General features: G+C 60.3%; 60 protein-coding genes and 4 tRNA genes (1 of these 64 cut by a window edge). 6 read left to right on the forward strand and 58 right to left on the reverse strand.

What is annotated here, in order from left to right; all coding sequences use genetic code 11:
• The 3 genes in view from ABQJ48_RS24035 to pilM are tightly spaced (each overlapping or abutting the next) and all read right to left on the reverse strand, a layout consistent with a single transcriptional unit that may run on beyond the window.
• On the reverse strand, nucleotides 1–867 hold the 5' portion of the coding sequence (locus ABQJ48_RS24035) for a hypothetical protein (RefSeq protein WP_367840498.1). It extends 66 nt beyond the left edge of the window; the window shows 867 of its 933 coding nt (coding positions 1–867); its start codon is at nucleotides 865–867; its stop codon lies beyond the left edge, outside the window.
• Nucleotides 864–1,592 carry a fimbrial assembly protein gene (locus ABQJ48_RS24040; protein WP_367840499.1) on the reverse strand — a complete coding sequence of 243 codons (729 nt, stop codon included), beginning with the start codon at nucleotides 1,590–1,592 and terminating at the stop codon, nucleotides 864–866. Before ABQJ48_RS24040 ends, ABQJ48_RS24035 begins: the two co-directional genes overlap by 4 nt.
• The gene (pilM, locus tag ABQJ48_RS24045; protein WP_367840500.1) at nucleotides 1,589–2,581 is read right to left on the reverse strand and encodes a type IV pilus biogenesis protein PilM; all 993 of its coding nucleotides are present in this window, start codon (nucleotides 2,579–2,581) and stop codon (nucleotides 1,589–1,591) included. Before pilM ends, ABQJ48_RS24040 begins: the two co-directional genes overlap by 4 nt.
• A gap of 254 nt (nucleotides 2,582–2,835) precedes the next feature.
• On the opposite strand from pilM, the gene ABQJ48_RS24050 reads away from it, so the two are divergent.
• The gene (locus ABQJ48_RS24050; RefSeq protein WP_367840501.1) at nucleotides 2,836–5,232 is read left to right on the forward strand and encodes a penicillin-binding protein 1A; all 2,397 of its coding nucleotides are present in this window, start codon (nucleotides 2,836–2,838) and stop codon (nucleotides 5,230–5,232) included.
• A gap of 170 nt (nucleotides 5,233–5,402) precedes the next feature.
• Here ABQJ48_RS24050 and cyaY read toward each other — a convergent pair whose 3' ends face one another.
• The gene (cyaY, locus tag ABQJ48_RS24055) at nucleotides 5,403–5,720 is read right to left on the reverse strand and encodes an iron donor protein CyaY (RefSeq protein ID WP_367840502.1); all 318 of its coding nucleotides are present in this window, start codon (nucleotides 5,718–5,720) and stop codon (nucleotides 5,403–5,405) included.
• A 35-nt stretch (nucleotides 5,721–5,755) separates the two neighbouring features.
• Here cyaY and ABQJ48_RS24060 point away from each other — a divergent pair, with 35 nt between their 5' ends.
• Nucleotides 5,756–6,109 carry a lipoprotein gene (locus ABQJ48_RS24060; protein WP_367840503.1) on the forward strand — a complete coding sequence of 118 codons (354 nt, stop codon included), beginning with the start codon at nucleotides 5,756–5,758 and terminating at the stop codon, nucleotides 6,107–6,109.
• Between the two features lie 9 nt (nucleotides 6,110–6,118).
• Nucleotides 6,119–7,381: a diaminopimelate decarboxylase gene (gene lysA, locus ABQJ48_RS24065; RefSeq protein ID WP_367840504.1), complete on the forward strand. Its 1,263-nt coding sequence runs from the start codon at nucleotides 6,119–6,121 to the stop codon at nucleotides 7,379–7,381.
• A gap of 106 nt (nucleotides 7,382–7,487) precedes the next feature.
• On the opposite strand, the gene msrQ is transcribed toward lysA, so the two are convergent.
• From msrQ to ABQJ48_RS24090, 5 genes are all read right to left on the reverse strand, one after another.
• A complete protein-coding gene (gene msrQ / locus ABQJ48_RS24070) occupies nucleotides 7,488–8,204 on the reverse strand; it encodes a protein-methionine-sulfoxide reductase heme-binding subunit MsrQ (protein WP_367840505.1) in 717 nt (238 codons plus the stop codon).
• 9 nt (nucleotides 8,205–8,213) lie between these two features.
• Complete coding sequence (gene msrP / locus ABQJ48_RS24075) at nucleotides 8,214–9,209, reverse strand: protein-methionine-sulfoxide reductase catalytic subunit MsrP (protein WP_367840506.1); 996 nt, start codon at nucleotides 9,207–9,209, stop codon at nucleotides 8,214–8,216.
• Between the two features lie 182 nt (nucleotides 9,210–9,391).
• Nucleotides 9,392–10,600 (reverse strand): c-type cytochrome biogenesis protein CcsB, encoded by a 1,209-nt coding sequence (gene ccsB / locus ABQJ48_RS24080; protein WP_367840507.1) that lies wholly within the window; start codon nucleotides 10,598–10,600, stop codon nucleotides 9,392–9,394.
• 4 nt (nucleotides 10,601–10,604) lie between these two features.
• A complete protein-coding gene (locus ABQJ48_RS24085) occupies nucleotides 10,605–12,836 on the reverse strand; it encodes a cytochrome c biogenesis protein ResB (protein ID WP_367840508.1) in 2,232 nt (743 codons plus the stop codon).
• Nucleotides 12,837–12,955: 119 nt separating this feature from the next.
• On the reverse strand, nucleotides 12,956–13,609 hold the full coding sequence (locus ABQJ48_RS24090) for a c-type cytochrome (protein WP_367840509.1): 654 nt from the start codon (nucleotides 13,607–13,609) through the stop codon (nucleotides 12,956–12,958).
• 216 nt (nucleotides 13,610–13,825) lie between these two features.
• On the opposite strand from ABQJ48_RS24090, the gene yihA reads away from it, so the two are divergent.
• Both yihA and hemB read left to right on the forward strand, forming a co-directional pair.
• The gene (gene yihA / locus ABQJ48_RS24095; RefSeq protein WP_367840510.1) at nucleotides 13,826–14,479 is read left to right on the forward strand and encodes a ribosome biogenesis GTP-binding protein YihA/YsxC; all 654 of its coding nucleotides are present in this window, start codon (nucleotides 13,826–13,828) and stop codon (nucleotides 14,477–14,479) included.
• Nucleotides 14,480–14,724: 245 nt separating this feature from the next.
• Nucleotides 14,725–15,723, forward strand: coding sequence for a porphobilinogen synthase (hemB, locus tag ABQJ48_RS24100; RefSeq protein WP_367840511.1), 999 nt, complete (start codon nucleotides 14,725–14,727; stop codon nucleotides 15,721–15,723).
• Between the two features lie 235 nt (nucleotides 15,724–15,958).
• Here hemB and dsbD read toward each other — a convergent pair whose 3' ends face one another.
• From dsbD to rpoB, 38 genes are all read right to left on the reverse strand, one after another.
• The gene (dsbD, locus tag ABQJ48_RS24105) at nucleotides 15,959–17,836 is read right to left on the reverse strand and encodes a protein-disulfide reductase DsbD (RefSeq protein ID WP_367840533.1); all 1,878 of its coding nucleotides are present in this window, start codon (nucleotides 17,834–17,836) and stop codon (nucleotides 15,959–15,961) included.
• The gene (gene cutA / locus ABQJ48_RS24110) at nucleotides 17,829–18,188 is read right to left on the reverse strand and encodes a divalent-cation tolerance protein CutA (protein WP_367840512.1); all 360 of its coding nucleotides are present in this window, start codon (nucleotides 18,186–18,188) and stop codon (nucleotides 17,829–17,831) included. Before cutA ends, dsbD begins: the two co-directional genes overlap by 8 nt.
• Before the next feature lie 155 nt (nucleotides 18,189–18,343).
• Nucleotides 18,344–18,736, reverse strand: coding sequence for a 50S ribosomal protein L17 (rplQ, locus tag ABQJ48_RS24115; protein ID WP_006052227.1), 393 nt, complete (start codon nucleotides 18,734–18,736; stop codon nucleotides 18,344–18,346).
• A 171-nt stretch (nucleotides 18,737–18,907) separates the two neighbouring features.
• Entirely contained in the window at nucleotides 18,908–19,885 is a 978-nt protein-coding gene (locus ABQJ48_RS24120; RefSeq protein ID WP_367840513.1) for a DNA-directed RNA polymerase subunit alpha, read from the reverse strand.
• A 124-nt stretch (nucleotides 19,886–20,009) separates the two neighbouring features.
• Nucleotides 20,010–20,633 carry a 30S ribosomal protein S4 gene (gene rpsD / locus ABQJ48_RS24125; protein WP_367840514.1) on the reverse strand — a complete coding sequence of 208 codons (624 nt, stop codon included), beginning with the start codon at nucleotides 20,631–20,633 and terminating at the stop codon, nucleotides 20,010–20,012.
• A 147-nt stretch (nucleotides 20,634–20,780) separates the two neighbouring features.
• Entirely contained in the window at nucleotides 20,781–21,185 is a 405-nt protein-coding gene (rpsK, locus tag ABQJ48_RS24130) for a 30S ribosomal protein S11 (protein ID WP_006052224.1), read from the reverse strand.
• 28 nt (nucleotides 21,186–21,213) lie between these two features.
• Entirely contained in the window at nucleotides 21,214–21,579 is a 366-nt protein-coding gene (gene rpsM / locus ABQJ48_RS24135; protein ID WP_006052223.1) for a 30S ribosomal protein S13, read from the reverse strand.
• A gap of 41 nt (nucleotides 21,580–21,620) precedes the next feature.
• Nucleotides 21,621–21,737 carry a 50S ribosomal protein L36 gene (rpmJ, locus tag ABQJ48_RS24140; RefSeq protein WP_004199844.1) on the reverse strand — a complete coding sequence of 39 codons (117 nt, stop codon included), beginning with the start codon at nucleotides 21,735–21,737 and terminating at the stop codon, nucleotides 21,621–21,623.
• A gap of 20 nt (nucleotides 21,738–21,757) precedes the next feature.
• Complete coding sequence (infA, locus tag ABQJ48_RS24145) at nucleotides 21,758–21,976, reverse strand: translation initiation factor IF-1 (protein ID WP_004521905.1); 219 nt, start codon at nucleotides 21,974–21,976, stop codon at nucleotides 21,758–21,760.
• Between the two features lie 8 nt (nucleotides 21,977–21,984).
• Nucleotides 21,985–23,331 (reverse strand): preprotein translocase subunit SecY, encoded by a 1,347-nt coding sequence (secY, locus tag ABQJ48_RS24150; protein ID WP_367840515.1) that lies wholly within the window; start codon nucleotides 23,329–23,331, stop codon nucleotides 21,985–21,987.
• A 46-nt stretch (nucleotides 23,332–23,377) separates the two neighbouring features.
• On the reverse strand, nucleotides 23,378–23,812 hold the full coding sequence (rplO, locus tag ABQJ48_RS24155; protein ID WP_367840516.1) for a 50S ribosomal protein L15: 435 nt from the start codon (nucleotides 23,810–23,812) through the stop codon (nucleotides 23,378–23,380).
• 29 nt (nucleotides 23,813–23,841) lie between these two features.
• Nucleotides 23,842–24,024, reverse strand: coding sequence for a 50S ribosomal protein L30 (rpmD, locus tag ABQJ48_RS24160; RefSeq protein WP_007180126.1), 183 nt, complete (start codon nucleotides 24,022–24,024; stop codon nucleotides 23,842–23,844).
• A gap of 10 nt (nucleotides 24,025–24,034) precedes the next feature.
• Complete coding sequence (gene rpsE / locus ABQJ48_RS24165) at nucleotides 24,035–24,553, reverse strand: 30S ribosomal protein S5 (RefSeq protein ID WP_006052219.1); 519 nt, start codon at nucleotides 24,551–24,553, stop codon at nucleotides 24,035–24,037.
• A 14-nt stretch (nucleotides 24,554–24,567) separates the two neighbouring features.
• Nucleotides 24,568–24,933 (reverse strand): 50S ribosomal protein L18, encoded by a 366-nt coding sequence (rplR, locus tag ABQJ48_RS24170; RefSeq protein WP_102632854.1) that lies wholly within the window; start codon nucleotides 24,931–24,933, stop codon nucleotides 24,568–24,570.
• A gap of 12 nt (nucleotides 24,934–24,945) precedes the next feature.
• Nucleotides 24,946–25,476: a 50S ribosomal protein L6 gene (gene rplF, locus ABQJ48_RS24175; protein WP_028199570.1), complete on the reverse strand. Its 531-nt coding sequence runs from the start codon at nucleotides 25,474–25,476 to the stop codon at nucleotides 24,946–24,948.
• Nucleotides 25,477–25,494: 18 nt separating this feature from the next.
• Nucleotides 25,495–25,890, reverse strand: a complete 396-nt coding sequence (rpsH, locus tag ABQJ48_RS24180; protein ID WP_027199076.1) for a 30S ribosomal protein S8 — start codon at nucleotides 25,888–25,890, stop codon at nucleotides 25,495–25,497.
• 14 nt (nucleotides 25,891–25,904) lie between these two features.
• Complete coding sequence (gene rpsN / locus ABQJ48_RS24185) at nucleotides 25,905–26,210, reverse strand: 30S ribosomal protein S14 (protein ID WP_006052215.1); 306 nt, start codon at nucleotides 26,208–26,210, stop codon at nucleotides 25,905–25,907.
• Between the two features lie 7 nt (nucleotides 26,211–26,217).
• On the reverse strand, nucleotides 26,218–26,757 hold the full coding sequence (gene rplE / locus ABQJ48_RS24190) for a 50S ribosomal protein L5 (RefSeq protein WP_367840517.1): 540 nt from the start codon (nucleotides 26,755–26,757) through the stop codon (nucleotides 26,218–26,220).
• Between the two features lie 17 nt (nucleotides 26,758–26,774).
• Complete coding sequence (gene rplX, locus ABQJ48_RS24195; protein ID WP_006052213.1) at nucleotides 26,775–27,083, reverse strand: 50S ribosomal protein L24; 309 nt, start codon at nucleotides 27,081–27,083, stop codon at nucleotides 26,775–26,777.
• A gap of 9 nt (nucleotides 27,084–27,092) precedes the next feature.
• Complete coding sequence (gene rplN, locus ABQJ48_RS24200) at nucleotides 27,093–27,461, reverse strand: 50S ribosomal protein L14 (protein ID WP_006052212.1); 369 nt, start codon at nucleotides 27,459–27,461, stop codon at nucleotides 27,093–27,095.
• A gap of 290 nt (nucleotides 27,462–27,751) precedes the next feature.
• Nucleotides 27,752–28,024, reverse strand: coding sequence for a 30S ribosomal protein S17 (gene rpsQ / locus ABQJ48_RS24205; RefSeq protein WP_007180129.1), 273 nt, complete (start codon nucleotides 28,022–28,024; stop codon nucleotides 27,752–27,754).
• Nucleotides 28,021–28,215, reverse strand: coding sequence for a 50S ribosomal protein L29 (gene rpmC, locus ABQJ48_RS24210; protein ID WP_007180130.1), 195 nt, complete (start codon nucleotides 28,213–28,215; stop codon nucleotides 28,021–28,023). Before rpmC ends, rpsQ begins: the two co-directional genes overlap by 4 nt.
• Before the next feature lie 10 nt (nucleotides 28,216–28,225).
• Nucleotides 28,226–28,642 (reverse strand): 50S ribosomal protein L16, encoded by a 417-nt coding sequence (gene rplP / locus ABQJ48_RS24215; protein WP_042329259.1) that lies wholly within the window; start codon nucleotides 28,640–28,642, stop codon nucleotides 28,226–28,228.
• Between the two features lie 2 nt (nucleotides 28,643–28,644).
• Nucleotides 28,645–29,451: a 30S ribosomal protein S3 gene (gene rpsC / locus ABQJ48_RS24220; protein WP_020070582.1), complete on the reverse strand. Its 807-nt coding sequence runs from the start codon at nucleotides 29,449–29,451 to the stop codon at nucleotides 28,645–28,647.
• Nucleotides 29,452–29,462: 11 nt separating this feature from the next.
• Nucleotides 29,463–29,795 (reverse strand): 50S ribosomal protein L22, encoded by a 333-nt coding sequence (gene rplV / locus ABQJ48_RS24225; protein ID WP_367840518.1) that lies wholly within the window; start codon nucleotides 29,793–29,795, stop codon nucleotides 29,463–29,465.
• A gap of 7 nt (nucleotides 29,796–29,802) precedes the next feature.
• Nucleotides 29,803–30,078 carry a 30S ribosomal protein S19 gene (gene rpsS, locus ABQJ48_RS24230; RefSeq protein ID WP_004199273.1) on the reverse strand — a complete coding sequence of 92 codons (276 nt, stop codon included), beginning with the start codon at nucleotides 30,076–30,078 and terminating at the stop codon, nucleotides 29,803–29,805.
• Nucleotides 30,079–30,088: 10 nt separating this feature from the next.
• Nucleotides 30,089–30,916, reverse strand: a complete 828-nt coding sequence (gene rplB, locus ABQJ48_RS24235; protein ID WP_367840519.1) for a 50S ribosomal protein L2 — start codon at nucleotides 30,914–30,916, stop codon at nucleotides 30,089–30,091.
• Between the two features lie 2 nt (nucleotides 30,917–30,918).
• Nucleotides 30,919–31,233, reverse strand: a complete 315-nt coding sequence (gene rplW / locus ABQJ48_RS24240) for a 50S ribosomal protein L23 (RefSeq protein ID WP_007180135.1) — start codon at nucleotides 31,231–31,233, stop codon at nucleotides 30,919–30,921.
• Nucleotides 31,230–31,850: a 50S ribosomal protein L4 gene (gene rplD / locus ABQJ48_RS24245; protein ID WP_007180136.1), complete on the reverse strand. Its 621-nt coding sequence runs from the start codon at nucleotides 31,848–31,850 to the stop codon at nucleotides 31,230–31,232. Before rplD ends, rplW begins: the two co-directional genes overlap by 4 nt.
• A complete protein-coding gene (gene rplC, locus ABQJ48_RS24250; RefSeq protein ID WP_007180137.1) occupies nucleotides 31,850–32,509 on the reverse strand; it encodes a 50S ribosomal protein L3 in 660 nt (219 codons plus the stop codon). Before rplC ends, rplD begins: the two co-directional genes overlap by 1 nt.
• A 201-nt stretch (nucleotides 32,510–32,710) precedes the next feature.
• Entirely contained in the window at nucleotides 32,711–33,022 is a 312-nt protein-coding gene (gene rpsJ / locus ABQJ48_RS24255; protein ID WP_006998489.1) for a 30S ribosomal protein S10, read from the reverse strand.
• Between the two features lie 153 nt (nucleotides 33,023–33,175).
• Nucleotides 33,176–34,366 (reverse strand): elongation factor Tu, encoded by a 1,191-nt coding sequence (gene tuf, locus ABQJ48_RS24260; protein WP_012434572.1) that lies wholly within the window; start codon nucleotides 34,364–34,366, stop codon nucleotides 33,176–33,178.
• Between the two features lie 46 nt (nucleotides 34,367–34,412).
• Complete coding sequence (gene fusA, locus ABQJ48_RS24265) at nucleotides 34,413–36,515, reverse strand: elongation factor G (protein ID WP_367840520.1); 2,103 nt, start codon at nucleotides 36,513–36,515, stop codon at nucleotides 34,413–34,415.
• Between the two features lie 133 nt (nucleotides 36,516–36,648).
• Complete coding sequence (gene rpsG / locus ABQJ48_RS24270) at nucleotides 36,649–37,119, reverse strand: 30S ribosomal protein S7 (RefSeq protein ID WP_006053291.1); 471 nt, start codon at nucleotides 37,117–37,119, stop codon at nucleotides 36,649–36,651.
• 178 nt (nucleotides 37,120–37,297) lie between these two features.
• Nucleotides 37,298–37,678, reverse strand: coding sequence for a 30S ribosomal protein S12 (rpsL, locus tag ABQJ48_RS24275; protein ID WP_006998493.1), 381 nt, complete (start codon nucleotides 37,676–37,678; stop codon nucleotides 37,298–37,300).
• Nucleotides 37,679–37,898: 220 nt separating this feature from the next.
• Entirely contained in the window at nucleotides 37,899–39,746 is a 1,848-nt protein-coding gene (recQ, locus tag ABQJ48_RS24280) for a DNA helicase RecQ (RefSeq protein WP_367840521.1), read from the reverse strand.
• Between the two features lie 202 nt (nucleotides 39,747–39,948).
• Entirely contained in the window at nucleotides 39,949–44,187 is a 4,239-nt protein-coding gene (rpoC, locus tag ABQJ48_RS24285) for a DNA-directed RNA polymerase subunit beta' (protein WP_367840522.1), read from the reverse strand.
• 21 nt (nucleotides 44,188–44,208) lie between these two features.
• On the reverse strand, nucleotides 44,209–48,315 hold the full coding sequence (rpoB, locus tag ABQJ48_RS24290; RefSeq protein WP_367840523.1) for a DNA-directed RNA polymerase subunit beta: 4,107 nt from the start codon (nucleotides 48,313–48,315) through the stop codon (nucleotides 44,209–44,211).
• 124 nt (nucleotides 48,316–48,439) lie between these two features.
• On the opposite strand from rpoB, the gene ABQJ48_RS24295 reads away from it, so the two are divergent.
• Entirely contained in the window at nucleotides 48,440–48,682 is a 243-nt protein-coding gene (locus ABQJ48_RS24295; protein ID WP_367840524.1) for a hypothetical protein, read from the forward strand.
• A 3-nt stretch (nucleotides 48,683–48,685) separates the two neighbouring features.
• Here ABQJ48_RS24295 and rplL read toward each other — a convergent pair whose 3' ends face one another.
• The 11 genes from rplL to ABQJ48_RS24350 all read right to left on the reverse strand — a co-directional run bounded on the left by rplL (nucleotide 48,686) and on the right by ABQJ48_RS24350 (nucleotide 53,885).
• The gene (gene rplL, locus ABQJ48_RS24300; RefSeq protein WP_367840525.1) at nucleotides 48,686–49,060 is read right to left on the reverse strand and encodes a 50S ribosomal protein L7/L12; all 375 of its coding nucleotides are present in this window, start codon (nucleotides 49,058–49,060) and stop codon (nucleotides 48,686–48,688) included.
• A gap of 63 nt (nucleotides 49,061–49,123) precedes the next feature.
• Nucleotides 49,124–49,627 carry a 50S ribosomal protein L10 gene (rplJ, locus tag ABQJ48_RS24305; protein ID WP_013340748.1) on the reverse strand — a complete coding sequence of 168 codons (504 nt, stop codon included), beginning with the start codon at nucleotides 49,625–49,627 and terminating at the stop codon, nucleotides 49,124–49,126.
• A 299-nt stretch (nucleotides 49,628–49,926) separates the two neighbouring features.
• Nucleotides 49,927–50,625 carry a 50S ribosomal protein L1 gene (gene rplA, locus ABQJ48_RS24310; RefSeq protein WP_367840526.1) on the reverse strand — a complete coding sequence of 233 codons (699 nt, stop codon included), beginning with the start codon at nucleotides 50,623–50,625 and terminating at the stop codon, nucleotides 49,927–49,929.
• Nucleotides 50,626–51,057, reverse strand: a complete 432-nt coding sequence (gene rplK, locus ABQJ48_RS24315; protein ID WP_012434578.1) for a 50S ribosomal protein L11 — start codon at nucleotides 51,055–51,057, stop codon at nucleotides 50,626–50,628.
• A gap of 164 nt (nucleotides 51,058–51,221) precedes the next feature.
• Complete coding sequence (gene nusG, locus ABQJ48_RS24320) at nucleotides 51,222–51,779, reverse strand: transcription termination/antitermination protein NusG (RefSeq protein WP_007180147.1); 558 nt, start codon at nucleotides 51,777–51,779, stop codon at nucleotides 51,222–51,224.
• Nucleotide 51,780: 1 nt separating this feature from the next.
• A complete protein-coding gene (gene secE / locus ABQJ48_RS24325; RefSeq protein ID WP_367840527.1) occupies nucleotides 51,781–52,161 on the reverse strand; it encodes a preprotein translocase subunit SecE in 381 nt (126 codons plus the stop codon).
• A gap of 36 nt (nucleotides 52,162–52,197) precedes the next feature.
• Nucleotides 52,198–52,273: transfer RNA gene (locus ABQJ48_RS24330), tRNA-Trp, on the reverse strand.
• 64 nt (nucleotides 52,274–52,337) lie between these two features.
• A complete protein-coding gene (gene tuf, locus ABQJ48_RS24335) occupies nucleotides 52,338–53,528 on the reverse strand; it encodes an elongation factor Tu (RefSeq protein WP_012434572.1) in 1,191 nt (396 codons plus the stop codon).
• A gap of 63 nt (nucleotides 53,529–53,591) precedes the next feature.
• Nucleotides 53,592–53,666 (reverse strand) — tRNA-Thr (locus ABQJ48_RS24340).
• Between the two features lie 16 nt (nucleotides 53,667–53,682).
• A tRNA-Gly gene (locus tag ABQJ48_RS24345) sits at nucleotides 53,683–53,756 on the reverse strand.
• A gap of 43 nt (nucleotides 53,757–53,799) precedes the next feature.
• A tRNA-Tyr gene (locus ABQJ48_RS24350) sits at nucleotides 53,800–53,885 on the reverse strand.
• Between the last annotated feature and the right edge of the window lie 228 nt (nucleotides 53,886–54,113).

Consider the following 54,113-nt stretch of genomic DNA (forward strand, 5'->3'; position numbering starts at 1 on the left):
CGCGTCGAGCTTCGCGACGCGCTCCGCGCCGAGCTGCTGTCCCTTCTCGACGGTGGCTGAACCCTCCGGCATCTCGAGCAAAGCCAACGCGCGCGTGCGATCGCGCAGCAGGCCGGCCAGACGCAATCGCGAAACATCGGGCGGTTCGCCGGCTGCGTGCATCTGCGGCTGCGAGAACGGATCGAAGAATACGACGTCTTCGTCGTCGTCCAACTCGAGGCTCGGATCGTCGATCGCGTGTGCGGCGTTCTTCGCGGCCAACGGCCGTAACGCGCTGAATACGTGCAGGGTCGCGTTCACCGATAGCCCTGCAGTGTCCTGTTTGACGGTGACGTCGACGGGAGCAATCAGCACTGGCAGGTCCGACAGTCCATGCAGGAACGCCATCAGATGAACGAAGTCCGTGTGCGCAGTGAACTGCAAAGGGCGCATGCGCTCCACGCCCTCGCCTTTGCCGGCGCCCGGTTCGACTGCAAGCAACGCAACACCATTCTGCGCGGCGAGCTCGCAGACGATGCGCACGTCGTCCGCGGAACTCCACGGCGAGGTTGACGGCACCATCGGCGCAACCGGCAGGCCCGCCGCCGCCCGCCGCAGCAAAGGCAATTGCGCAAGCGCGCGCCTCGCGTCCGCGATACGCTGAGCGCTTGCGGCCAACGCCGCGCGGCTCGTCTCGACACCGCCGAGATCAGCGACGATCCAGCCATACGCGCCAAGTCCCCACACCAGTGCAAAGATCAGCAGCGCGACGGCCCAGCGGCGGCGCCGGCTCCATGCGTGGAGCGGCACGCGCAGCCGCGTCAGCCAATACGAAACGGAGAGTTGTGCGCTTGCCGTGACGCCCGGCTCGAAAAAGATCGTACTCATTGTGTACCTCCTGAGGGTGCGGACTTCACAGGGCTCGCCGGCGCCGAGCCAGCTCTCCTGGTGGCGCTCGGCGCCGGATCGTCCCAACGCAAGCGCGCGCCGAACTCCACGGGAGCGCTCACGCTTTCGCTCGTGCCTTCATTCGCGCGCACGCTTGCGCGTGTCACCGGACGATGCAAGTCGGCGATCTCCGCCCCCTTCACGCCCGCAATCGCACTCAGCCGCTTGAGCCACTCGGCCGACGCCAGATGACTGCGCGACGTCGCCAGCAGCTCCGTCTCGTGCTCGCGCTGGCGCAATTGACGCAACACCACGCCGCCGCCCGGTTCGAAGCTCAGTGCTTCGAGCAGGTCGAGCAGTCTCTCGAGCGGCTCGGATAAGCTCGCCGCACGCGCCGCGTTTTTGCGCTGCTCCTCCTGGGTGCGGAGCAATCTCGCGTGCTCCGCTAGCGGCGTACTCAGTTGGACCAGGGACTGTTCGAACGACGCACGCTCCCGGTCGAGCCGCGCTTTCTCGAACGTCTGCCACGCGGCCAACGCAAGAATGGCGGTACATCCGGCGAGCGTCGCGGCCATCCATTCGCGCACGCGCGCCTGGCGCGCAAGCCGCGCATTGCGTTGCCGGTACGGCAGCAGATTGAAGCCGCCCAGCCACGGCCGAACGAAGCGCGCCGCCCGCGACCGGTTCGGACCGCCCTCGCGCAAAAGCAAAAGGCCGCGGATCATTCGAGCACCCCGCGCAACGCCAGCCCGAACGCCACGGCGCTGGCGGGCTCATGCAGCAACTCATCGCTGAGCGGCCGCACGAGACCGCCGAGCGCCGCGCATTCGAACGGCAATACCGTGCAGCCCAGTACGTCCGCGACATCCGCGAGCGAGAAGCCCACGCCATCGAGCAAATCGATTTCGCCGCTCACCAACGCGCAGTCGAGCCCGGGTCCTTCGACGAGATCGCGCAACGCGTCGGCCAGGTCGGCGTGCTCCGGCGCCGGATAACGCATTTCGCCGGCGATGCCCTCGTCGACGATGCGCCAGCCGTACACGCCGTCCGTGCCGACCCACAAAGCCGCATACGGCTCGTGCTGATCGAGTTCGCGGCTTGCCGCGTAGCGCATCGCGCGCAACGCCGCATGCGGTTCGCCGTCGACGGCGGTGAGCGAGATGCCCGCGGTGGCCGCGCATTCCATGCGCGCTTCCAGATGCTGGCGCGCGGTGGCGGCGATCTTCACCGAGCGGACCGGCGCCGGCGAATCATCGACAAACCAGTCGACCGCCAGCGCGTGCCTTTCGACACCCGCTATGCGCTCGGCCTCGCCCATGACGGCGGGCTCCAGCTCGCCCAGCGCCGGCCCGCCGTCTTGCGCGCAATGACTTTGCGCCGCGAGCCGCGCGAGCGGCACGGTGGTAGTTAAAGTGGCCGATGCGGGCACCGCCATCGCGCAGCGCAACGCGTGGCTTGCGCATGCACGCGGCAGCCCGGCAAACGCGTCGCGCAATGCTCGCGCCACCGCCTGGCGATCGGCGATCTCTGCGCCGGCCATCGCGCTGGCCGGCAGGGGCACAGTCCTGAGGTACTCGAGATACAAAGCGCCGCGTGCGCGCGAGCGCTGGCTCACCACCACCAGTCGCAGGTTTTGGGAACCCACGTCGATTCCGGCGGCAAACCGCTGCCGGCCCGAATGCACTGTCTGAAGCCATGAACTTTTGAACACCATCACGCCCTCCTCTGACTCACGCGACGAACCATTCGAACGCGATTTGCGAAGGACAATTGTGCGTAGCCTGAGCGCCGCACGACACTCAGCCGAATGGCTAACGTTGAGCAACGGGCGCCCTGCGTGCGATCAAAGCGACTACAGTAAAGTCATTCCCGCGCCGCGCCCGTGAACCTGTCGAGTCATGTCCGTAAGCGCGCCGAAAGCTCAAAAGCGAGGCGGCTATAATCGCGGGACTGTTTTTTGGTGCACATATGCAATCAACGTCTCCCACGTCGCCGCCGCCCGCGCCTCAGAAGCGCAAACGTTCGCTCTGGGCCCAACTCGTCATTGGCTTTTTCGGACTGATCGTCGCAGGGTTCGTGTGCGTGCTGCTGGTGCTCGGCTATGCGCTCGTCGTTGCCACGCCGAACCTGCCTTCGCTGGACGCACTGACGGACTATCGTCCTAAGGTGCCGCTGCGCATCTATACGGCCGACCACGTGCTGATCGGCGAATTCGGCGAAGAGCGGCGCGACATCGTGCACATCAAGGACGTGCCCGATAGTCTGAAGAAGGCGATCCTCGCGATAGAAGACGCGCGCTTCTACGATCACGGCGGCGTCGACCTCACCGGCATCGCACGCGCCGGCTTCGTCGCGCTCACCAACGGCCATGCCACGCAGGGTGCCAGCACCATCACGATGCAGGTGGCGCGCAACTTCTTCCTGTCAAGCGAGAAGACGTATACGCGCAAGATCTACGAGATGCTGCTCGCGTACAAGATCGAGTCGAAGCTGACCAAAGATCAGATTCTCGAGGTATACATGAATCAGATCTATCTCGGTCAGCGTGCGTATGGTTTCGCGAGCGCAGCGCGCGTGTACTTCGGCAAGGACCTGAAAGATTTGACGCTGGCCGAGTCGGCCATGCTGGCCGGTCTGCCGAAGGCGCCGTCCGCGTATAACCCGGTCGTCAATCCGAAGCGCGCCAAGGTGCGGCAGCAGTACATCCTGCAGCGCATGTACGAACTGCATTACATCAGCCAGCAACAATACGATGAGGCGAGTCAACAGCCGCTCGTCGTCAAGGGCGCCGGCAGGGAATTCAGCGTGCACGCGGAGTACGTCGCGGAGATGGTGCGGCAGATGATGTACGCACAGTATCGCGAAGAAGCCTACACGCGCGGCCTGAACGTCGTGACGACGATCGACTCCGCCGATCAGGACGTCGCTTATCGGGCGCTGCGCAAAGGCCTGATGGACTATGAACGCCGTCATGGCTATCGCGGGCCCGAGGCGTTCATCGACTTGCCGGCCGATGCGCAAGATCGCGAGCAGGCGATCGACGACGCGTTGCTGGAGCATCCGGACAACGGCGAGATCATCGCCGCCGTCGTCACCGCGGCGAGCCCGAAGCAGGTGCAGGCCGCGTTCATCGACGGCAATGTGGCGACCATCCACGGCGACGGCCTGCGCTTCGCGCAATCCGCGCTCAGCGCACGCGCGCAGCCGAATCAACGTGTGCGGCCGGGCGCGATCATCCGGCTCGTGAAGAACGACGACGGCGACTGGTCGATCACGCAACTGCCGCAAGTGGAGGGCGCATTCATTTCGATCGTCCCGCAAGACGGCGCGATTCGCGCGCTGGTGGGCGGCTTCGACTTCAACAAGAACAAGTTCAATCACGTGACCCAGGCATGGCGTCAGCCGGGTTCGAGCTTCAAGCCGTTCATCTATTCGGCGTCGCTCGAAAAGGGACTCGGCCCGGCCACCGTGATCAACGACGCGCCACTCTTTTTCAGCGCGGCCGAAACTGGCGGCCAGGCGTGGGAGCCGAAGAACTATGGCGGCGGTTTCGATGGTCCGATGACCATGCGCACCGCACTGCAGAGATCCAAGAACCTGGTGTCGATCCGCATCCTGAATCAGATCGGCACAAAGTACGCGCAGCAGTACATCACGCGTTTCGGCTTCGACCCCGAGCGCCACCCCGCGTATCTGCCGATGGCGCTGGGCGCCGGTCTGGTCACACCGTTGCAGATGGCGGGCGCCTTCTCGGTATTCGCGAACGGCGGCTATCGGATCAATCCATATCTGATCGACGAAGTCACCGATCAGCGCGGCCTCGTGGTTGCGCACGCGCAGCCGCTGGTGGCCGCGCAAAGCGCGCCGCACGCAATCGAACCGCGCAACGCCTATGTGATGAACAGCTTGCTGCAGAGCGTCGCGCAGCGCGGCACGGGCGCGAAAACCAACGTGCTCAAGCGCACCGATCTGGCCGGCAAGACGGGCACGACCAACGATTCTCGCGACGCATGGTTCGCCGGTTATCAGCACACGCTCGCGGCGATCGCGTGGATCGGCTATGACAATCCGCGCAGCCTCGGCGACAAGGAAACCGGCGGCGGCCTCGCGTTGCCGGTGTGGATCGAGTACATGGGACGTGCGCTCAAAGGCGTGCCGGAGTACAAGATGGCTCGGCCCGACGACGTGACCGAAATCGGCTCGGAGCTTTACTTCGACGACTTCACGCCGGGGCATGGATTCGTCGCGACCGTCGGCGTCAGTCAGGCGACGCTGGATACCGAGGCTAGCGCCGCGGCGGCTGCGCCGCAGCAGGTCGGTGAACAGGAGAAGCAGGACATCATGAATCTGTTCCGCGGACACTGACGTTCGGTGTGCTGCGGCCGGAAAAGCAAAACCGCCACGCATTCAAACATGCGCGGCGGTTTTTTCTTTAAGCGCTAGATCCCACCTATATGGCGCAGCTCGGCTTCGAGCACTTGCGCCGGCGCCTTCGATCTGCGCGAACGTGACGCTCGCCGTCGACCGCGCCCCTGTTACGCCGTAAACCGAACCGGCTCGCCAGCCTGCTCCGTCGCATACGCCGACAGCGCTGCAAAAAACTCGTTGCCGCTGCGCGTGTCACGCCATTCGCCATCCACGAACCGGAAGTGAAAACCACCCGCCTTCGCGGCGATCCAGATCTCGCTCATCGGCGGCTGAAGGTTGACGATGATCTTCGAACGGTTCTCGAATTCGAGCGTCAACACATTGCCGCTGCGTTCGAATTCGATGTCGGCGTCGGTGTCGTCGAGCGCGCGTTCGATGGCCGCTAGCGCGGCCTCCGCGCGGGTCAGGTAATCACTATCGGACATGCTAAACTCCATCGATTATTTATTCAGGGACAGTCATGCGAGTCGTATCTCGGATGCGCGCGGCGGCGCCCGGCCGCGCGATTGTAGCGGTTCTCACCATTCTCGCAGGTTGTGCACTCGGTGGTTCGCTCGCAGGTTGCGGGCAACGCGGCGCGCTCTACTTGCCTACCGTGCCGCCGCTGCCCGCCCCGCCCGCTCATCGCACGCAAACGCCGCCGGAGGAAGCGCAACCCGCATCGGACAGCGCCACCGACACGAGCAGCGTGCCGGATACCTCAGGCACGCCGCTCTCGCTCGCGCCGGAAACCGAACTCGCCGCGCCCCCCGCTTCCGCTGCATCGGGCACCGCCGCCCCGCTGCCTGCCTCCGCAGTCACCCCCGTTCAATAAGACTTTCGCATGACTCGATCCGCATTTGACTACGTCGACGGCGTATTGCACGCCGAAGGCGTATCCGCCGTCTCTCTGGCCGAACAGTTCGGCACGCCGCTGTACGTTTATTCGCGCGCCGCGCTGACCGCGGCATGGAACGCGTACGCCGGCGCCTGCGCGGGCCGTCGTGCGAGCGTGCACGTGGCCGTCAAGGCCAACAGCAATCTCGGCGTGCTGAACGTGTTCGCACGCCTCGGCGCCGGCTTCGACATCGTGTCGGGCGGCGAACTGGCGCGCGTGCTGGCTGCGGGCGGCAAAGCGGAAAACACCGTGTTTTCCGGCGTCGGCAAGCACGCGGACGAGATGCGCGAGGCGCTCGCGGCCGGCGTCAAATGCTTCAACGTCGAATCGATTCCCGAACTGGATCGCCTGAACGCGGTTGCCGGCGAAATGGGCAAGAAGGCGCCTGTGTCGTTGCGCGTGAATCCCGACGTCGACGCGAAAACGCATCCGTACATTTCCACCGGACTGAAGTCGAACAAGTTCGGCGTCGCCTTCGAAGACGCGCGCGCCACGTATCAGGCGGCCGCTGCCATGGCGAATCTCGAGGTGATCGGCATCGACTGCCACATCGGTTCGCAGATCACCGAAGCTGCTCCCTATCTCGACGCAGTCGACAAGGTGCTGGATCTCGTCGAGCAGATCGAGGAGGACGGCATCAAGATCCGCCACGTCGATGTGGGCGGCGGCCTGGGCATCAGCTATGACGACGAAACCCCGCCGGAGATCGGCGAGTTCGTGCGCACCGTGCTCGATCGGATCGAAGCGCGCGGTCACGGCCATCGCGAGGTGTACTTCGAGCCGGGCCGCTCGCTGGTCGGCAATGCGGGCGTGCTGCTCACGCGCGTCGAGTTTCTGAAGCCGGGCGCGGAGAAGAACTTTGCAATCGTCGACGCGGCGATGAACGATCTCGCGCGCCCCGCAATGTACGACGCTTATCACGGGATCGACCCGGTCGCTCGGCGCGATGTGCCGGCCCATGTCTACGACGTGGTCGGCCCGGTCTGCGAAAGCGGCGATTGGCTCGGCCGCGAGCGCCTCCTGGCGGTCGAACCGGGCGATCTGCTGGCAATTCGTTCGGCCGGCGCATACGGCTTCGTGATGAGTTCCAACTACAACACGCGTGCGCGTGCGGCCGAGGTGATGGTCGATGGTACACAGGCGCACCTGGTCCGCGCACGGGAAGAGGTCAAGCAACTGTTTGCGTGCGAAACGCTTTTGCCGATGTAAACGCGGGCGCCTCGCCAGCATGAAAAAAGCGATGCCGCGGTGGAAACTGCGGCATCGCTTTTTTGCAGCTGCTCGCGTTGCTATCTATGGCCGCGCGCCGCAATCGTCAACGCTTGTGCAACTTCCGTTCACGCAGCCATACGATCAATCGCCACCCTAGCAACGCCACCATGATCGCGCCGTAGATCTTCGGCAACAACAGATCGTGCTTGCCCGCCTTCATCCACCAGAAGTGCAGGATCGCCAGCGCGCCAATCCCATAGATCGCGCGATGCAAGCTCTGCCAGCGGCGGCCGAGTTTGCGCACCATTGCGCGCGGCGACGTCGCCGCCAGCGCAATCAGCAACACGAAAGCCGCAAAGCCGACGGTGATGAACGGCCGCTTGCCGATATCCTTCAGAATCGCGGCAACGTCGAACCACTTGTCGAACCAGAGGTAAGTGGTGAAATGCAGCGTCGCGTAGAAGAACGTGTAGAGCCCGAGCATGCGCCGAAAGCGCACCCATGCGGCGACGGCGGTGACTCGACGCAACGGCGTGACGGCCAGCGTGATGCAGAGAAACACGAGCGTCCACAGGCCGGTCGAGCGTGTGATGAACTCGATCGGATTCGCACCGAGCCGGTCGGTCATGCCGAACAGCACGATGCGCGCGAGCGGATACCAGGCCGCGATAAATACCGCGATCTTGACCGGCGCGATCCAGTTCGCACCGCCCGCGACGCGCTTGCTTGCGGTTGCCGTCGCCGGTGCGGAAGGGGGGGAAGCGTCCCCGCGCGGCCTCGTCGACTTTGGCTGGACAACCGGCTGTGTATTGAAAGCCATCAACGTGCCTCAAAAGTTCTTCTTCAGATCCATGCCCTGATAAAGCGACGCCACCTGATCGCCGTAGCCGTTGAACATTAGCGTCTTGCGCTTGGGCGTGAAGAAACCATCTTCGCCGATGCGCCGTTCGGTCGCCTGGCTCCAGCGCGGATGATCGACGTTTGGATTCACATTCGAATAGAAGCCGTATTCGTTCGATGCATACGTGTTCCAACTGGTCGGCGGCTGCTTATCGAGGAAGCGAATTTTGACCAGCGACTTGGCGCTCTTGAAGCCGTATTTCCACGGGACCACGACACGCACCGGCGCACCGTTCTGGTTGGGCAGCACCTGCCCGTACAGCCCCATGGTCAGCAGCGTCAACGGGTTCATCGCTTCGTCCAGGCGCAGCCCTTCGGAATACGGCCAGTCGAGCACGGGCGTCGAAAGGCCTGGCATTTGCGACGGATCGGCCAACGTGATGAACTGCACGTATTTGGCATTGCCGGTCGGCTGCACGCGCTTGATCAACTCCGACAGCGGCACGCCGATCCACGGGATCACCATCGACCAACCTTCGACGCAGCGCAACCGGTACACACGCTCTTCGAGCGGCGCCAGCTTCAGCAGTTCGTCGATGTCGTACACCTTCGGACTTTTGATCTCACCCTCGACGCTCACCTTCCACGGGTGCGGCCGCAACGTCCCCGCGTTGTGTGCGGGATCGCTTTTGTCGGTGCCGAACTCGTAGAAGTTGTTGTAGGTCGTGATGTCCTTGAACGGGGTGACCCGATCGAGCGCGACGAATGCGGTGTTCGTCCGGGCGGCCAGTTTCTGCGCCTTCGAGTCCGGGGACGTGTAAGCGGCCAACGCCTCGCCGCTCCCTCCGATCAGGCCGCCGAGCGCCACCGCGCCGGCCGCTTGCAAGACGCGCCGCCGGTTCTCGAAAACCCGTTGCGGCGTGATTTCGCTGCGCGCGATGTCGTCACCGACGAGCCGCTTTCTGTCACTACTCCTGATCCACATCGTGATGCTCCTTGCCGGCCCATCGGTATGGGTACTCGATGCGGCCAAATTGATGATCGCTGGTGCTGGCATGCGTCCCGTCATCCATGGGGATGCGGATAACCAACAATATTGCGCCAGCCGAAAAAAAACCGCCGGTGCGAAGCACGCGGCGGTTCTTGGTCGGTCCGGAGCGGCGAATCTTACAGCTTGCCGTAGCTATGCAGGCCCGACAGGAACATATTGACGCCGAGGAACGCGAAGGTCGTCACCAGCAGGCCGGTCAGGGCCCACCATGCCGCGACCGCGCCGCGCAGTCCCTTCATCATACGCATGTGCAGCCAGGCCGCGTAGTTCAGCCATACGATCAGCGCCCAGGTTTCCTTGGGGTCCCAGCTCCAGTAGCCACCCCATGCTTCGGCAGCCCACAGCGCGCCCAGAATCGTTGCGATGGTGAAGAACGCGAAGCCTACCGCGATCGACTTGTACATCAGGTCATCGAGCACGTCGAGCGCCGGCAGGCGGTCTACGAGCACGCCGCGCTCTTTCGCCAGATACGCGACGCCGACCATGGCCGACAGCGCAAAACTGCCATAGCCGATAAAGTTAGCCGGCACGTGAATCTTCATCCACCAGCTTTGCAGCGCGGGAACCAGCGGCTGGATCTGCTGCGCATCGCGCGCGACCGAGTACCACATCAAAAATCCGACGGCGGCGCTGATCACCAGCAGCACGAACGCGCCGAGCGCGCGAGTGTTGTAGTGCTGCTCGTAGTACAGATAGAACAGCGCGGTGATCAGGCTGAACAGCACGAACACTTCGTACAGGTTCGAGATTGGAATATGGCCGACGTCCGCGCCGATCAGGTATGACTCGTACCAGCGCACCATCATGCCGACGAAGCCCATCACCACCGCCGCCCACGTCATCATCGAGCCGATCGCCGCGCCGGTCGGCGAGCGCGATATCAGCCCGATCCAGTAGAAGACCGTGGCGAACACGAAGAGCGCGCTCATCCACAGAATCGCGGATTGGCTCGACAGGAAGTATTTGAGGAAGAACGCGCTGTCCGCGCGACTGAGATCGCCCTGGTAGATCTGGATTGCCAGCAACGAGAGTGCGGCGATTCCAACCATCAGCGGACGCACCGGCTTCCAGCGCCAGCCGAGCACGACGAACACCGGCACCGCGCACACCAGTACCAGTTTGTCGTAGTAATTCATGAAAGGGTGGTAGCGCGACAGCGCGAACCCGGCCCCCGCGACCATCGCCACCGCGAACAGCCAGTCGAGGATACCTAGCCGCTTCAGAAACGGCCGGTCGTCGTACTGGGCGACGTCGAGCCTCTCGCTCGCGAACGATTTGTCCGGCTGCGAGGGCAAAGAGGATGAGGAAACCTGAGTCAAGTCCATGATCTTACCGGGTCGAATCTTGTGAGCTTGGGGACGGCGCGCCGCCATTGCCTGGCTTGGTGGAGGCGCTAGCGGCCTTGGTGTCGTCGGCGGCTTCGACGAGCCTCGCGCCCAACGCGACACCAACGGACTCGCGCGTCTGGACGAACTCTTTTTCGAAGTCGAGCGTCTTGCGCGCGCTCGACATTGCCATCACGACACGCGTGCCCCGGTCAGTATCTTTGAGCCAGAACCATAGGCGTCGTTCGCGCACGTAGAACATCGAAAAGATGCCCAAAACGAGCAGCAAGCTGCCAAGATACACGACTTTTTTGCCCGGCGCGCGCGTCAACTGAAATACCGAAGCTTGCACCTGCCTGAAGGAGTCAAGCTGCAAGTAAACCGGCGATCCATACAAAAAGCTGTCGGACATCGCGTTGATCGAGCTTTGGACGAAGCGGCTCGCGTCCGCATTGGCCTGCGCATCGGGCTCACCGAGCCGCTCGCGCGACAGTTGCCACAAATCCCACGTCGCACCTTCGAGCATGCGCAGCAGCAGGCCCGCAGCCTTCTCCTGCTCGCCTTTGGGCACCGAATGGTCGATAAAGCCGGCAATCGCCTGGAAGCCGCCGACCGCCTGGCCGTTCGGCAGTTTCGTGCCGCTGTCCGCACCGGCAAAAAGGGTTAGCACGCGCAGCGCGCTTTCTTCCAGGTGCTGTTGCAGTTCGGGGTTCGAGCCCGGCACCGAGCGCTGCGCGAAACGGTGCGCAGCCGCGGCGCGCATCGCCGGGTCTTCGAGCGTGGCGCGCAGGTTCATCCATTCCTTGACTGTGCCGCCGCTGTCGGCGGGAATGCGCAGGTAGCGGAACGGATCGTCCGGATTCAAACGCATGCCGGCGAGAAACATCTTCTCGCCCGCGACGTCCACCGGCAGCATGTAGTTGTTGTACTCGCGCGCCTGGCCGTCCTTGTCGCGCACCTTGTACTGCACCGAGGGGCCGACGTTATGCAGATCGAGCGGCTTCGAGGTCTTCGCACCGGAGCCGAGCCGCTCGTCGAACGCTTCTTTCAGCGAACGATGGGCGGCGACGCCGCGCGCATCGGTCTGGCCGCTGCCATTCGAGATGTTTTCGACGTTGATCGCGCGGAAATCCGTGAACTCTACCGTCTGGCCATCGGCCAGCGGCGAGGCCGTGCCGAGCGGCACACTGCCGCCGATCGCCCCGCCGAACGGCGCGCTCTTCGCGCTCGCACCGGACATGGGATACGCAGTCATCTGCATCTGCGAGCCACCGTCCTGGAAGCTCGACTGATAGATCGACACGCCGTCGTACTCGAACGGCTTGTTCACTTCGACGCGCGCCGGCACGCGTGCGCCCGTCTTGTGATCGATCACGACGATGTCGCTTGCAAAGAGCTTCGGCATGCCCGTCGAGTAATAGTCGACGATGAACTTGTTCAATTCGATGGAGAACGGCAGGTCCTGAATCAGCGAGCCGTCCGGCTGGTTGAGGATCGCCGTCGACACATGCTGGCCTTCCGGGACCCACGCATAGCCGCGGAACGTCGGGTTCGACTGCGACAGGCGATGCTCCGGCGGAATCTCGTTGATCACGGTGTTCGCGCGGATCGGCGATTTGTCGAAGAGCCACATTTGCAGCTTGATCGGTAAATTGCTGTCGAGCAGACCGCCGATGCAGATCACGACGATCGCCAGATGCGCGGAGATGTAGCCAAAGCGCGTCAACGCGCCGCGCTTGGCCGCGATCAGCGTGGCACCTTCCGACTCGCGCGTAACGAACTTGTAACCCAGCCGCGCCGACAATTTGGCGAGCACCGCAGCTGTCTGCGCGCGCGAGCCAGGCACCGAGAACTCACCCTTGTGGTGGAACGCCCGCAAGCTGCCCTCGCGGACCTTGTCCTTCCAGCTCTTCGCGTCGGCGAGCATCTTTGGCGCGTTGCGGATCACGCACAGCGATACGGACACCATTAGGAAGCCGAGGATCAGCATGAACCACCACGAGCTGTACACCGTGTACAGGCTCAGCGCGCGGAATATATCCGCCCAGAAGGGGCCGAACTGATTGACGTAGTTGGGATACGGATCGTCCTGCGTGAGGACGGTGCCGATGATGCTGGCGATGGACAGAATCACGAGCAGCGCAATCGCAAAGCGCATCGAACTCAATACTTCGATGACACTGCGAATGACCCGATTGCTCGATTTCGACTGCAAACCCGACGTGGTGACGCTCATTCATACTCCGACTGAACAGCAAAAAAGGGTGAACGGCTGTCGTACCCACGACGCCCTCACCCTTTTCTTGTTTTGTACCGGCCTTGAAAGGCCGGTTGCACTCGCGCGCGGACTTTTGATTAACGCAAGCCCGCGATGTAATCGGCCACAGCCTTGATCTCGCTGTCCGACAGCCGCGACGCGATGGTATGCATCGCCTCGTTATTGTTACGCGCGCCGGGACCTTGGGTGAATGCGGTCAGTTGCGCGACCGAATACTCCGCCCACTGACCCGACAGATGTGGGAACTCTGACGGAATCCCTTGACCGGTTGGCCCATGGCATCCTGCGCACGCCGGCACGCCCTTGTCGGCCACTCCGCCGCGGTAAATCTTCTGGCCAAGCGCGACGGTGTTCTTGTCGTGCGCATAGCCTGGTTTCGGGGTCTGCGCCGCAAAATAGGCTGCGACGTTGACCATGTCCTGTTCGGATAGCGCAGCAGCGATGCCTGCCATGATCGCATTATTGCGCGCGGGCTGCTTTGCGCCCGGCTGAGTCTTGAAGTCGTTGAGCTGCTTGACGAGATACTCAGGATGCTGGCCCGCCAGCTTCGGGTATGCGCCGCCGGCACTGTTGCCGTCTGCGCCGTGACATGCCGCGCACACCTGCAACGCGATTGCCTGCCCCCGATTGATGTCCGGCTTTGCCGGTTCTGCTGCTCGTGCCTGAATTGCCAAACCTGAAAGAGCTGCCGCTACATGAAGCACCATCAGAGTCTTGCTCAGTCGATTCATTCGCACACCCTGTCTCGTCTTGTGGAATTTTAAAGGTTCTGCAAAATACGACGGCGACCGAGTGACCGCCAGGAGCCGCCGAGGCACGCGCGCCGACCCCCTCAGGTTTTCAGTAAACCATCGTATTGTACAATAACTCGCTAATCGCTAAGACGCCAGTCGGGCTTGACCCGTCCCCGCTCCGGGTTCCCCGGCGTCTCGAATCCTGGCCTCATCATGTCCTTCCTGCTCCACCAGTCCCGTTTCTTCACGACCGTCAATCACCTGCGCGATCTGCCTGCCACCGCGCAACCCGAGATCGCTTTCGCGGGACGCTCCAACGCAGGTAAGTCGACGGCCATCAACATCCTGTGCAATCAGAAGCAGTTGGCTTTCGCCAGCAAGACGCCCGGCCGCACGCAGCACATCAATTATTTTTCGGTAGGCAAGGCGGACGAGCCAACCGCGCATCTCGTCGACCTGCCGGGCTATGGCTACGCGGAAGTGCCCGGCGCGGCGAAGGCTCATTGGGAAGCGCTGCTGTCCACCTACCTGCAATCGCGCTCGCAACTACGCGGCATGATTTTGATGATGGACTCGCGCCGCCCGCTAACCGATCTCGACCGGCGCATGATCGAGTGGTTTGCGCCGACCGGTAAGCCAATCCACGCACTGCTCACAAAATGCGACAAACTGACGCGCCAGGAAAGCGTCAATGCGCTGCGCGGTGCCCAGAAAGGTCTCGCTGAATATCGCGCCGCCGGCTACCGGGGCGAACTGACCGCGCAACTGTTTTCGGCGCTCAAACGCGTCGGGATCGACGAAGCGCACCAACTGATCGAAAGCTGGCTGATTCCCAAGGCGAAGGGCAAAACTGACAGCGCGCAGTAAGGGCGGCGGCTGCGGCTACGATAGCCGAAACCGCTTTCCGGCCCCCATAAAAAAACCCGCCGCTTGAACGGCGGGTCAAACAGCCTAATCGAAAAAACGACAGGCACCCGCTCAGGGAGGAGAAGCGGGGAGGTCAGCGCAAGGCGCCTTGCTCGATCGGTATGATATACCATTGTCTTGAAAAGTTTCAGGAGCGGAAGCAGGCGTTACTTGTCCACTCCACACATCCACGAGCTTCGAGCGATATGAGCTTCTACCCTCACTACCGTCCGCGCCGCATGCGCCGCGACGACTTCTCGCGTCGCCTGATGCGCGAAAACATCCTTACCACCAACGATCTGATCTACCCCGTGTTTATCGTTGAAGGGACGAACGTGCAGCAAGCCGTGCCGTCGATGCCGGGCGTCGAACGTGTATCGGTCGATCTGCTGATGGGCGTCGCCGAGCAGTGTATCGAGCTCGGGGTGCCGGTGCTGTCGCTGTTTCCCGCAATCGAGCCTTCGCTGAAGACGCCCGACGGCCGCGAGGCGGCCAATGCGGCCGGGCTGATCCCGCGCGCGGTTCGTGAACTGAAGAAGCATTTTCCCGAACTGGGCGTACTGACCGATGTCGCGCTGGATCCGTACACGAGCCACGGTCAGGATGGCGTGCTTGACGAGGCCGGTTATGTGATCAACGACGACACCGTCGAGATCCTCGTCGACCAGGCGCGTGTGCAGGCTGAAGCCGGCGTCGACATCGTCGCGCCTTCGGACATGATGGACGGTCGCATCGGCGCGATCCGCGAAATGCTCGAGAGCGAGGACTACGTCCATACGCGCATCATGGCTTACGCGGCCAAGTTTGCGTCCGCGTTCTATGGGCCGTTTCGCGACGCCGTCGGTTCAGCGACGAATCTCGGCAAGAGCAACAAGATGACCTATCAGATGGACCCGGCCAATTCGAACGAAGCGCTGCGCGAAGTGCAAGCGGACATCAACGAAGGCGCGGACATGGTGATGGTGAAGCCGGGCATGCCGTATCTGGATATCGTGCGTCGCGTGAAGGACGAGTTCCAGTTCCCCACGTACGTTTATCAGGTCAGCGGCGAGTACGCGATGCTGAAAGCGGCCGCGCAGAACGGCTGGCTGGATCATGACAAGGTCATGATGGAATCGCTGCTGGCGTTCAAGCGGGCTGGCGCGGACGGAGTTCTGACCTATTTCGCGCTGGATGCCGCGCGGTTACTCCGCTCGCAAAAGTAAGCTCAGGCGCTGCCTGTTGGCGGTGGCTTGTCAGGCATTGAGAAAAACGGAGGCGGACTTTTGAGTCACGCCTCCGTTTTTTATGGCGTGATGTCCAATAGGATTTCGTCTCGTCTTTGATCGTGCGATGCGCACGCTTCGCTCTTTCAGCGTGCCAATGCGACGCGAGCTGCAGCGATGCCCGCGCACCCGCGTAGACCCTCAACGCACAGGCGTCGCGTGCGTCGGAAAACTGCTAACCGCTAAGCCGGGAAGCGCCCGCGCGATCAAGCGTGCGCAAGAACTTATCCGCAGACTCATAGCCCACCACTCGCAAGACCTCATTGCCCCCGTGATCGAAGAAAATGATGCCCGGCGGACCGAACAGGCTAAAGCGCTTGAGCAGCGTTTGATCGTCGGCATTGTTCGCGGTGACGTCGGCGCGTAGCAAGTTCATCTGCTTCAATTTCGCCTGAACACGCGGATCGCTGAATGTGAATTTCTCCATCTCTTTGCAGCTGACGCACCAGTCCGCGTAGAAATCGAGCATGGCGGGCCGCGCCGTTGCTTTGACAGCCTGATCCAGTTCGTTGGACGAGCGAACCGCGGCAAACGTCAACTCGCTTTGCGTCGCCGAAGGTAGCGGACCTAGGCGATTCGCGCCATTCGCTTCTGCGCCTCGCGAGGCCAACACGGCAAGCGGCCGCAGCGGATCGGACGATCCGGCAGCCAGACCGACCAGCAGTGCGGCTGCCCATACCGCCAACGCTGCGCCGATCCCACGACCGAGCCTGCGCCAGATCGGCGCGCCGGACATCGACGCCGAGAACAACCCGAGCGACGCAGCGGCGACCAGTAACCAGAGCGCGCTCAGCAACATCGTCGCCGCCGCGCCCAGCACAGGCCAAACTATCCACAGCGCGGCCGCAAGCAGCATGACACCGAAGAACACCTTGACGCCGTCCATCCACGCACCTGCGCGCGGCAGAAAAGTGCCGGCACCCAAGCCGACTATGAGGAGCGGCACACCGAGGCCGAGTCCCATCGAAAACAGCGCCGCACCGCCGAGCAGGGCGTCGCCGGTGTGCGCGATGAAGGCCAGCACGGCGAAAAGCGGCGCGGTCATGCACGCGCCGACCACCAGCGCGGAGAATGCGCCCATCACAGCAACGGCGGCAAACTTGCCGCCTGAGTGGCCCCTCGATACTTGGGAAACGCCATCCTGCCAACGTTGTGGCAACGCAATGTCGAGACCCGCGATCAGCGTGAGGGCAAAGATCGTCAGCAGAACTGCGAACGCGCCGAGCACCCAAGGATTCTGCAACCATGCACCCAAGGTCTGCCCGACCAGCGCCGCGGCGATGCCGAGCGCCGTGTACACCAGCGCCATGCCGATCACGTAAGCCAGCGACAACGCGAACCCGCGCCCGCGCGTCACTCGCGCGCCTTCGCCGATGATGATGGCCGACAGAATAGGAATCATCGGATACGAGCACGGCAGCAAGCTGAGCACTGCGCCGGCGACGAAATAGAGTCCGATGATCGCGAAGAACCCGCCGCGCTGTAGCAGCGATTGCGCATAGTCGGCGCTCGTGGCGCGCTCGTACCATGCCTCGCCCGCGACGGCAGAGGGCTGGGTGCCAGCTGCAGCCGCCCCTGAGCCGGGCCGCTGCAGGGCGGCGCCGCTCACGTGGTACACGCGCTCCATCGGTGGATAGCAGATGCCTGCATCGGCACAGCCCTGCGACGTCACAGCCAGATCGAATGGCCCCGCCGCCCGATCCACGGGAACCCGGATCGCCAGCTCGTTACGGTACGTCTCCACATTCTTGTTGAAAGTCTGATCGAACTTGACGTGGCCGGCCGGTAATTGCGGCTCGCCGATCGTTGCCGACCCATTGCGCGTCGCAAATGCAAATCGCTCGCGGTACATGTAGTAGCCGTCGGCGATCTTGTACGTCACGATCACTTCGCCCGGTTTCTCGGCTGCGCCGAACTTGAATGCGACAGCGGGATCGAGGAAGTCGTCCGCAGCACGCGCAAGCGTGGCGAACTGTCCCAGGATCACACAGGAAAGCAGAAACCATACGACGCCGACTGCGTGGCGCGCGCGTTGTCCGAGACCGTTAAACATGGATGGGACGTTGTGTTTCAACAGTGATCCATTGGCCGTACGCGGCCGATGCAGTCGCCTGCCACGAAAGGATTTCCGGCGTCTCGTAGGGATGATGGGCCAGAATGAACTGCTCCAGTTCCACCGCGCGTGCGGCGCTCGTCTTGAACAGCAACTGTAGCTCCTGTGCCGTCTCGATCGCGCCCCTCCAGTGGTAGCTCGACTGCACGCTGCCCAACTGGGTAACGCAAGCGCATAGCCGCGCGGCCAGCGCATCTGCTGTGAGCTTCTGAGCCACGGCCGGATCCGGCACTGTCGTCAGCATCAAGGTCACGTTGACAGTCACAAAAGACTCCCGCAATGCGTGTTTCATGTGCCGTTATCGTATCACCGGACCCGTGGCGAGACAGCGGGGCGGTCAGGGCGAGGATGCGGCAGTGCTTCCAGTGAACGGCCGTCACAGCGAATGGTGCGCCACAAACAAAAAAGCCAGGCTGTGCGCCTGGCTCTTTCTCGATGCGAAAAAGCTTACTCAGCTTCTTGCACTTCCACTTCCTCGACTTCCGGGCGGTCGAGCAGTTCGACCAGTGCCATCGGTGCGTTGTCGCCGACGCGGAAGCCGAACTTCAGCACTCGCAGGTAGCCGCCCGGCCGGGTAGCATAACGCGGGCCGAGCACTTCGAACAACTTCGTGACCGAGTCACGATCGCGCAGGCGGTTAAATGCCAGACGACGATTGGCCAGCGACGGCTTCTTGCCGAGCGTGATCAGCGGCTCAACAACTTTACGGAGTTCTTTCGCCTTCGGCAGCGTCGTCTTGATGACTTCGTGCTCGATCAGCGAGTTGGACATATTACGGAGCATTGCCAGACGGTGGCTGCTCGTGCGGTTCAGTTTCCGCAGACCATGACGGTGACGCATGTTGATTCCTTCGATTCAAAGTTTTGGTCCAGCTCTTCTATCGCTCTCTAGCTACCCGAAAGTAGTGAGTGCACGGGCCGGTAAGTGAAAAAAGACAAGACGCGGATTTTAAAGGAAAATCCGCGTCTTTACCAGTTCAGCGACAGGTTCTGTGCGGACTTGCCGCCCCGCTTACTTGTCCAGGCCTGCCGGCGGCCAATTTTCAAGCTTCATGCCGAGCGTCAAACCGCGCGACGCCAGAACTTCCTTGATTTCGTTCAGCGACTTGCGGCCCAGATTCGGCGTCTTGAGCAGCTCGTTTTCGGTACGCTGGATCAGGTCGCCGATGTAGTAAATGTTCTCGGCCTTCAGGCAGTTCGCGGAACGCACCGTCAATTCGAGATCATCAACCGGACGCAGCAGGATCGGATCGATCTGCGGCGCGCGCGACGGCGCTTCAGCCGTTGCTTCGGTGCCTTCCAGTGCGGCGAATACCGACAATTGATCGACCAGAATGCGCGCCGATTGACGGATCGCTTCTTCCGGCGAGATGACACCGTTGGTTTCGATGTTCATCACGAGCTTGTCGAGGTCGGTGCGCTGTTCGACACGAGCGCTTTCGACCGCATAGCTCACACGGCGCACGGGCGAAAACGACGCGTCAAGCACGATGCGACCGATGATTTTCGCGGAGTCCTCGCCATAACGACGCACGTTGCCCGGCACATAACCGCGCCCCTTTTCCACCTTGATCTGCACGTCGAGCTTACCGCCCTTCGACAGATGCGCGATCACGTGATCCGGGTTGATCACTTCGCAATCGTGCGCGAGTTCGATGTCGCCTGCGGTAACAAGGCCTTCGCCGTCCTTGCGCAACGTAACCGTCACTTCATCGCGGTTGTGCAGCTTGAATACGACGCCTTTCAGGTTCAACAACAGGTTGACTACGTCCTCTTGCACACCGTCGAGCGTCGAATACTCATGTACGACGCCCGCGATCGTCACTTCGGTCGGCGCGTAGCCGATCATCGACGACAGCAGCACGCGCCGCAGCGCGTTCCCCAAGGTGTGGCCGTACCCGCGTTCAAACGGTTCCATGACCACTTTCGCATGGCTCTCGCCGAGCGATTCAACTGCGATGATCTTGGGCTTCAACAAACTGGTTTGCATAGGTTTTCCTTTTCAATACCCTCGGCTCGTTACACCGATAAGGCTGACCGGTAACAACCTGAAAATAAACAGCCGGGACGCCCCCTTGCGCAACGCAATGAGGGTGCCCCGGCCGTTAATCCGATTACCGCGAATACAATTCGACGATCAGGCTTTCGTTGATATCGCCAGCGATGTCGCTGCGTTCCGGCTTCTGCTTGAACGTACCTTCGAACTTCTTCGAGTCGACCGAGACCCAGCTCGCCAGACCGCCTTGCTCAGCCAGCGACAGTGCCTCGAGAATACGCGCCTGCTTCTTCTTCTGTTCGCGCACAGCGACGACGTCGCCGGCCTTCACTTGCATCGACGGGATGTTCGACACCACGCCGTTCACCGTAATTGCCTTGTGGCTCACCAGCTGACGTGCTTCAGCGCGCGTCGAGCCAAAGCCCATGCGGTACACGACGTTGTCAAGGCGCGATTCAAGCAACTGCAGCAGGTTTTCACCCGTGTTGCCCTTCAGGCGGTCGGCTTCGGCAAAGTAACGGCGGAATTGACGCTCGAGCACACCGTAGATGCGCTTGACTTTTTGCTTCTCGCGCAACTGGGTGCCGTAATCGGACGTACGCGCGCCGGACGTGCGGCCATGTTGGCCCGGCTTGCTGTCGAGCTTGCACTTGTCAGCGAGCGAACGACGGGCGCTCTTCAGGAAGAGGTCAGTGCCTTCACGGCGGGAGAGCTTGGCCTTAGGGCCGATATAGCGTGCCACGTTGATTCCTTCTATGATTGATCACGCGAACTTACCAATTCGCGCTAGTCCGAACCCGTCGGGTCGAACGGTGGGCTTAGTCGATTCAATAGCGCAAGCAGCCTGCCGCCGCGCACGGCGGCAACAGGCGCTCGCAAAACTAGCGTCTTAGATACGGCGACGCTTCGGCGGACGGCAGCCGTTGTGCGGAACCGGAGTCACGTCGGAGATCGCGGTGATCTTGATGCCAAGACCATGCAACGCGCGCACCGCCGACTCACGGCCAGGACCAGGGCCCTTGATCCGCACTTCGAGATTCTTCACGCCGTATTCCATCGCCACGCGGCCTGCTGATTCGGCTGCTACCTGAGCTGCAAACGGGGTCGATTTACGCGAACCCTTGAAGCCCTGACCGCCCGACGTTGCCCAGGCAAGTGCATTGCCCTGACGATCGGTGATCGTGATGATGGTGTTGTTAAACGACGCGTGAACGTGAACCACGCCCTCGGCGACGTTCTTCTTGACCTTCTTGCGAACGCGTTGCGCCGCGGAGTTGTTCGAAGCCTTAGCCATTACGTTTTCCTGTAACTGTCAGTTCCGCTTACTTCTTCAGCGATTGCGCTGCACGACGCGGACCCTTGCGCGTACGGGCATTCGTACGCGTACGTTGGCCGCGCAGGGGCAAGCCCTTACGATGCCGAACGCCACGGTAGCAGCCGAGATCCATCAGGCGCTTGATGTTCATCGTCGTCTCACGGCGCAGATCGCCTTCAACGATGAACTTGCCGACTTCTTCACGCAGCTTTTCGAGGTCTGCGTCGTTCAGGTCTTTGACCTTCTTCGAAAATGCCACACCAGCAGCGACGCAAATGTCGCGCGAGCGCGTGCGGCCGATACCGTAAATAGCCGTCAGGCCGATTTCAGTATGCTGGTGATTCGGGATGTTAACCCCTGCGATACGAGCCATTGTTTTTCCTCAAACAAAAAGCGCAAGCAAAAGCGCGGCGTTCAGCCTTGACGCTGTTTGTGGCGCGGATCAGAGCTGCAAATCACGCGCACAACGCCTTTGCGCTTGATGATCTTGCAATTGCGGCAAATGCGCTTAACCGATGCCATCACTTTCATGATATTACCCTTTTTTCAAATCACTTCGCCCGGAACACGATCCGCGCACGCGACAGATCGTAAGGCGTCAATTCAACCGTCACCTTGTCGCCCGGCAAGATTCGGATGTAGTGCATCCGCATCTTTCCGGATATGTGTCCCAATACGACATGGCCGTTTTCCAGCTTCACCCTGAAGGTAGCATTAGGCAGGTTTTCGATGACTTCACCCTGCATCTGGATAACATCGTCTTTGGCCATAAGTCCTTTCAACGCATCGGGACGCCGCCGCCTTTGAAATTAGCTTTCTTCAGCAGCGATTCATACTGTTGCGACATAACGTACGACTGCACCTGCGCCATGAAATCCATTGTGACGACGACAATGATCAGCAGCGACGTTCCACCAAAATAAAACGGCACGTTCCAGCGCAGCACCAAAAACTCGGGCAGCAAACAAACGAACACGATGTAGATCGCACCGGCCAGCGTGAGACGCGTGAGGATGCGGTCGATATATCGCGCCGTTTGATCGCCCGGGCGGATACCTGGGACGAAAGCGCCACTCTTTTTCAGGTTGTCGGCCGTTTCCCTGCTGTTGAACACCAGTGCAGTGTAGAAGAAGCAGAAGAAAACGATCGCCAACGCGTACAGCAACACGTACACCGGTTGACCAGGCTTGAGAGCTTCGGCCACATTGTGCAACGTGTCTGCGAACCACCCGGCACTGGACCCCGAACTGAACCAGTTCAGGATAGTTGCTGGGAAGAGAATGATCGACGATGCGAAGATCGGCGGAATCACGCCCGACATGTTCAGCTTCAGCGGCAGATGCGACGACTGGCCGCCGTAAATCTTGTTACCGACCTGACGCTTCGCGTAGTTCACAAGAATCTTGCGCTGGCCACGTTCGATGAACACCACCAGATACGTCACAGCAGCAATCAGCACGACCACGATAATCGCAGAGATGATGCTCATCGAGCCGGTTCGCACCAGTTCGAAAAGACCACCAATCGCGTTCGGGAAACCCGCCGCAATACCGCCAAAAATGATGATCGAAATACCGTTTCCGAGCCCCCGCTCCGTGATCTGCTCGCCCAGCCACATCAGGAACATCGTGCCGGTCACGAGTGTCACGACCGTCGTCAACCGAAACACCATCCCCGGATCAATCACTAGGCCCGGCTGGTTTTCCAGCGCGACGGCGATGCCGAATGCCTGAAACGTCGCCAGCAGGACCGTGAAGATACGCGTGTACTGCGTGATCTTTCGTTGACCCGCCTGCCCTTCCTTTTTCAGCGCTTCCAGCTGCGGCGAGACAATCGCCAGCAACTGCATGATGATCGACGCCGAAATGTACGGCATGATTCCCAGCGCAAAAATCGTGAACCGCGAAAGCGCGCCACCCGAGAACATGTTGAACATGCCAAGGATGCCGCCCGACTGGCTTTGGAACAGCTTCGCCAGTTGGTCCGGGTCAATACCCGGCACCGGAATGTGCGCGCCGATACGGTAGACGACCAGCGCCAGCAGCAGGAACACTGCCCGCCGACGCAGATCGCCAAACTTCGCCGCGCTGCGACCGGGTTTTGCGAGACTCGGGCTGTTAGCCAAGTACCTTCTCCGATGCAAATGCTAGTGACGGCAACTAACTTGCGCGTTACTCGGCAAAAGAGCCGCCGGCTGCTTCGATAGCAGCGCGCGCACCCTTCGTCGCACCCAGACCCTTCACAACGATCTTGCGCTTGAGCTCGCCCGTCGCAATGATCTTGGCGCTCCTGATCAGTTCGCCAACCAGCCCGGCTTGCTTCAGAGCCAGCAGATCGATTTCGTCGACCGGCAGCCTTTCCAGATCCGAGAGACGCACTTCGCCGACAAATTCCTTCGTCAACGAGGTGAAGCCACGTTTGGGCAGGCGGCGTTGCAGCGGCATTTGACCGCCCTCGAAGCCAACCTTGTGAAAGCCGCCCGAACGCGACTTCTGACCCTTGTGACCACGGCCAGCGGTCTTGCCGAGGCCGGAGCCGATGCCGCGACCGACGCGACGCTTTGCGTGCTTCGCGCCTTCAGCCGGCTTCAGGTTATTCAATTCCATTATCAACTCCTTGAGTCCTGGTCAGCCGCTTAGCTGATGACCTTAACGAGGTACGAAACCTTGTTGATCATGCCGCGCACAGCCGGCGTGTCCTGCAACTCGCTAACCGAATTGAGTCGGCGCAGGCCCAGGCCACGCACCGTTGCACGATGCGTTTCACGGGTGCCGATCAGGCTCTTGACGAGCTGGACCTTGACAGTTTTATCAGACATAGTGTCCACCTTAGCCCAGAATATCTTCGACGGACTTGCCGCGCTTCGCCGCGATGTCACCCGGCGTCGACTGCTTACGCAGACCGTCGAGCGTTGCGCGAACGAGGTTGTACGGGTTCGTCGAACCGTGGCTCTTGGCCACAACGTTCTGCACGCCCATCACGTCGAACACCGCGCGCATCGGACCGCCAGCGATCACCCCGGTACCGTCCTTCGCCGGAGCGAGGAGAACCATCGATGCGCCGTGCTTACCATGCACCTCGTGTTGCAGGGTACCGTTCTTGAGCGGCACCTTGAACATGTTGCGGCGAGCCTGTTCCATTGCCTTCTGAACAGCGACCGGCACTTCCTTCGCTTTGCCCTTGCCCATGCCGACGCGACCATCACCGTCGCCAACCACGGTCAGTGCGGCGAAGCCGAGAATCCGGCCACCCTTCACAACCTTAGTCACGCGGTTGACCGAAATCATTTTTTCACGAAGGCCGTCGTCGCGTTCGTCAGCCTGAACTTTCGCTTGCATCTTTGCCATGACGAATTCTTCCCTTAGAACTTGAGTCCGGCTTCGCGCGCCGCATCAGCCAGCGCTTTCACGCGGCCGTGGTAACGGAAACCGGAACGGTCGAAGGCGACGGATTCGATGCCGGCAGCCTTAGCCTTTTCTGCGATGCGCTTGCCGATCAGGGTCGCTGCAGCGACGTTGCCGCCCTTGCCCGTCTGATCAGCCAGTTGCGCACGCACTTCGGCTTCGAGCGTCGACGCGCTGGCGAGCACCTTGGTGCCGCACGGCGAGAACACTTGCGCATAGATGTGCGTATTCGTGCGATGCACGGCGAGACGCGCGACCTGCAGCTCAGTGATCTTGATACGCGTCTGACGAGCGCGGCGCAGGCGAGATTGAGTCTTATCCATGATTGCGCACCCTTACTTCTTCTTCGTTTCTTTGAGGATCACAACCTCATTGGCGTAACGCACACCCTTGCCCTTGTAGGGCTCCGGCGGACGATAGCCGCGCACTTCTGCAGCGACCTGGCCAACTTGTTGCTTGTTGATCCCCTTGATCACGATTTCGGTTTGCGTCGGGGTTTCAGCCTTGACGCCTTCCGGCATCTGGTGCACCACAGGGTGCGAGAAACCCAGCGACAGGTTCAGCTTGTCGCCTTGCGCTTGTGCGCGGTAACCAACGCCAACCAGCGTCAGCTTGCGCTCGAAACCCTTCGTCACGCCGTTCACCATGTTCGCAACCAGTGCGCGCATCGTGCCCGACATCGCATTCGCTTCGCGGCTTTCGTCAACCGGCTCGAACTTCAGCGTGCCGTTGTCGTTCACCACTTTCACCAAGCTGTTAGCAGCCTGGGAAATCGTACCCAGCGGGCCCTTGACGGTAATGCGCTCGTCGCTCAGGGCCACTTCTGCGCCTTGCAGCGCGATCGGGCTTTTACCTACTCGAGACATGTTTCTCTCCTTTCGGCCTTAAGCGACGTAGCAGATGACTTCGCCGCCAACGCCCGTTGCACGCGCCTTGCGGTCCGTCATCACGCCCTTCGGCGTCGACACGATTGCCACGCCGAGGCCGTTCATGACCACCGGGATGTCGTTACGGCCGCGGTACACGCGCAGACCAGGCTTCGAAACGCGTTCAATGCGCTCGATGACCGGACGGCCAGCGTAGTACTTCAACACGATGTTCAATTCAGACTTCGCACCTTCGGACTTCACTGCGAAATCATCGATATAGCCTTCGTCCTTCAGGACCTGCGCAATCGCAATCTTGACTTTCGACGAGGGCATAGTCACCGAGACTTTCTCAACCATCTGCGCATTGCGGATGCGAGTCAGCATATCGGCGATAGGATCACTCATGCTCATTTACGTTTCTCCTATTACCAGCTCGCCTTGGTCAGGCCAGGGATCTCGCCGCGGAACGCGATTTCGCGAATCTTGTTACGCGCCAGCCCGAATTTACGGAACGTACCGCGCGGACGACCAGTAATTGCGCAACGATTGCGCTTGCGGGTCGGGTTAGAGTTGCGCGGCAGTTGTTGCAGTTCCAGACGTGCTGCGTAATGCTCTTCGTCCGACTTGCTCATATCGCCAATGATCGCCTTCAACTCTGCACGCTTGGGCGCGTACTTAGCGGCGAGGCGAGCACGCTTCTTTTCACGTTCGATCAGTGCCAGTTTAGCCACGGTAACCTCAGTTTCTGAACGGGAACTTGAAGCTGGCGAGCAGAGCCTTTGCTTCGTCGTCGGTCTTCGCAGTCGTCGTGATGCTGATATTCAGCCCACGCAGTGCGTCGATCTTGTCGTAGTCGATTTCGGGGAAAATGATCTGCTCTTTCACACCGATGTTGTAGTTGCCGCGACCGTCGAAAGCACGACCCGAGACGCCACGGAAGTCGCGCACACGGGGAAGCGCAACCGTCACGAAACGGTCCAGGAATTCGTACATTGCCTGACCACGCAACGTGACCATTGCACCGATCGGATAGCCCTGACGGATCTTGAAGCCAGCGATTGCCTTGCGCGCCTTCGTGACCACCGGCTTCTGGCCTGCGATCTTCGTCAGGTCGCCAACGGCGTTTTCGATGATCTTCTTGTCAGCGATCGCTTCGCCAAGGCCCATGTTCAGGGTGATCTTGGTGATGCGCGGCACTTCCATCACGGACTTGTAACCGAACTTCTCGATGAGGCCGGGTACAACCTTTTCTTTGTAAAACTCTTGCAAACGAGCCATTTTTTTACTCCGCAGCGTCAGGCGCTCAGCTCGGCACCGGTCGTCTTAAGGAAACGGACCTTCTTGTCTCCTTCGACCTTGATGCCTACACGCGATGCCTTGCCATTCGCGTCGACCAATGCGACGTTCGAAATTTGCAGCGGCATCGTCTTGGCTTCTACGCCGCCCGTCGTACCCTTCATCGGGTTCGGCTTGACATGCTTCTTGACGAGGTTGATACCCTCGACAATAACTTTGCCTTCGCCGACGGACAGCACGACACCGCGCTTGCCTTTATCTTTGCCGGTGATGACGATAACTTCGTCACCTTTGCGAATCTTGTTCATCGCGACTCCTTACAGCACTTCAGGTGCCAGCGAAACGATCTTCATGAATCGTTCGCTGCGCAACTCGCGCGTGACAGGCCCGAAAATACGGGTGCCAATAGGTTCGAGCTTGGCATTCAACAACACAGCGGCATTGCCATCGAACTTGATCAGCGAGCCGTCCTGACGGCGCACGCCCTTGGCGGTACGCACCACGACAGCGTTGTATATTTCGCCTTTCTTCACGCGTCCGCGCGGCGTTGCTTCTTTGACGGTCACCTTGATGATGTCGCCAATGCTGGCATAACGACGCTTCGAGCCGCCGAGCACCTTGATGCACATGACTTCACGCGCACCCGTGTTGTCGGCCACTTCAAGCCGAGTTTCGGTCTGGATCATGGTTTATCTTTCCCAACTTAATCCGGTCGCACCACCATGGCGCACCCGGTCAGTCTTGGTCCCGTCAGCCGATCGGCTGCTTGGGTTAGAACAGCAGCGACGGCAAACGAAACCCGCCATCGCAATCCGGTGAATCCTTCGGAACAGGCTGGCGCCCGAACCGCTTCCCCCACCAACTTCGCCCGCGACTGGGCTCCCATAAAGAGGGAAGACCGAGATCATATCACATAATCCCGGTCCTGCAAGCGAAACTTACTGCGATTTCAATTGCTTGTACAACTTTTGCGGCCTCAGATGACGCGAGCCGCCTCGACCAGGCGAGCCACAACCCAAGCTTTCGTCTTAGAAATCGGACGCGTTTCCTGGATTTCAACGAGGTCTCCCTCGTTGTACGTGTTCGCATCGTCGTGCGCGTGGTACTTCTTGGAACGCACGACGTACTTGCCGTAGATCGGATGCTTCACGCGGTGCTCGACCAGCACGGTGACCGTCTTGTCCATCTTGTTGCTGACGACCTTGCCGACCAGCGTCCGCTTGAGCGAGGTTTTTACGCTATCGTTCATTTCTGGTTCGCCTTCTCAGTCAGGACGGTCCGCACACGTGCGATGTCGCGACGGACCTTCTTCAGCTGGCTCGTGTTGGTGAGCTGCTGGGTCGCGAGTTGCATGCGCAGGCCGAATTGCGCCTTCAGCAGGTCCGACAGCTCCTTGTTGAGCGCGGCCTGATCTTTCTGGTGAAGTTCGGAAGCCTTCATCATTTGCTCCTTAGGCGCCGAGCTGACGCACGATAAACGTCGTCTTGAGCGGCAGCTTAGCTGCAGCCAGACGGAACGCTTCGCGTGCCAGCTCTTCGGTTACGCCATCCATTTCATACAGCATCTTGCCCGGTTGAATCTCTGCGACGTAGTACTCAGGGTTACCCTTACCGTTACCCATACGTACTTCGGCCGGCTTGTGCGAGATCGGCTTGTCCGGGAAGATGCGGATCCAGATGCGGCCACCACGCTTGATGTGACGCGTCATTGCACGACGTGCCGCTTCAATCTGGCGCGCGGTCAAGCGACCACGACCGACAGCCTTCAGGCCGAACTCACCGAACGACACCGCGTTGCCGCGGGTAGCAATACCGGTGTTACGACCCTTCTGCTCTTTGCGATACTTTCTGCGTTTCGGTTGCAGCATCGTTATTCTCCAGTCTTCCCGTCGCCGCCGGCACCGCCAGCACGACGAGGAGCGCCACGGCGTGCACCTGCCGGGCCACCACCTTCACCATCGCGACGCGGACGGCGATCGCCACCCGGACGTGCGTTGCGGCGCGGACGCTTTTCTTCGGCGACTTCTTCAACCACCGGTGCGTCATTGCGGCCGAGCGTGTCGCCCTTGTAGACCCACACCTTCACGCCGATGATGCCGTACGTCGTCTTGGCTTCCGACGTTGCGTAGTCAATATCGGCACGCAGCGTATGAAGCGGCACGCGACCTTCGCGATACCATTCCGTACGGGCGATTTCGATACCGTTCAGGCGGCCCGCGCTCATGATCTTGATGCCTTGAGCACCCAGACGCATGGCGTTTTGCATCGCTCGCTTCATCGCGCGGCGGAACATGATGCGGCGCTCGAGCTGTTGCGTGATCGAATCGGCGATCAGTTGCGCATCGGTTTCCGGCTTGCGAATTTCTTCGATGTTGACGTGGACCGGCACGCCCATGCGGCGTTGCAGTTCCGACTTCAGCAGCTCGATATCCTCGCCCTTCTTACCGATCACCACACCCGGACGCGAGCTGTAAATCGTGATGCGCGCGTTCTTTGCCGGACGCTCGATCACGACGCGACCGACCGAGGCGTTCTTCAGCTTCTTCTTCAGGTATTCACGAACACCGATGTCTTCCTGCAACATCGCCGCGAAATTGTTGTTGTTCGCGTACCAACGCGACGCCCAATTGCGGCTGACGGCCAAACGGAAGCCAGTCGGATGAATTTTCTGTCCCATCGTATGACCCCTTAATTCCCGACCGTCACGGTGATGTGACAGGATTGCTTCTCGATGCGGTTACCGCGGCCTTTCGCGCGAGCGGTGAAACGCTTGAGCGACGCGCCTTTGTCGATGTAGATGCTCGTAATCTTGAGCTCATCGATATCGGCGCCTTCGTTATGCTCCGCATTCGCGATCGCCGACAGCACGACCTTTTTCACGATTCCCGCAGCCTTCTTCGGCGAGAACGTCAGAACGTTCAGCGCCTTGTCGACCGGCAAACCGCGGATCTGGTCAGCCACAAGGCGCGTTTTCTGCGCCGAGATGCGGGCACCGCGATGAATTGCTTTCACTTCCATCATGAGCCCCTTATTTCTTAGCCTTCTTGTCGGCTGCATGACCCTTGAACGTACGGGTCAATGCAAACTCGCCAAGCTTGTGGCCGACCATGTTTTCCGAGATGTACACCGGAACGTGTTGACGGCCGTTATGAACGGCGATCGTCAGACCGATGAAATCCGGGAGGATCGTCGAGCGACGCGACCAGGTTTTGATCGGCTTCTTATCCCGCGAAGCTGCTGCCGCCTCAACTTTCTTCAGCAAATGGGCGTCGCAGAACGGACCTTTTTTTACAGAACGTGCCATTGCCTACTCCTTAACGCTTGTGACGGCGCTGGACGATCATGCTCGTCGTGCGCTTGTTGCTGCGGGTGCGATAACCCTTAGCAGGCGTGCCCCACGGGCTCACCGGATCGCGACCTGCAGCCGTCTTGCCTTCACCACCACCGTGCGGGTGATCGACCGGGTTCATTGCAACGCCACGCACCGTCGGGCGGATACCACGCCAGCGGTTCGCGCCAGCCTTACCGATTTGACGGAGGCTATGCTCTTCGTTGCCAACTTCACCAATCGTCGCGCGGCACTCAACGTGGACGCGGCGGATTTCACCCGAGCGCAGGCGGACCTGTGCGTAGATGCCTTCGCGAGCCAGCAACATCGCCGACGTACCAGCCGACCGCGCCATTTGCGCGCCCTTGCCCGGCAGCATTTCGATGCAGTGGATCGTTGTACCGACCGGGATGTTGCGGATCGGCAGCGTGTTGCCTGCGCGGATCGGCGCTTCCGAACCCGACATCAGTTGCTGACCGACAGTGAGACCCTTCGGAGCAATGATGTAGCGGCGTTCGCCGTCTGCGTACAGCACCAGCGCAATGTTCGCGCTGCGGTTCGGATCGTATTCGAGGCGCTCGACCTTCGCTGCGATGCCGTCCTTATTGCGACGGAAATCGACGACGCGATAGTGATGCTTGTGACCACCACCCTTGTGACGGGTGGTGATGTGACCGTTGTTGTTACGGCCGGCGGTCGAAGACTGCGTGTCGAGCAACGCAGCGAACGGCTTGCCCTTGTGCAGATCTTTGTTGACCACCTTGACCATCGCGCGGCGGCCCGGCGAAGTCGGCTTAACTTTAACGATTGCCATGATTACTTGGCCTCCGCTTCAAAGTTGATTTCCTGGCCGGGCTTCAGACAGACGTACGCCTTCTTCACGTCCTTGCGCTTGCCCATGAAGCGGCCAAAGCGCTTGGCTTTGCCCTTCGAGACCAGCACGTTGACGGAATTGACTTCCACCTTGAACAGCAGCTCGACTGCGGCTTTCACTTCCTGCTTCGTGGCATCGGGCGCGACTTCGAACACGACTTGCTCGTTCTTGTCGGCCACCAGCGTCGCCTTTTCGGAGATCACCGGCGCGAGCAGGACCTGCATCAAACGATGATCGTTCTTGCGAATCTCGCTCATGACAGCAACTCCTCGATCTGGGCGACCGCAGCCTTCGTGATCAGGATCTTCTTGAAGTAGATCAGCGACAGCGGGTCGGCGTAGCGCGGCTCGACAACCGCCACGTGGGCGAGGTTGCGCGACGCGAGGTACAGGTTTTCGTCAACCGTGTCGGTAATCACCAGCACGGAGTCGAGACCCATTGCCTTGAATTTTTCGGCCAGCAGCTTCGTCTTCGGCGCTTCGAGCGTCAGCTCGTCGACCACCGAAATGCGGCCTTCGCGGGCCAGCTGCGAGAAGATCGAGCAGAGACCTGCGCGATGCATCTTCTTGTTGACCTTGTGCGAAAAGTTTTCTTCCGGCGAATTCGGGAAGATGCGGCCACCGCCACGCCACAACGGGCTCGACGACATACCGGCACGGGCACGGCCCGTACCCTTCTGGCGCCACGGCTTCTTGGTCGTGTGCTTGACTTGCTCACGATCCTTCTGTGCACGGTTGCCGCTGCGGGCATTCGCCTGGTACGCAACCACGACCTGGTGAATCAGGGCTTCGTTGTAATCGCGGCCGAACACGACGTCCGACGCGCTAACGCCTGCACCTTCCTGACCATTGGCATTCAGGAGCTTAAGTTCCATTATTTCGCTCCTTTCACAGCACGCGTCTTCACGGCCGGCGTAACGAATACCTTGCCGCCCTTCGCACCCGGCACAGCGCCCTTGACCAGCAATAGCTTCCGGTCGGCGTCGATACGTGCAATTTCGAGGTTCTGCACCGTCACAGTATCGTCACCCATGTGACCGGTCATGCGCTTACCCGGGAAAACACGACCCGGATCTTGCGCCATACCGATCGAACCCGGCACGTTGTGCGAGCGCGAGTTACCGTGCGATGCACGCCCGGATGCGAAGTTGTAACGCTTGATGGTGCCGGCGTAGCCCTTACCGATCGACACACCTTGCACGTCGACCTTCTGGCCCACTTCGAACAGGTCGGGACCGACCACGGTGCCGTTCGACAACTCGGCAGCCTTGGCGGCATCGATCTGGAATTCTTTGAGGATTTCACCGGCTTGAACACCGGCTTTGGCGAGATGACCGGCCAACGGCTTCGTCACACGCGATGCACGGCGCGTCCCGAATGCAACCTGCACGGCCGTGTAGCCGTCGGTTTCAACAGTCTTGATCTGCGTCACGCGGTTGTCGGACACGTCCAGCACGGTAACGGGAATCGAATCCCCTTCTGCCGTGAAGATACGGGTCATGCCAACCTTGCGACCTACGAGTCCAAGGCTCATCGTTTTCTCCATTCCCGACTGCGATTGGTCGGGGCTAATTTACAAAATGCCGGTGCCGTTTCGGGCATGAATTCATGCTGCAGCACACCGACTTTTTTGCGCAAATGCGCGAAAAGCCTTGCATTATAGCGAGGCCTTTCGTTTTCCGCAAGCAATCAATGACTTAGCGTTGCCCGGCGCGCCGGGCAAACTCTGACAGCCTTACTGCAGCTTGATTTCGACGTCCACGCCAGCCGGCAGGTCGAGCTTCATCAGCGCGTCGACGGTTTTGTCCGTCGGGTCGACGATGTCCATCAGGCGCTGGTGCGTGCGAATTTCGAGCTGATCGCGCGACGTCTTGTTGACGTGCGGCGAACGCAGGATGTCGAAGCGTTGAATACGGGTCGGCAGAGGCACCGGACCACGAACGATTGCGCCAGTCCGCTTTGCCGTGTCGACGATTTCAGCTGCCGATTGATCGATCAGGCGATAGTCGAAAGCCTTCAGGCGGATGCGAATTTTCTGGTTTTGCATGACAATTCCTTGGAAAGAGCGAGGCGGCATTGCGCCGCCAGATAGAAAAAGAACGTAGAACCGGGCATCGGATAGGAGTAAGCACTCAGCGCCGACTGCTATCGACAGGCGCCCGGCTCCGGGCACCACTTACCGCAGGTTTAACCCGCGACTTTACTCGAGAATCTTCGCAACCACACCTGCGCCGACCGTACGGCCACCTTCACGAATGGCGAAGCGCAGACCTTCTTCCATCGCGATCGGGTTGATCAGCTTCACCGTGATCGACACGTTGTCGCCCGGCATGACCATTTCCTTGTCCTTCGGCAACTCGATCGAGCCCGTCACGTCCGTGGTGCGGAAGTAGAACTGCGGACGATAGTTGTTGAAGAACGGCGTGTGACGGCCACCTTCGTCCTTGCTCAGCACATACACTTCAGCCGTGAAATGCGTGTGCGGGTTGATCGAACCCGGCTTCGCCAGAACCTGGCCACGCTCCACGTCTTCACGCTTCGTGCCGCGCAGCAGGATGCCGACGTTGTCGCCCGCCTGCCCCTGGTCGAGCAGCTTGCGGAACATTTCCACGCCCGTGCAGGTCGTCTTCACCGTCGGCTTGATACCGACGATCTCGATTTCTTCACCGACCTTCACCACGCCGCGCTCAACGCGACCGGTCACCACCGTGCCACGGCCCGAGATCGAGAACACGTCTTCCACCGGCATCAGGAATGCGCCGTCCACGGCACGTTCCGGCGTCGGGATGTAGGTGTCCAGGGCGTCGGCGAGGTTCATGATCGCCACTTCGCCCAGCTCCCCCTTGTCGCCTTCCAGCGCCAGCTTGGCCGAACCCTTGATGATCGGCGTGTCGTCGCCCGGGAAGTCGTACTTCGAGAGCAGTTCGCGAACTTCCATCTCGACGAGCTCCAGCAGCTCAGCGTCGTCCACCATGTCGCACTTGTTCAGGAACACGATGATGTACGGCACGCCAACCTGACGCGCCAGCAGGATGTGCTCACGCGTTTGCGGCATCGGGCCGTCTGCTGCCGAGCACACCAGGATTGCGCCGTCCATCTGCGCTGCGCCCGTGATCATGTTCTTCACATAGTCAGCGTGGCCCGGGCAGTCGACGTGCGCGTAATGGCGATTAGCTGTTTCGTACTCCACGTGCGCCGTGTTGATCGTAATACCACGCGCCTTCTCCTCCGGCGCCGCGTCGATCTGGTCGTACGCCTTCGCTTCGCCGCCAAACTTCTGCGTCAGAACCGTCGTGATCGCCGCCGTCAGCGTGGTCTTGCCGTGATCAACGTGACCGATCGTGCCGACGTTCACGTGCGGCTTGGTCCGTTCGAATTTACCTTTAGCCATGTTTCTCTTCTTTCAAAAGTTAATCGTTAAATGACTCGCCGCGCGATTATTTCGACTTCGCGTTGATGATCGCTTCGGATACGTTACGCGGTGCTTCTGAGTAGTGCTTGAACTCCATCGTGTACGTCGCACGACCTTGGGTCAGCGAACGCAGCGACGTCGAGTAGCCGAACATTTCCGACAGCGGCACTTCGGCGCGAACAATCTTGCCGCCGCCAACCATGTCATCCATGCCCTGAACGATACCGCGACGGCCCGACAGGTCGCCCATCACGTTGCCCATGTAGTCTTCCGGCGTTTCCACTTCCACGGCCATCATTGGCTCCAGAATGACCGGCTGCGCCTTGCGCATCGCTTCCTTGAACGCCATCGAGCCGGCCATGCGGAACGCATTTTCGTTCGAGTCAACGTCGTGGTACGAACCGAACGTCAGGTGAACCTTGACGTCAACGACCGGGAACCCTGCGAGCACGCCTGCCTTCAACGTTTCCTGGATACCCTTGTCCACCGCCGGGATGTATTCGCGCGGAATCACGCCGCCCTTGATCTCGTCGAGGAACTCGTAGCCCTTACCTTGCTCGTTCGGCTCAAGCGTGATGACCGCGTGACCGTACTGCCCGCGACCACCCGACTGCTTGACGAACTTGCCGTCAACGTCTTCCGCCTTGCCGCGAATCGTCTCGCGGTAGGCAACCTGCGGTTTGCCGACAGTCGCTTCCACGCCGAATTCGCGCTTCATACGGTCCACCAGAATTTCGAGGTGAAGCTCACCCATCCCCGAAATAATGGTTTGTCCCGACTCTTCGTCCGTTTGAACGCGGAACGAGGGATCTTCCTGAGCCAGACGGTTCAGCGCCAGACCCATCTTTTCCTGGTCAGGCTTCGTCTTCGGCTCAACAGCCTGCGAAATCACCGGCTCCGGGAAAATCATGCGTTCCAGCACGATCGGGCTTTGCGGATCGCACAGCGTGTCGCCGGTCGTCGCGTCCTTCAGGCCGACCGCAGCAGCGATGTCGCCCGCGCGAACTTCCTTGATCTCTTCGCGTTGATTCGCGTGCATTTGCAGAATACGCCCCAGACGTTCCTTCTTGTCCTTGGTCGCATTGAGCACGGTGTCGCCCGAATTCACAATACCCGAGTACACGCGGAAAAAAATGAGCTGGCCGACGAACGGGTCGGTCATGATCTTGAATGCCAGTGCCGAGAACTTTTCGTCGTCAGCAGCCCGGCGCTCGCCCTGCTCACCGTTTTCCAGCTCGCCAGTGACCGGCGGGATGTCGATTGGAGACGGCAGGAAGTCGAGCACCGCGTCCAGCATGCGTTGAACGCCCTTGTTCTTGAACGCGGTACCGCACAGCATCGGCTGGATTTCGCACGCGATCGTACGGTCACGCAGACCCTTGACGATTTCCGCTTCAGACAGCTCGCCGTCTTCCAGGTACTTGTTCATCAGGTCTTCGCTCGACTCAGCAGCCGCCTCGACCATCTTTTCGCGCCATTCGTTGCACGAATCAAGCAGTTCCGCAGGGATTTCTTCGTACGAGAACTTGGTGCCTTGGGATGCATCGTCCCAAATGATCGCCTTCATTTTCAGCAGATCGACGACGCCCGTAAAGTTCTCTTCCGCGCCGATAGGCACGACGACCGGAACCGGGTTCGCCTTCAGACGCAGCTTTAGCTGGTCGTAGACCTTGAAGAAGTTCGCGCCCGTACGGTCCATCTTGTTGATGAACGCGAGACGGGGAACCTTGTACTTGTTGGCCTGACGCCACACGGTTTCCGACTGCGGCTGCACGCCGCCCACTGCGCAATAAACCATGCATGCGCCATCGAGCACGCGCATCGAGCGCTCGACTTCAATCGTGAAGTCGACGTGGCCCGGGGTATCGATGATGTTGATGCGGTGCTCAGCGCGGTCGCCGGCCATGCCTTTCCAGAACGCCGTGGTAGCAGCGGACGTGATCGTGATGCCGCGTTCTTGCTCCTGCTCCATCCAGTCCATGGTGGCAGCGCCGTCGTGAACTTCACCAATCTTGTGGTTCACGCCGGTGTAGAACAGGATGCGCTCGGTCGTCGTCGTTTTGCCGGCGTCGATGTGAGCGCTAATACCGATGTTACGGTAGCGCTCGATAGGTGTCTTGCGAGCCACTTTGATCCTCTATTGGGATGACGCGATGCGAGAAAATACCCATCGCGCTGTAACACAAACGGGCGAGGCGCTTTGTAAGCGCACCCGCCCGGAATTTCTCTCCGTTGTTTCCGCTAACCCGGGTTCGGGAAGCTTAGAAACGGAAGTGCGAGAACGCCTTGTTGGCTTCTGCCATCCGGTGAACTTCGTCGCGCTTCTTCATTGCGCCGCCACGGCCTTCGGCCGCTTCTGAGAGTTCACCTGCCAGACGCAGGGCCATCGACTTCTCGCTGCGCTTCTTCGCGGCTTCACGCAACCAACGCATCGCCAATGCCATACGACGCGACGGGCGCACTTCGACCGGAACCTGATAGTTCGCACCACCAACGCGGCGGCTCTTGACTTCGACCACCGGCTTGACGTTGTTGAGCGCTACCGTGAACACTTCCAGCGGGTCCTTGCCACCCTTTGTCTGGATCTGTTCAAAAGCGCCGTACACGATACGCTCGGCAACCGACTTCTTGCCGGAGAGCATCAGCACGTTCATGAACTTAGCTACATCAACGTTACCGAACTTCGGATCCGGCAACACTTCCCGCTTGGGGACTTCGCGACGACGCGGCATGTTTCTTCCTTTACTTTTTCAGTTGGAGCTACTTTTAGCCCCGCGGCCACCAACTAACCCGATTCATCTTCAAGACTTACCAGCCTGGTCGGGTGACCACTTACTCGACAGCACCGGCGAATCCGGCACCACCGCTATTACCGCCCTTGCAGGCGACCTGAAACTACTGGCCGGCCAATTACTTGCCGGCCTTGGCACGCTTCGCACCGTACTTCGAGCGAGCCTGCTTACGATCCTTGACGCCCTGGGTATCCAGCGAGCCGCGAACCATGTGGTAACGCACACCCGGCAAGTCCTTCACACGGCCGCCGCGAATCAGCACGACCGAGTGTTCCTGCAGGTTGTGGCCTTCACCACCGATATAAGAAATGACTTCGAAGCCGTTAGTCAGGCGCACCTTTGCGACCTTACGGAGTGCCGAGTTCGGCTTCTTCGGCGTGGTGGTGTACACACGGGTGCACACGCCGCGACGCTGGGGGCAGTCCTGCAAGGCCGGGCTTTTGCTCTTCGTCGTTTCCGACGCGCGGCCTTTGCGAACCAGTTGATTGATGGTTGGCATTGTTTATTCCTGAAATTGAACAAAATCGACGCATCTGTTTCCGGGCAAAGCAGAAACGATTGCGCATCGAACTTCCGGATGGACTGCAGCACGTGAATTGGATTCGCGCCCCGGCATTCCAAGAACCGGAACCTAGCATAATAGTCCGAAAACACTAACTGAGTCAAACGCTTGCGATATTTTGCATGCCTGCGGACGTTCTCCGGCACTGACAGAACCGTCAATCCGCAGCGACGACTTCCAGCAATTCGTTGCCAAAACGGTCCAGTTTGCGCGCACCCATGCCCGGAATGCCGCGCAAATCGTCGACGGAGTCCGGGCCATTCCGGGCGATTTCGGCGAGCGTTGCATCGTGGAAAATGACGTACGCCGGCACGCCATCGCGCTTCGCCGTCTCGGTACGCCAGGCGCGCAGACGCTCCCAGCGAGTCCGTTCGCGCGGCCCCATGCCGATTGTCGGATCAGCCCGCTCGCTGGTACGGCCGGACGACTGCCGGCTGCGCGTGGGCTTCACGTAGCGGCGCATCGTCACGTTCTGCTCGCCCTTGAGCACCGGCTTGCTCGCTTCGGTCAGCACGAGCGAGCCAAAGCCTTCGTGGTCGACCGTCAGATAGCCGAACGCCACCAACTGGCGAAACACGGCGCGCCACTCGGGCTCCCCGAGCGCCGCGCCAATGCCAAACGTGCTCAGCTTGTCGTGGCCGCGCTGCATGATTTTCTCGCTGCGGTTGCCGCGCAGAATGTCGATTAGATGGCCAGCGCCGAAGTTGAAACCGCTTGCCCGCTGCGCGCGGAACACACAGGACAGTGCCATTTGCGCCTCGCGCGTTGCGTCCCAGGTCGCAGGCGGCTCAAGGCAATTGTCGCAATTGCCGCACGGTTTGCTGGTTTCGCCGAAGTAACCGAGCAACCGGACGCGCCGGCAAGTCGCCGTCTCGCACAGGCCGAGCAGCGCATCGAGCTTGCTGGTCTGCACGCGCTTATGCGCGTCGTCGGCATCGGACTCGTCGATCATTTTGCGCTGCTGCACAACGTCGCCGAGACCGTATGCCATCCACGCGTTGGCCGGCATGCCGTCGCGGCCGGCGCGGCCGGTTTCCTGGTAGTAGCCTTCGACGCTCTTCGGCAAGTCGAGATGAGCGACGAAACGCACGTCCGGTTTGTCGATCCCCATGCCGAATGCGATCGTCGCACACATCACGATGCCTTCTTCGCGCTGGAACATCTCCTGATGTTTCTGGCGAATCTCGAACTCCATGCCGGCGTGATACGGCAGCGCGCGCATGCCTTTTTCTTTGAGCCACTCCGCGGTTTCTTCCACCTTGCGGCGCGACAGGCAATAGACGACTCCGGCGTCGGTGGTGCCGTCCGGCCGCGAATGCTCGGCACGGATGAAGTCCAGCAACTGAGCCCGTGCATTGTCCTTTTCGGCAATGCGATAGCGGATGTTCGGCCGGTCGAAACTGGACACGAAGATGCGTGCGTCATCCAGCGCGAGGCGGTGAATGATCTCCTCGCGCGTGATCGCATCCGCAGTGGCAGTCAGCGCTATGCGCGGGACGTTCGGAAAACGCTCGTGCAGCACCGACAGCTGAATATATTCGGGTCGGAAGTCGTGCCCCCATTGCGACACGCAATGCGCCTCGTCGATGGCGAACAAACCAATGCGCGTGCGCTCGAGCAATTCCTGGAAACGTGGCGTCATCAGACGCTCCGGCGCCACGTAGAGCAGATCGATTTCGCCGTCGCGCAATGCGCGTTCCGTGGCCATCGCCTGGGCGCTGGACAGCGTGGAATTCAGATAGTTGGCGCGTACGCCAACTTCGGTGAGCGCGGCCACCTGGTCCTGCATCAGCGCGATCAGCGGCGACACGACAATGCCGGTGCCGAAGCCGCCTTCGCGCCGCACCAGCGACGGTATCTGATAGCACAGCGATTTGCCGCCGCCCGTCGGCATCAACACGAGGCAATCGCCACCGCCTGCGACGTGCTCGACAATTTCTCCCTGCTGCCCTCGGAACGCGGGATAACCGAAGACTTCGTTGAGGATCTGGAGCGGACGGGACATGAATTTGAGAAAAGCAGCCAAAAGCCGGTGACATGAATTTTACCCAACGCACTCGCGCTGCGCCCGCGCTTTGCGAGAACGTTAGCCATCGGGCTTAGGAAGCCGCGACGTCGCACAAAGACAGATGCATAAAAAAAGCCGCTCAGTCGAAACTGAGCGGCTTCGCTGGGTGGTGGGCCCAAGCGGCTTGCGCCGCCGGGACTTACTCCCCTGAGTGCTGCTGTTCGGCAGCCGGGGTTTCCGGCGTACCGAATTCGAACGACTCTTCCGCTGCGATCTGGTCGAAACGTTCGCGGTCGGACAGTTCCTTGCTCTTGCGCGCCTTGTGGAACGCGAGACCTGTACCGGCCGGAATCAGACGACCGACGATCACGTTTTCCTTCAGACCGCGCAGATCGTCGCGCTTGCCCATGATCGCCGCTTCGGTCAGCACGCGGGTCGTTTCCTGGAACGACGCCGCGGAGATGAACGAATCGGTCGACAGCGACGCCTTCGTGATACCGAGCAACACGTTTTCGTATGTTGCAGGACGCTTGTCTTCCGCGATCATGCGGTCGTTCTCGTCGAGCATATCCGACCGCTCGACCTGTTCGCCCGGGATGAAACGCGTATCGCCATTGTCCGTAATCTGCACGCGCCGCAGCATCTGACGAACAATCACTTCGATGTGCTTGTCGTTGATCTTCACGCCTTGCAGACGGTACACGTCCTGCACTTCGTCCACGATGTAACGCGACAGCGCTTCCACGCCCTGCAAGCGCAGGATGTCGTGTGGGTCCGCCGGCCCGTCGACGATCATTTCGCCCTTGTTGACGACCTGACCATCGTGCACGAGAACCTGCTTTTCCTTCGCGATCAGGAACTCGTGCTGGTTGCCCTCGAGGTCCGTGATAACGAGACGCTGCTTGCCCTTCGTGTCCTTACCGAACGAAGTCGTCCCCGTGACTTCCGCGAGGATACCTGCGTCCTTCGGCGAACGTGCTTCGAACAGTTCCGCCACACGCGGCAGACCGCCGGTAATGTCACGCGTCTTCTGCGATTCGGTCGGAATACGTGCGAGCACTTCGCCGACCTGCACTTGCTGACCATCTTTCACGGTGATCAGAGCGCCGACCTGGAAGCCGATTTGCACCGAGTGCTCGGTGTTCGGGATCTTGACTTCCTCGCCGTTCGCATCGAGCAGCTTGACCTGAGGACGCACCGTCTTGGACGCTTGCGAACCACGACGCTTGACGTCGATCACGACCAGCGTCGACAGCCCGGTCACATCGTCGATCTGCTTCGCAACGGTCACGCCTTCCTCGACGTTCTCGAACTTCACCGTGCCACCGTATTCGGTGATGATCGGACGCGTCATCGGGTCCCACGTCGCGAGTTGCGCGCCCGCCTTGATCTGCGCGCCGTCCAGTTGCAACAGCGTGGCGCCGTACGGCACCTTGTGACGTTCGCGTTCGCGCCCGTGGTCGTCGGTGATCATCGCTTCGCCAGAACGCGAGATGACGATCTGTTCGCCCTTCGCGTTGGTGACGTAACGCATCGTCGCCGTGAAACGCACGGTACCGTTCGACTTCGCTTCGACGGACGAGGCCACTGCCGCACGCGACGCCGCACCACCGATGTGGAACGTACGCATCGTGAGCTGCGTTCCCGGTTCACCGATCGACTGAGCAGCGATCACACCGACTGCCTCGCCGACGTTCACCAGCGAGCCGCGGCCGAGGTCGCGGCCATAGCACGCTGCGCACAGGCCGTAACGCGTTTCGCAGGTGAGCGGCGTACGCACGCGCACTTCGTCGATGCCGAGGCGTTCGATTTCTTCCACCGCGTCTTCATCGAGCAAGCTACCCGATTCGAACAGCGTTTCCTGCGATTCCGGATTGACGACGTCAGCCACCGCCACGCGCCCGAGAATACGGTCACGCAGCGCTTCGACCACTTCGCCGCCTTCGACCAACGCCTTCATGGCGACGCCGTTCGACGTACCGCAATCGTCCTCGACCACCACCAGGTCTTGCGTCACGTCGACCAGACGCCGCGTCAGGTAACCGGAGTTCGCCGTCTTCAGTGCCGTATCAGCCAGACCCTTACGTGCACCGTGGGTCGAGATGAAGTACTGCAACACGTTCAGGCCTTCGCGGAAGTTCGCCGTAATCGGCGTCTCGATGATCGAGCCGTCCGGCTTCGCCATCAGGCCACGCATACCGGCCAGCTGACGAATCTGAACCGCTGAACCACGCGCACCCGAGTCCGCCATCATGTAGATGGAGTTGAACGATTCCTGCCGCGTTTCCTTGCCGTCGCGATCGGTCACCGGTTCGGTCGAAAGCTGCTCCATCATCGCCTTGCCGACCGCTTCCGACGTTGCCGACCAGATGTCGACCACGTTGTTGTAGCGTTCCTGCGCGGTGACGAGCCCCGACATGTACTGACGGTCGTATTCCTTCACCTTCTTGGCTGCGTCGCCGACGATGACCTCTTTCTGCGGCGGCACGAGCATGTCGTCCACGCAGATCGAGATGCCAGCGCGCGTTGCCAGACGGAAGCCCGACTGCATCAACTGGTCGGCGAAAATGACCGTTTCGCGCAGACCGCATTTGCGGAATGCGGTGTTGATCAGACGCGAGATTTCCTTCTTCTTGAGCGGCTTGTTCAGCACCGAGAACGGCAGGCCCGGCGGCAGGATTTCCGACAGGATTGCGCGGCCGACGGTCGTTGCGTACAGCGTGATCTTCGGCACGAATGCCGGCGCACCTTCCGACGTGTCCTCGTTGTAGACCATTTCCGTGATCCGCACGTTGACGCGCGAGGCGAGCTCCACTTCCTTGTTCTCGTACGCACGCAGCGCTTCCGAGACGCCCGTGAAGGTCAGGCCTTCGCCCTTGCCGTTCACGGCTTCCCGGGTCGCGTAGTACAGGCCGAGCACGATGTCCTGCGACGGCACGATCGACGGATCGCCGTTAGCCGGAAACAGCACGTTGTTCGACGCCAGCATCAGCGTGCGTGCCTCCATCTGCGCTTCCAGCGACAGCGGGACGTGAACAGCCATCTGGTCACCGTCGAAGTCGGCGTTGAACGCCGCGCAAACAAGCGGGTGCAGCTGGATTGCCTTACCTTCGATCAGCACCGGCTCGAAAGCCTGAATGCCTAGACGGTGCAGCGTCGGCGCACGGTTCAGCATGACCGGATGCTCGCGGATCACCTCTTCGAGGATGTCCCACACCACCGCTGTCTGGTTCTCGACTTCCTTCTTCGCGGCCTTGATGGTGGTAGCCACACCCATCACTTCCAGCTTGTTGAAGATGAACGGCTTGAACAGTTCCAGCGCCATCAGCTTCGGCAGACCACACTGATGCAGCTTGAGCGTCGGGCCGACCACGATGACCGAACGGCCCGAGTAGTCGACGCGCTTACCCAACAGGTTCTGACGGAAACGACCGCCCTTGCCCTTGATCATGTCGGCGAGCGACTTCAGCGGACGCTTGTTCGCGCCGGTCATCGCCTTACCGCGCCGGCCGTTGTCGAGCAGCGAATCGACGGCTTCCTGCAGCATCCGCTTTTCGTTGCGGACGATGATTTCAGGCGCCTTCAGTTCGAGCAGACGCTTCAACCGGTTGTTGCGGTTGATCACGCGGCGATACAGGTCGTTCAGGTCCGAAGTCGCGAAGCGGCCGCCGTCCAGCGGCACCAGCGGACGCAGTTCCGGCGGCAGCACCGGCAGCACTTCGAGCACCATCCAGTCAGGCTTGATGCCGGAGCGCTGGAAAGCCTCGAGCACCTTCAGGCGCTTCGCGTACTTCTTGATCTTCGCTTCCGAACCCGTGTTCTTGAGTTCGGTGCGCAGCATCTCGACCTGTTCGTCGATATTGATTGCCCGCAGCAGTTCGCGAACGCCTTCCGCGCCCATCTCGGCACGGAATTCATCACCGTACTCTTCGACCTTGTTGTAGTAATCCTCTTCGGTCATGATCTGCCGCGCTTTGAGCGGCGTCATGCCCGGATCGATCACCACATATGCTTCGAAGTACAGCACGCGCTCGATGTCGCGCAGCGTCATGTCGAGCACCATGCCCAGACGCGACGGCAGCGACTTGAGGAACCAGATGTGCGCAACCGGCGAGGCCAGTTCGATGTGGCCCATCCGTTCGCGACGCACCTTCGCGAGCGTCACTTCGACGCCGCACTTCTCGCAGATCACGCCACGGTGCTTCAGGCGCTTGTACTTGCCGCAAAGGCATTCGTAGTCTTTGATCGGCCCGAAGATCTTCGCGCAGAACAGACCATCGCGTTCCGGCTTGAACGTCCGGTAGTTGATGGTTTCGGGCTTCTTGACTTCACCGAACGACCACGAACGGATCTTGTCCGGCGAGGCCAGACCGATCTTGATCGCGTCAAAAACTTCAGGTTGTTGGACTTGCTTGAATAGATCGAGCAAAGCTTTCATCGCTTCTCTCCAGTAGTCCGATTAGTTCCGGTCCAGGTCGATGTCGATACCGAGCGACCGGATTTCCTTCACCAACACATTGAACGACTCAGGCATGCCGGCATCGATCACGTGATCGCCCTTGACCAGGTTCTCGTAAACCTTGGTCCGGCCCGTCACGTCGTCCGACTTCACCGTCAGCATTTCCTGCAGCACGTATGATGCGCCGTACGCTTCGAGCGCCCACACTTCCATTTCACCGAAACGCTGGCCACCGAACTGCGCCTTACCGCCCAACGGCTGCTGCGTCACGAGCGAGTACGGGCCCGTGGAACGCGCGTGCATCTTGTCGTCGACCAGGTGGTGCAGCTTCAGGTAGTGCATGTAGCCGACCGTCACCGTACGTTCGAACATTTCGCCCGTGCGGCCGTCGTACAGACGCACCTGGTTCTTCGACGGCGTCATGCCGAGGTTCTTCGCGATGTCGTCCGGGAATGCCAGATCCAGCGCGCGCGACATTTCCTCTTCCGTCGCACCGTCGAACACCGGCGTCGCGAACGGCACGCCTTCGCGCAGGTTCTTCGCCAGTTCGACGATCTCGTCGTCGGTGAAGCTGTCGAGCTCTTCGGCACGGCCCGACTCGTTGTAGATCTTGGTCAGGAATTCGCGCAGTTCTTCGATCTTCGCCTGACGCTGCAGCATTTCGCCGATACGCCAGCCCAGACCCTTCGCGGCCCAACCCAGATGCACTTCGAGAACCTGACCCACGTTCATCCGCGACGGCACGCCGAGCGGGTTGAGAACGACGTCAGCCGGACGGCCATCGGCCATGTACGGCATGTCTTCGATCGGGACGATCTTCGACACCACACCCTTGTTACCGTGACGGCCGGCCATCTTGTCGCCAGGCTGCAAGCGGCGCTTGACTGCCAGATACACCTTGACCATCTTGAGCACGCCCGGCGGCAGTTCGTCGCCCTGCGTGAGCTTCTTGCGCTTTTCTTCGAACGCGAGATCGAACTGGTGACGCTTTTCTTCGATCGAGTTCTTGATCGCTTCGAGCTGTGCCGCGGCCTCTTCGTCCGCGAGGCGGATGTCGAACCAGTGGTAGTGATCGAGATCTTCCAGGTAAGCCTGTTCGATCTTCGTGCCCTTCGCGAGCTTCTTCGGACCGCCGTTCGCGACCTTGCCGTCGAGCATGCGTGCGAGACGCTGGAACGCGTCGCCTTCCACGATGCGCAACTGGTCGTTCAGGTCGAGGCGATAGCGCTTCAGTTCATCGTCGATGATCTGTTGCGCGCGCTTATCGCGCTGAATGCCTTCGCGGGTGAACACCTGCACGTCGATCACCGTGCCGCTCATGCCCGAAGGCACGCGCAGCGACGTGTCCTTCACGTCCGATGCTTTCTCGCCGAAGATCGCGCGCAGCAGCTTTTCTTCCGGCGTGAGCTGGGTTTCGCCCTTCGGCGTGACCTTGCCCACGAGCACGTCGCCCGCTTCGACTTCCGCGCCGATGTACACGATGCCCGACTCGTCGAGACGGCCAAGCTGCACTTCCGCGAGGTTCGAAATGTCGCGCGTGATTTCTTCCGGTCCGAGCTTTGTGTCGCGAGCCACGACGTTCAGTTCTTCGATGTGGATCGACGTGTAGCGATCGTCGGCCACAACCTTTTCCGAGATCAGGATCGAGTCTTCGAAGTTGTAGCCATTCCACGGCATGAACGCGATCAGCATGTTCTGGCCGAGCGCGAGCTCACCCAGATCGGTCGATGCACCGTCGGCCAGTACGTCGCCGCGCGCAACCTTGTCGCCCATCTTCACGATCGGACGCTGGTTGATGTTGGTGTTCTGGTTCGAACGCGTGTACTTGATCAGGTTGTAGATGTCGACACCGACGTCGCCCGCAGCCGCTTCGTCATCGTTCACGCGAATCACTATACGGCCAGCGTCCACGTAATCCACGACACCGCCGCGGAACGCCTGAACCGTCGTGCCCGAGTCGACCGCAACCGTGCGCTCGATACCCGTACCAACCACGGCCTTTTCGGGACGCAGACACGGCACAGCCTGACGCTGCATGTTCGAACCCATCAACGCGCGGTTCGCGTCGTCGTGCTCGAGGAACGGAATCAGCGAGGCTGCCACCGAGACGATCTGCGACGGCGCGACGTCCATGTACTGGATGCGGTCCGGCGTAACCATCAGCGTTTCGCCGGCTTCCCGCGACGAAACCAGTTCGTCGGTCAGCGAGCCGTCAGCCGCCACCGCCGCGTTCGCCTGGGCGATCACGTAACGGCCTTCTTCAATCGCCGACAGATAGTCGATCTGATCGGTCACCTTGCTGTCAACGACCTTGCGATACGGCGTTTCCAGGAAGCCATATTCGTTCAGGTGAGCGTACAGTGCCAGCGAGTTGATCAGGCCGATGTTCGGACCTTCCGGCGTTTCAATCGGGCAGACCCGACCGTAGTGAGTCGGGTGCACGTCGCGGACTTCGAAGCCGGCGCGCTCACGCGTCAAACCGCCCGGGCCAAGTGCCGAGACACGGCGCTTGTGGGTAATTTCCGACAGCGGGTTCGTCTGGTCCATGAACTGCGACAGCTGCGACGAACCGAAGAACTCGCGAATCGCCGACGAAATCGGCTTTGAGTTGATCAGGTCGTGCGGCATCAGGTTTTCGCTTTCGGCCTGGCCAAGACGTTCCTTCACAGCACGTTCGACACGCACGAGACCTGCGCGGAACTGGTTTTCCGCCAGTTCGCCGACGCAACGCACACGACGATTGCCCAAGTGGTCGATGTCGTCCACCTCGCCCTTGCCGTTACGCAGTTCGACCAGGATCTTGATCGTGGCGAGGATGTCGTCGTCTTGCAGTGTCATCGGTCCGACGATCTCGTCGCGACCCACGCGACGATTGAACTTCATACGACCCACCTTGGACAGGTCGTATGCGTCTTCGCTGTAAAACAGGCGGTTGAACAGCGCCTCGACCGCTTCTTCGGTCGGCGGTTCGCCCGGGCGCATCATGCGGTAGATCGCAATGCGGGCGGCCATCTTGTCCGCGGTTTCGTCGATGCGCAGCGTCGACGAAATATACGGACCTTGGTCCAGGTCGTTCGTGTAGAGCGTCTGAATCTCTTTGATCTTCGATTCGCGCAGCTTCTCGAGCACCGTTTCGGTGATTTCGTCGTTCGCATTGGCGATGACTTCGCCGGTGTCGCCGTCGACGACGTTCTTAGCCAGCACGCGGCCGAGCAAATAATCTTCCGGGACCGAGATGAACTTGGTCTTCGCGTTGTCGAGGTCGCGAATGTGCTTTGCGTTGATCCGCTTGTCTTTCTGGACAATCACGTTGCCATCACGGTCCGTGATGTCGAAACGCGCGACTTCACCACGCAAGCGCTCGGGCACGAATTCCATCTGGGCGCCTTCCGGCATCAGCGTAAAATTGTCGAACACGAAAAAGTTTGCAAGGATCTGTTCCGGCGTCAGGCCGATTGCCTTCAGCAGGATCGTGACCGGCATCTTGCGGCGACGGTCGACGCGGAAGTACAGCACGTCCTTCGGATCGAACTCGAAGTCGAGCCACGAGCCACGGTAAGGGATGATACGTGCAGAGAACAGGAGCTTGCCCGAGCTGTGCGTCTTGCCCTTGTCATGTTCGAAGAACACGCCCGGCGAACGGTGCAGCTGCGACACGATCACACGTTCCGTGCCGTTGATGACGAACGAACCGGTCGGCGTCATGAGCGGAATTTCGCCCATGTACACTTCCTGTTCCTTGACTTCCTTGACAACCGGTTTGCTGGGAGATTCCTTGTCGAGCAGCACCAGACGCACTTTCGCGCGCAGCGCCGAGCAGTAGGTCAGACCGCGCTGCTGACATTCCTTGATGTTGAATGCCGGCGGCGACAGCATGTAGCTGACGAACTCCAGACGTGCGAACCCGTTGTGCGAAACAATCGGAAAAACGGACGTGAACGCGGCCTGCAGGCCTTCCGGCTTGCGTTGCGTGGACGACGTGTCTGCTTGCAGAAACGTGCTGAATGATTCAAGCTGGGTAGCCAGCAGGAAAGGTACTTGGTGAACGATGGGGCGCTTCGCAAAACTCTTACGAATACGCTTCTTCTCGGTGAAGGAATATTGCATACGATCTCCGAATCACGGCGGGCATTGTTGTCGAGGCAGGATACCTTGATGAGACAACCCGAGTGTTCACCGACTGAGACCCGATGGCCGTCCGATGGCTTGAACGAGCCTAGAAGCTTGGTGGTTGGCCGCTACCAACCGCTGGCTGACGGCAGCGGATGCCTGTGTTGCCCGCTACCCGACCAAACTTGCCTTCTGCAGTCGCTTCAGAAGACAAAGAGAAACGCCGGCCGGTGTTGCCGACGGCGGTTTTCTTTGGCCTCTGGGAATCGCAGTTCTTGCCAAAATCAGCCTGCAAAAACGCGGCTCCCACAAAGCACAAAAAGGCCGGCGGTGCAAAACCGCCAGCCTTCGCACAGCGCGCTGAAGCTTACTTGATTTCAGCCTTGGCGCCGGCTTCTTCCAGCTTCTTCTTGGCTTCTTCGGCAGCAGCCTTGGGTACCGATTCCTTAACAGGCTTCGGTGCGCCGTCGACCAGGTCCTTCGCTTCCTTCAGGCCCAGACCCGTCAGTTCCCGAACAGCCTTAATGACAGAAACCTTGTTCGCGCCAACTTCGACCAGATTGACCGTGAATTCGGTCTGCTCTTCGACAGCTGCAGCAGCGCCGCCGCCCGCAGGGCCTGCCACTGCAACAGCAGCAGCTGACACGCCAAATTTTTCTTCGAACGCCTTAACCAGCTCGTTCAGTTCCAGAACCGACATCGAGCCCACGGCTTCAAGGATGTCATCTTTTGCGATTGCCATTTGAAATACTCCTAAATTGAATTCGGATACAGCTAGCGATCAATTACGCTCGGCTGAGGAACGTTAAGCAGCGGACTCTTCGCCCTGCTTCTTTTCCGCAAGCGCTGCCAAAGCACGCGCAAAGCCGGAAACAGGAGCTTGCATAACGAACAACAGCTTGGAGAGCAGCTCCTCGCGGCTCGGGATGTTGGCCAGCGCTTGCACGCCAGCCTTGTCCATCACGTTGCCTTCGTAGGCGCCAGCCTTGATGACCAACTTGTCATTGCTCTTGCTAAAGTCATTGACGACCTTTGCAGCAGCAATTGCATCTTCCGAGATGCCGTAGATCAGGGGGCCGGTCATCTGCTCTGCCAGCGGAGCAAACGGGGTACCTTCGACAGCGCGGCGCGCCAGCGTGTTCTTCAACACGCGAAGATAAACCTGTTGCTCACGCGCTTTCGCGCGCAGCTTGGTCAGATCGCCAACCGTGATCCCACGATACTCAGCCAGAACCACGGTCTGGGCTTTCGCGACTTGCGCGGCAACCTCAGCGACGACGGCCTGCTTGCTTTCTTTGTTGAGTGGCACGGTTAACCTCCAGATTCGATACACGCAGCGTGCGCCTTGTGTACCGCATTCAATAACGGCGTCCGACCAGTCAGGAGTATTTCGACCGTCGTAGGCCCGCATCGCTGCGGACATCCAACGGCTTCATCACCACAAAACTTTTTCGGGTTCGCCATCTGCGTTGGCTTTACATTAAGGACTCGCCTACCTGCTGCGTGCCCGCCAACGGTCTTTGACAACCGGCTGCGCGACGCAAACTGCCACCCCGCAACCGCCCAAAGCCCATAAAACCACCCCGACTCTCGTCGAGGCGATGAAATTTACTGTGCTGCCATTGATGCCTGGTCGACGCGAACGCCAACGCCCATCGTGCTCGATACCGCAATCTTGCGCAGATAGACGCCCTTGCTCGTTGCCGGCTTCGCCTTTTGCAACGCTTCGACGAGAGCGTTCAGGTTGCTACGAAGAGCGGTCGGCTCAAACGAGGCGCGGCCGATCGTTGCGTGGATAATACCGGCCTTGTCGACACGGAATTGCACCTGACCAGCCTTGGCATTCTTCACTGCGGTCGCGACGTCCGGCGTAACCGTGCCGACCTTCGGGTTCGGCATCAGGCCGCGCGGGCCCAGGATCTGGCCGAGTGTACCGACGACGCGCATGGTGTCCGGCGAAGCGATCACAATGTCGAAGTCCAACTTGCCAGCCTTGACCTGCTCAGCGAGGTCTTCCATACCCACCACTTCCGCGCCAGCTGCACGAGCTTGCTCGGCTTTTTCGCCTTGTGCGAACACTGCAACGCGGACCGACTTACCGGTGCCTGCCGGCAGCACGACCGACCCACGGACTACTTGGTCGGACTTCTTCGCGTCGATGCCGAGTTGCACGGCGACGTCGATCGACTCGTCGAACTTCGCGCTCGCGCACTCTTTCACCAGCGACAGCGCGTCGTCAATCGGGTACAACTTCTGACGATCGACCTTGGCTGCAAATGCTTGCAGACGCTTTGAAAGCTTAGCCATTTACACGCCCTCCACGGTGATGCCCATCGAGCGGGCGCTACCAGCGATCGTACGAACCGCTGCGTCCAGATCAGCTGCCGTCAGATCGGGCATCTTGGTCTTGGCGATGTCTTCGGCTTGAGCACGGGTGATCTTGCCGACCTTGTCCGTATGCGGCTTGCTCGAACCCTTGTCGATCTTCGCTGCCTTCTTGATCAAAACGGTAGCCGGCGGCGTCTTGAGGACAAACGTGAAGCTCTTGTCAGCAAACGCGGTGATCACGACCGGAGTCGGCAGCCCCGGTTCCAATGCCTGAGTCTGCGCGTTGAACGCCTTGCAGAACTCCATGATGTTCAGGCCGCGTTGGCCGAGTGCCGGACCGACCGGCGGCGATGGATTGGCTTTACCTGCAGGAATCTGCAGCTTAATAAAGCCAATGATTTTCTTTGCCATGTTGAAGACCCCTTTGGAACGTCATAACCATCCGGTCATACGTTCAGTGAGTAGTAGCGCGCGTTCGCCGAAAATTTGCTACTTGCGCTCCTCAACGGTCATTGCGCGGACCGTAAGCGCGAAATGCGGAACGCACCCGTTAGTGCGTCCCCGCAAAATTTGGATTACAGCTTTTCAACTTGCCCGAATTCGAGCTCGACCGGCGTTGCGCGGCCAAAAATTGTAACGGAAACACGGACGCGCGACTTTTCGTAATTCACTTCTTCGACGCTGCCATTAAAATCCGTGAACGGGCCGTCCTTCACGCGCACCATCTCGCCTACTTCGAACAAGGTCTTCGGACGCGGTTTTTCGACGCCCTCTTGCATTTGCGACATGATCTTTTCGACTTCGCGCGGGGAAATCGGGCTGGGGCGATTGCGCGCGCCACCGACGAAACCGGTCACCTTAGCCGTGTTCTTCACGAGGTGCCACGTTTCATCCGTCATCTCCATTTCCACCAGCACGTAGCCGGGAAAGAAACGACGTTCAGTCACCGATTTGTGACCGCCTTTTACCTCGACGACCTCTTCAGTCGGCACGAGGATTTGGCCAAACTGATCTTGCATGCCAGCACGTTCGATGCGCTCCTGGAGCGCCCGCTGCACACTCTTCTCCATGCCGGAGTAGGCGTGCACCACATACCAACGTTTGCCACTCGGGGATGCCGGAGTATCGCTCATATCATTTCCAACCCAGAATCACCGAGAAAATCGCCCATTCGATGGATTTATCACTAGCCCAAAGAAAGATCGCCATAACGAACACGAAGCCGAAGACTACAAGCGTTGTTTGTATCGCCTCTTTGCGAGTAGGCCAAACAACCTTACGGACCTCTTTGTATGAGTCTTTGGCGAAAGCGATGAAACCCTTGCCAGGCGCAGAAAAAAGACCGACTACAACACCCGCCATCGCGCCAACAGCCAAGGCGGCTCCGCGGATGTACCATTCTTGGCCGCTGAGCCAGAAGAACCCCACGAACCCGGCCAAGACCAACAATACCCCCGCAACGAGCATCAACTTGTCGCCGGATGTATTTGCAGTTTCGACGGAAGGATTCGCCATAACACCTTAACGAAGCGCCATATACGACGCAAGAGTTGGCAGGGGCAGAGGGAATCGAACCCCCAACCTTCGGTTTTGGAGACCGACGCTCTGCCAGTTGAGCTATGCCCCTAAACCACTTGGGGTTGACGAGACTGTCAACCCTGAAATTACCGATCAACGAGAACTATCTGGCGTTACTCGAGAATTTTCGCAACCACACCTGCGCCGACCGTACGGCCACCTTCACGAATGGCGAAGCGCAGACCTTCTTCCATCGCGATCGGGTTGATCAGCTTCACCGTGATCGACACGTTGTCGCCCGGCATGACCATTTCCTTGTCCTTCGGCAACTCGATCGAGCCCGTCACGTCCGTGGTGCGGAAGTAGAACTGCGGACGATAGTTGTTGAAGAACGGCGTGTGACGGCCACCTTCGTCCTTGCTCAGCACATACACTTCAGCCGTGAAATGCGTGTGCGGGTTGATCGAACCCGGCTTCGCCAGAACCTGGCCACGCTCCACGTCTTCACGCTTCGTGCCGCGCAGCAGGATACCGACGTTGTCGCCCGCCTGCCCCTGGTCGAGCAGCTTGCGGAACATTTCCACGCCCGTGCAGGTCGTCTTCACCGTCGGCTTGATACCGACGATCTCGATTTCTTCACCGACCTTCACCACGCCGCGCTCAACGCGACCGGTCACCACCGTGCCACGGCCCGAGATCGAGAACACGTCTTCCACCGGCATCAGGAATGCGCCGTCCACGGCACGTTCCGGCGTCGGGATGTAGGTGTCCAGGGCGTCGGCGAGGTTCATGATCGCCACTTCGCCCAGCTCCCCCTTGTCGCCTTCCAGCGCCAGCTTGGCCGAACCCTTGATGATCGGCGTGTCGTCGCCCGGGAAGTCGTACTTCGAAAGCAGTTCGCGAACTTCCATCTCGACGAGCTCCAGCAGCTCAGCGTCGTCCACCATGTCGCACTTGTTCAGGAACACGATGATGTACGGCACGCCAACCTGACGCGCCAGCAGGATGTGCTCACGCGTTTGCGGCATCGGGCCGTCTGCTGCCGAGCACACCAGGATTGCGCCGTCCATCTGCGCTGCGCCCGTGATCATGTTCTTCACATAGTCAGCGTGGCCCGGGCAGTCGACGTGCGCGTAATGGCGATTAGCTGTTTCGTACTCCACGTGCGCCGTGTTGATCGTAATACCACGCGCCTTCTCCTCCGGCGCCGCGTCGATCTGGTCGTACGCCTTCGCTTCGCCGCCAAACTTCTGCGTCAGAACCGTCGTGATCGCCGCCGTCAGCGTGGTCTTGCCGTGATCAACGTGACCGATCGTGCCGACGTTCACGTGCGGCTTGGTCCGCTCAAACTTACCCTTGGCCATTTTCGACTCCTAAGAGGATTTTTCCGTACGTTGCGCCGTGCGCAAACGATCACCGAGTACGTCTGGTGCCCATGGGCAGGATCGAACTGCCGACCTCTCCCTTACCAAGGGAGTGCTCTACCACTGAGCCACATGGGCGCTACTTCTGTGTTGCTGGAGCGGGTGAAGGGAATCGAACCCTCGTCGTAAGCTTGGAAGGCTTCTGCTCTACCATTGAGCTACACCCGCAAGGATTCATGGATTCCCAACAACTGCTACAACAACTTATGTCTGGTGGAGGAGGTTGGATTCGAACCAACGTAGGCGTAAGCCAACAGATTTACAGTCTGCCCCCTTTAGCCACTCGGGCACCCCTCCGCAGAGAACTGAGGATTATGGGGGAACGACCGCTGGTTGTCAAGACCCGCTTGTCGTTCCGCAGCCATGTTCTCACTTATACAGTGGTTTCAGACCGCCCCAAACGCAGAAACCCCACCTTTTGGGGGTGGGGTTTCTGTTCACTGCTGGGGAGCCTGACGATTACCTACTTTCACACGGGCAATCCGCACTATCATCGGCGTGGAGTCGTTTCACGGTCCTGTTCGG

This window comes from Paraburkholderia suaedae, from assembly GCF_040812055.1.
Classification (GTDB): Bacteria; Pseudomonadota; Gammaproteobacteria; order Burkholderiales; family Burkholderiaceae; genus Paraburkholderia.

Bases quoted from the DNA above. Each gene is read 5' to 3' on its own strand.
- rplW (WP_007180135.1), bottom strand. From the start codon at position 31,233: ATGAGCGAGATTCGCAAGAACGATCATCGTTTGATGCAGGTCCTGCTC.
- nusG (WP_007180147.1), bottom strand. From the start codon at position 51,779: ATGAGCGATACTCCGGCATCCCCGAGTGGCAAACGTTGGTATGTGGTG.
- rpmD (WP_007180126.1), bottom strand. From the start codon at position 24,024: ATGTCTGATAAAACTGTCAAGGTCCAGCTCGTCAAGAGCCTGATCGGC.
- rplD (WP_007180136.1), bottom strand. From the start codon at position 31,850: ATGGAACTTAAGCTCCTGAATGCCAATGGTCAGGAAGGTGCAGGCGTT.
- msrP (WP_367840506.1), bottom strand. From the start codon at position 9,209: ATGTGGATCAGGAGTAGTGACAGAAAGCGGCTCGTCGGTGACGACATC.
- rpoB (WP_367840523.1), bottom strand. From the start codon at position 48,315: ATGCAATATTCCTTCACCGAGAAGAAGCGTATTCGTAAGAGTTTTGCG.
- rpsJ (WP_006998489.1), bottom strand. From the start codon at position 33,022: ATGCAAAACCAGAAAATTCGCATCCGCCTGAAGGCTTTCGACTATCGC.
- rplC (WP_007180137.1), bottom strand. From the start codon at position 32,509: ATGAGCCTTGGACTCGTAGGTCGCAAGGTTGGCATGACCCGTATCTTC.
- rplE (WP_367840517.1), bottom strand. From the start codon at position 26,757: ATGGCTCGTTTGCAAGAGTTTTACAAAGAAAAGGTTGTACCCGGCCTC.
- pilM (WP_367840500.1), bottom strand. From the start codon at position 2,581: ATGGTGTTCAAAAGTTCATGGCTTCAGACAGTGCATTCGGGCCGGCAG.
- ccsB (WP_367840507.1), bottom strand. From the start codon at position 10,600: ATGGACTTGACTCAGGTTTCCTCATCCTCTTTGCCCTCGCAGCCGGAC.
- ABQJ48_RS24090 (WP_367840509.1), bottom strand. From the start codon at position 13,609: ATGAATCGACTGAGCAAGACTCTGATGGTGCTTCATGTAGCGGCAGCT.
- rpsG (WP_006053291.1), bottom strand. From the start codon at position 37,119: ATGCCGCGTCGTCGCGAAGTCCCCAAGCGGGAAGTGTTGCCGGATCCG.
- rplK (WP_012434578.1), bottom strand. From the start codon at position 51,057: ATGGCAAAGAAAATCATTGGCTTTATTAAGCTGCAGATTCCTGCAGGT.
- rplF (WP_028199570.1), bottom strand. From the start codon at position 25,476: ATGTCTCGAGTAGGTAAAAGCCCGATCGCGCTGCAAGGCGCAGAAGTG.
- rplP (WP_042329259.1), bottom strand. From the start codon at position 28,642: ATGCTGCAACCGAAACGCAGAAAGTATCGCAAAGAGCAGAAGGGTCGT.
- rplN (WP_006052212.1), bottom strand. From the start codon at position 27,461: ATGATCCAGACCGAAACTCGGCTTGAAGTGGCCGACAACACGGGTGCG.
- rplR (WP_102632854.1), bottom strand. From the start codon at position 24,933: ATGGATAAGACTCAATCTCGCCTGCGCCGCGCTCGTCAGACGCGTATC.
- rpmJ (WP_004199844.1), bottom strand. From the start codon at position 21,737: ATGAAAGTGATGGCATCGGTTAAGCGCATTTGCCGCAATTGCAAGATC.
- rplO (WP_367840516.1), bottom strand. From the start codon at position 23,812: ATGGAATTGAATAACCTGAAGCCGGCTGAAGGCGCGAAGCACGCAAAG.
- rplB (WP_367840519.1), bottom strand. From the start codon at position 30,916: ATGGCAATCGTTAAAGTTAAGCCGACTTCGCCGGGCCGCCGCGCGATG.
- rpoC (WP_367840522.1), bottom strand. From the start codon at position 44,187: ATGAAAGCTTTGCTCGATCTATTCAAGCAAGTCCAACAACCTGAAGTT.
- secE (WP_367840527.1), bottom strand. From the start codon at position 52,161: ATGGCGAATCCTTCCGTCGAAACTGCAAATACATCCGGCGACAAGTTG.
- tuf (WP_012434572.1), bottom strand. From the start codon at position 34,366: ATGGCTAAAGGTAAATTCGAACGGACCAAGCCGCACGTGAACGTCGGC.
- rplQ (WP_006052227.1), bottom strand. From the start codon at position 18,736: ATGCGTCACCGTCATGGTCTGCGGAAACTGAACCGCACGAGCAGCCAC.
- yihA (WP_367840510.1), top strand. From the start codon at position 13,826: ATGTCCTTCCTGCTCCACCAGTCCCGTTTCTTCACGACCGTCAATCAC.
- ABQJ48_RS24085 (WP_367840508.1), bottom strand. From the start codon at position 12,836: ATGAGCGTCACCACGTCGGGTTTGCAGTCGAAATCGAGCAATCGGGTC.
- rpsH (WP_027199076.1), bottom strand. From the start codon at position 25,890: ATGAGCATGAGTGATCCTATCGCCGATATGCTGACTCGCATCCGCAAT.
- rpsK (WP_006052224.1), bottom strand. From the start codon at position 21,185: ATGGCTAAGGCTTCGAACAACTCCGCGGCGCAACGCGTTCGCAAGAAG.
- tuf (WP_012434572.1), bottom strand. From the start codon at position 53,528: ATGGCCAAGGGTAAGTTTGAGCGGACCAAGCCGCACGTGAACGTCGGC.
- rplL (WP_367840525.1), bottom strand. From the start codon at position 49,060: ATGGCAATCGCAAAAGATGACATCCTTGAAGCCGTGGGCTCGATGTCG.
- rplV (WP_367840518.1), bottom strand. From the start codon at position 29,795: ATGATGGAAGTGAAAGCAATTCATCGCGGTGCCCGCATCTCGGCGCAG.
- ABQJ48_RS24050 (WP_367840501.1), top strand. From the start codon at position 2,836: ATGCAATCAACGTCTCCCACGTCGCCGCCGCCCGCGCCTCAGAAGCGC.
- recQ (WP_367840521.1), bottom strand. From the start codon at position 39,746: ATGTCCCGTCCGCTCCAGATCCTCAACGAAGTCTTCGGTTATCCCGCG.
- infA (WP_004521905.1), bottom strand. From the start codon at position 21,976: ATGGCCAAAGACGATGTTATCCAGATGCAGGGTGAAGTCATCGAAAAC.
- rpsQ (WP_007180129.1), bottom strand. From the start codon at position 28,024: ATGAACGATAGCGTAAAAACCTCGCTCAAGCGGACGCTGGTCGGCAAG.
- msrQ (WP_367840505.1), bottom strand. From the start codon at position 8,204: ATGGCTTTCAATACACAGCCGGTTGTCCAGCCAAAGTCGACGAGGCCG.
- cyaY (WP_367840502.1), bottom strand. From the start codon at position 5,720: ATGTCCGATAGTGATTACCTGACCCGCGCGGAGGCCGCGCTAGCGGCC.
- rpsE (WP_006052219.1), bottom strand. From the start codon at position 24,553: ATGGCAAAGATGCAAGCGAAAGTTCAGGCTGACGAACGCGACGACGGC.
- dsbD (WP_367840533.1), bottom strand. From the start codon at position 17,836: ATGTTTAACGGTCTCGGACAACGCGCGCGCCACGCAGTCGGCGTCGTA.
- rpmC (WP_007180130.1), bottom strand. From the start codon at position 28,215: ATGAAGGCTTCCGAACTTCACCAGAAAGATCAGGCCGCGCTCAACAAG.
- ABQJ48_RS24040 (WP_367840499.1), bottom strand. From the start codon at position 1,592: ATGATCCGCGGCCTTTTGCTTTTGCGCGAGGGCGGTCCGAACCGGTCG.
- rpsL (WP_006998493.1), bottom strand. From the start codon at position 37,678: ATGCCAACCATCAATCAACTGGTTCGCAAAGGCCGCGCGTCGGAAACG.
- lysA (WP_367840504.1), top strand. From the start codon at position 6,119: ATGACTCGATCCGCATTTGACTACGTCGACGGCGTATTGCACGCCGAA.
- hemB (WP_367840511.1), top strand. From the start codon at position 14,725: ATGAGCTTCTACCCTCACTACCGTCCGCGCCGCATGCGCCGCGACGAC.
- rpsC (WP_020070582.1), bottom strand. From the start codon at position 29,451: ATGGGACAGAAAATTCATCCGACTGGCTTCCGTTTGGCCGTCAGCCGC.
- rplX (WP_006052213.1), bottom strand. From the start codon at position 27,083: ATGAACAAGATTCGCAAAGGTGACGAAGTTATCGTCATCACCGGCAAA.
- ABQJ48_RS24060 (WP_367840503.1), top strand. From the start codon at position 5,756: ATGCGAGTCGTATCTCGGATGCGCGCGGCGGCGCCCGGCCGCGCGATT.
- cutA (WP_367840512.1), bottom strand. From the start codon at position 18,188: ATGAAACACGCATTGCGGGAGTCTTTTGTGACTGTCAACGTGACCTTG.
- rplA (WP_367840526.1), bottom strand. From the start codon at position 50,625: ATGGCTAAGCTTTCAAAGCGTCTGCAAGCATTTGCAGCCAAGGTCGAT.
- ABQJ48_RS24120 (WP_367840513.1), bottom strand. From the start codon at position 19,885: ATGCAAACCAGTTTGTTGAAGCCCAAGATCATCGCAGTTGAATCGCTC.
- rpsM (WP_006052223.1), bottom strand. From the start codon at position 21,579: ATGGCTCGTATCGCAGGGGTTAACATCCCGAATCACCAGCATACTGAA.
- rpsS (WP_004199273.1), bottom strand. From the start codon at position 30,078: ATGGCACGTTCTGTAAAAAAAGGTCCGTTCTGCGACGCCCATTTGCTG.